The following is a 56,099-nucleotide window of genomic DNA, read 5'->3' as shown; positions in this document are numbered from 1 at the left end:
CCGGGCCTGTCGGTCCGCCGCGCCGAGACCACGGTCGAACTGCCGTCGGGCGGTTCGTTCATGATCGCCGGCCTGCTTCAGCAGACCACCAAGCAGACGATCGACTCGCTGCCGGGCATGACCAGCCTGCCGATCCTGGGCACGCTGTTCCGCTCGCGCGACTTCCAGAACGGCCAGACCGAGCTGGTGATCATCGTCACCCCGTACATCGTGGACCCCACCCGTCCGCAGAATCTGCAGACCCCGGCCGACGGCCTGGATTTCGCCAACGACATGAGCACGGTCCTGCTGGGCCGGCTCAACAAGGTGGTCAAGGCGCCGTCTGGCGCCAATTCCGGGCGCGCCTATCAGGGCCCGGTCGGCTACGTGATCGAGTAGGACGCGCCATGACGCACAAGCCCATCGTCCAGACCGTCCTGAAGACCGGCCTCGGAACCGGCCTGCTGATCGCCGCCCTCGCCGGGCTGGCCGGCTGCGCCTCGGCGCCGTCCGACCAGGGGCCATCCAAGACCGCGGCCACCGAAACCCAGCAGTGGGTGGACAAGATCAAGGTCAGCTCCGCTCCGGACGAGATCGTACTGGCGCCGCACGCCACCGGCCTGTCGGCCAACCAGTCGGCCGCCCTGGAAGACCTGCACCGCCGCTGGCTCGAGGCCGAGGGCCGCGAGCTGCTGGTCACCGCGCCGAATGCGTCGGGCCTCATGGCCACGCAGATCCGCGACCGCCTGGTCAGCCTCGGCGCGCGGGTGCGGATTGTCGGCTTCAATCCGACGGGGCCCGAGGACGACGTCATCCGCGTCGGTTTCCTTCGCTACGAGGCCGAACCGCTGAAGTGCGGCCAGCGCTGGGAGAACCTGACGGCGACCCGCAACAACACCGCCTACGACAACTTCGGCTGCGCCATGGCCGCGAACATGGCCGCCCAGGTCGCCAACCCCGAGGACCTGATCCGGCCGCGCGACACGGATCCGGCCGATCCGGGCCGGCGCGACGTGATCCTGGGCAAGTACCGCAAGGGCGAGGTCACCAGTTCCGCGAAGGAAGACTCGTCCAGCGGCACGATCTCGAAGGCGATCCCGTAATGCGCCCGACAGACAACGATCCTTTCGACCTGGGCTTCGACGCCGCCGACGAGTTCACGACCGGCGCGTCCGATCCCTGGCGCTCGGCCGCGCCCTCGCTGACCCCGGCGGGCGGTTTCGACGATCCGTTCGCCGACTTTCCGCCGGCCCGTCCGCGCGACGACGCTCCGCCCCCCCGCGCCCCGCAAAGGCACGGGCAGACGGCGCCGCCGCCGGTCACGCGTCCGCAACAACAGCAGCGTCCGGCGCAACAACAGCCGCAGCGCGCGCCGCCACCGGCCGCCGCCAGCTATGAAGACCGCGACCTGGCCATCGCGCCCAAGGTCCCGCCGGCCGCCGCCGAGCCGGTCTATCACGAGCCGATCGCCGACAGCGGCCTGGGCGAGGCGGTGATCCCGCGCATCACCCTGCACGCCTTCTGCGCCCGTCCCGAGACGATGGCGCTGATCGAGCACGCCGCCGCCGATCGTCGCATGGCTCGCGCCTCGACCATCGTCCGCGACGGCGGCCTGGAAGCGGCCGTCGAGTACTACCAGAACCAGCCGACGCCCTCGCTGGTCATGGTCGAGACCACCGACACCGCCCAGCGTCTGCTGCACCTGCTCGACAGCCTGGCCCAGGTCTGCGACCCGGGCACCAAGGTGGTCGTGGTCGGCCAGACCAACGACATCGCCCTGTACCGGGAGCTGATCCGCCGCGGGGTCAGCGAATACCTGACCCAGCCGCTGTCGCCCCTTCAGGTGATCCGCGCGGTCGGCGCGCTGTATGCCGACCCGGCCGCGCCGTTCATCGGCCGCCAGATCGCCTTCGTCGGCGCCAAGGGCGGGGTGGGGGCCTCGACCCTGGCGCACAACTTCGCCTGGTCGATGGCCGAGAAGATGCAGACGGCCACCGTGCTGGCCGACCTGGATCTGGCCTTCGGCACCGCCGGCCTCGACTTCAACCAGGATCCCTTGCAGGGCATGCTGGACGCGCTGAGCCAGCCCGACCGCCTGGACCCGGTGCTGATGGACCGCATGATGGTCCGCTGCGGCGATCGCCTCTCGCTGTTCGCCGCTCCGGCCTCGCTGGACGATGACTACGAGATCAACGCCGACGCCTATGAGGAAGTGACCCAGAAGATCCGCGGCGCCGCGCCCTTCGTGGTGCTGGACATCCCGCACGTCTGGGGCGCCTGGACCCGCCGCGTGCTGGTCGGCTCGGACGAGCTGGTCGTGGTGGCCACGCCGGATCTGGCCAGCTTGCGCAACGCCAAGAACATCATCGACCTGGTCAAGGGCTCGCGGCCCAACGACGTGCCGCCACGCCTCGTCTTGAACCAGGTCGGCGTGCCCGGCCGTCCCGAAATCCCCGTCAAGGACTTCGGCGAGGCCCTGGGCGTCCAGCCTTCGCTGGTGTTGCCGTTCGATCCCAAGCCCTATGGCCTGGCGGCCAACAACGGCCAGATGCTGGCCGAGGTGGCGCCCAAGTCGAAGGCGGCCGAGGGTCTGGAGCACCTGGCTCGTCTGATCAGCCGGCGCGAGCCTCCGGCGCCCCAGAAGACATCCATGCTCTCGGGCCTGTTCAAGAAGAAGTAGATGTTCGGCAAGCGCGATCAGTCAGCCCCCGCCGACCAGAAGGCGCCGCCCCCCGCTCCGGCGGGCGGCGCGCCTATCGCCACGCGCCCGCAACGGGTCGAGCCGGCCCCCGCCGAACCGAAAGCGCCTGCTCCCAAGGTCAACAGTCCTTCAAAAGGGGGCCCAGCGCCCAAGGCGACGGCGGGCCTGGACCAACTGCGCGCCGCCCAAGGCGTCGCCGCCGCCCAGACGACCAATATCGTCCGCGAGCAGAGCGACTACTATCACGCCACCAAGACCACGATCTTCAACGCCCTGCTGAACACCATCGACCTGAGCCAGCTGGCCCAGCTCGACATCAAGGCGGCGGCGGAAGAGATCCGCGACATCGTCGCCGAACTGGTGGCGATCAAGAACGTCTCGATGTCGGTGTCCGAGCAGGAGCACCTGGTCCAGGACATCATCAACGACGTCCTCGGCTACGGCCCGCTGGAGCCGCTGCTGGCCCGCGACGACATCGCCGACATCATGGTCAATGGCGCGCACCGGGTGTTCATCGAAGTGGGCGGCAAGGTCCAGCTGACCAATGTCCGCTTCCGCGACAATCTCCAGCTGATGAACATCTGCCAGCGGATCGTCAGCCAGGTCGGCCGCCGCGTCGACGAAAGCTCGCCGATCTGCGACGCTCGCCTGCCGGACGGCAGCCGCGTTAACGTCATCGCGCCCCCCTTGGCTCTGGACGGTCCGACCCTGACCATCCGGAAGTTCAAGAAGGACAAGCTGACGATGAAGAACCTGGTGGAGTACGCCTCCATCAGCCCGGAAGGGGCGCGGGTCCTGGGCGTCATCGGCGCCTGCCGCTGCAACATCGTCATCTCGGGGGGCACCGGTTCGGGCAAGACCACCCTGCTCAACACCATGACCGCCTTCATCGACCCCACCGAGCGGGTCGTGACCTGCGAGGACGCCGCCGAACTGCAGCTGCAGCAGCCGCACGTGGTGCGCCTGGAAACCCGGCCGCCAAACCTGGAAGGCTCCGGCGCGGTCACCATGCGCGATCTGGTCAAGAACTGTCTGCGGATGCGTCCCGAACGCATCATCGTCGGCGAAGTCCGCGGCCCGGAGGCGTTCGACCTCCTGCAGGCCATGAATACTGGCCACGACGGCTCGATGGGCACGCTGCACGCCAACAGCCCGCGAGAAGCCATCAGCCGTATCGAGAGCATGATCACCATGGGCGGCTACGGCCTGCCCTCGAAGACCATCAAGGAGATGATCGTCGGCTCGGTCGACGTCATCGTCCAAGCGGCGCGCTTGCGCGATGGTAGCCGCCGCATCACCCACATCACCGAGGTGGTCGGCCTGGAAGGCGACGTGATCGTCACCCAGGACCTCTTCGTCTACGAGATCACCGGCGAGGACGCCGACGGCAAGGTCGTGGGCAAGCACCGCTCGACCGGCATCGCCCGCCCGCGCTTCTGGGATCGCGCCCGCTATTACGGCCTGGAGCGCGAGCTGGCCGAAGCCCTCGACGCGGCGGAGTAGGCGGTCATGCTGTTCATCCTGGCCGGGATCCTGGGCTTCATCACCATCGCGGGCCTCGGCTTCGCCTTCGCCGGCGGCGACAGCGGCTCGGCCAAGGCGGCCAAGCGCGCCCAGCTCATCGCCCACGGCGGCGAGCGCCAGGCCAGCGTCCGCGCCAAGGCCGCGGCCAACACGCCCGACGCTCGTCGCCAGGCCATCCTCAAGTCCCTGAAGGACCAGGAGCGCAAGCAGAAGAAGGCGTCGCTGAGCATCGGCGCGCGCATGCAGGCCGCGGGCCTGGGCCAGAACGTCCGCATGTTCTGGATCATCAGCGGCGTGCTGGGCGTGTTCGTGGCCCTGATCATCCTGCTGCTGGGCCAGCTGCCCCTGGTCGCCCTGGGCGCGGGCTTCGCCGCCGGCGCGGGCCTGCCGCGCTGGGTGCTGGGTTTCCTGGCCACCAGCCGCACCAAGAAGTTCACCGAGGCCTTCGCCGACGCCGTCGACATCATCGTGCGCGGCATCAAGTCGGGCCTGCCGGTCCACGACTGCCTGAAGATCATCGGCAAGGAATGCCCCGAGCCCCTGGCCGGCGAGTTCCGCACCCTGACCGAGAACGTGGCCATGGGCGTGCCGATGGATGCGGCCCTGGAGAAGATGTACGAGCGCATGCCGACCAACGAGCTGCGCTTCTTCTCGATCGTGCTGGCCATCCAGCAGAAGACCGGCGGCAACCTGGCCGAAGCCTTGGGCAATCTTTCCACGGTGCTGCGCGCGCGCAAGCTGATGAAGGAGAAGATCAAGGCGCTCTCCGCCGAAGCGGTCGCCTCGGCCTTCATCATCGGTTGCATGCCGCCGGGCGTGGTCACCCTGATCACCGTGACGTCGCCGTCCTACATGAAGCCGATGTTCACCGATCCGCGCGGCCACCTCATGCTGCTGGCCGGCGCCACCCTGATGACCATGGGCATCTTCGTGATGCGCAAGATGATCAACTTCAAATTCTAGGGGAGGGCCGCGTGAACATCGTCGACACCCTGACCGACCCGTCGAACCTGCTGACGGCGTTCATCGCCCTGGTGGTGTTCGCCACGATCATCACCCTGGCCGCGCCGGCGATGCGCGACAACAACCTGGAAGGCCGCCTGAAGTCGGTGGCCAACCGCCGCGAGGAACTGCGCCGCAAGTCGCGCCAGAACATCGCCGCGCGCACCGGTCCGGGCAGCGGCACGCTGCGCCACACCGACGAAGGCCTCTACAAGAATGTCGTCGAGCGCCTGCAGCTGTCGCGGCTGCTGGAGGATCCCAAGGTCGTCGACAAGCTGGCCCAGGCCGGCTTTCGCGGGCCGCGCCCCGTGTCGACCTTCTACTTCTTCCGCTTCATCATGCCGTTCGCCTGCGCGGCCGTGGCGGCGTTCTATCTGTACGTCATCAACGGCTTTGGCCTGCTGCCCATCCAGAAGGTCTGCTTCTGCGTGGGCTTCCTGGCGCTCGGCTACTACGCGCCGAACGTCTACATCAGCAACATCGCCCAGAAGCGCCGTGAGTCGATCGTCGCCGCCTTCCCGGACGCGCTGGACCTGCTGCTGATCTGCGTGGAAAGCGGCATGTCGATCGAGGCGGCCATCCAGAAGGTCGGCTCGGAAGTCGGCGCCTCGTCGATGGAGCTGGCCGAGGAGCTGTCCCTGCTGACCGCCGAGCTGTCCTACCTGCCCGACCGCCGCCTGGCCTACGAGAACCTGGCGCGCCGGACCAACCATCCCGGCATCAAGTCGGTGGCCACCGCCATGATCCAGGCCGAACGCTACGGCACGCCCCTGGGCACCGCCCTGCGCGTGATGGCCAAGGAAAACCGCGAACTGCGCCTCTCGGCCGCCGAAAAGAAAGCCGCCGCCCTGCCGGCTCAGCTGACCGTGCCGATGATCATGTTCTTCCTGCCGGTGCTGTTCCTGATGATCCTCGGGCCCGCGATCATGAGCATCATGGACGTCTTCGGGAAGAAGTAGGCGCCACACCGACTGGCGTATGGTTTGCGAGTCCTTAACCGGAACGTTTCGGTTTGGGACAGTGCAATGGATTACGGCTTCGGGAAGGGTCCTCCAGTTCGCGTGTTCGCGAAGGAGGAAGAGGGTGGCGCGGCCATGGAGATGGCGCTGCTTTTGGGACTGGCGGCGTTCTTCGCGTTCACGATGAAACACCTGCTGGCCGAGCCCCTCATGGGCACGTTCAGCAAAGCCGCCCAGGTGATGAGCCAGGCGCTGGCGGGGTAGGCGGCTTAGCGCCCTACTGCCCGCCGCCGGCCTTCATGGCGTCCCACGATCTGTTCGCGCCGGCCTGCCCAATCGCGGCGCGGAGGTAGGCCAGGTTGTTGGCGACCTGTTCGGGGGGGAGGTCGGCGCGGGCCAGTTTTTCGGCTTCGGCCAAACGACCTTGAAGACCAACCACCAAGGCGAGGTTCTGGCGCACCTGGATGGTGGCCGTCGGCAGGGCGGCGGCGCGGCGCAGCTGGATCTCCGCATTCGCCAGATCGCCCTTGGCGGCCAGGTGCATGGCGTAGTTGGCCAGCGGCGTGGCCTCGTTGGGGGCCAGCGCCAGGGCTTGGCGGTGGGCGGCCTCGGACTCGTCGTCGCGCTGGGCCTGTTCATAGGCCACGCCCAGCAGGGTCCGCGGGCGCCAGTCCTTGGGGTTCTGGGCGGCGGCCTTGCGGGCCGGGTCGATAGCGTAGAAGCCCTGGCCGCGCGCGATGTGGGCGCGGGCCAGCTCCAGCAGCAGCCCGTTGTCGTTGGGGTTGGAGACCAGGGCCTTGGTCGCGACCTCGGCGGCGTCGTCGTTGCGGCCCAGGCCGCGCAGGGCTTGGGCCAGACCCGCGCCGGCCTCGGCGTCGGCCGGATCGATCTCGAACTCAGAACCCCAGAAGGCCGCGCGGGCCAGCGGGTCCAGGCGACGCGCCTCGGCGCGCTGCTGGGCCGAGGCCTTTTGGATCGCCGGCGTGGACGGAGCGGCGGCTTGCGGCGCGGGCTTGGACGCGTCCGCCGCGAAGGCGGGCGAGCTCAACAGCAGGGCTGCCGGGACGAGAACGGTTGCGACGAGCGCGCGCTTGCGACACATGAAAGACATGTCTCCAGAGAGTGCGCCCATTGTCCGGGCGCGCCCTCAAGGAATCGTTAAGCATAATTTTAAAGGGTTCCGCCGATGACCGACGCGACGCATCCGATCTTGGCGCAGGCCGACGGTCAGGCGATCCCGGTCCACCCGTTGGCCGAGGTCGAGGTCGAGGCTTTCCTGGCGCAAAAGCGCGCCGCGGTAAGGACTTACGCCGCCGCCAACACGTTCACGGGCAAGGCCGGCCAGGTGCTGGCGGTTCCCGGCGCCAGCGGCGCGATCGAGCGGGTGCTGTTCGGGTTGGGATCAAATCGAGGTGGGGGCCGCGTTGATCTGTCGCTGTTTCGCACCCTCGCGGGCAAGCTGCCGGCTGGCCAATACGCCCTGACCAGGATCCCCCGGGGCGTCGATCCCGGCGAGGCGGCGCTGGCCTTCGCCCTGGGGACCTATCGTTTCGACCGCTACAAGAAGAAGGGCGAGCCGATCGCCCGTCTGGTGGCCCCCAAGGGTGTCGACGCGGCTGTCGTGACCGCCTTCGCCCACGCCTGCGCCCTGTGCCGCGACATGGTCAACACCCCGGCCAACGACATGGGACCGCTGCAGATCGAGACCATCGCCGGCGAGATCGCCGAGAAGTACGGCGCGACCCTGTCGGTGGTGCGTGGCGATGATCTGCTGCGCGAGAACTATCCCGCCGTGCACGCCGTGGGCCGCGCCGCCGTCGCGGTGCGCGCGCCCCGGATGATCGAGGTGACCTGGGGGGATGCGGCCCACCCGGTGCTGGCCCTCGTGGGGAAGGGCGTTGTCTTCGACACCGGCGGCCTGGACATCAAGCCCTCGGCCGGCATGCGGCTGATGAAGAAGGACATGGGCGGCGCCGCTCACGCCCTGGCGCTCGGCCGGATGATCATGGAGGCCAGGCTGCCGGTGCGGCTGGTCATCCTGACCCCGGTGGTCGAGAACGCCATCGCCGGCGACGCCATGCGGCCGGGCGACGTGCTCCAGACCCGCGTCGGCCTGACCGTGGAAGTGGGCAACACCGACGCCGAGGGCCGCCTGATCCTGGCCGACGCCCTGACCCGCGCCGCGGAGTTGAAGCCCGCCCTGACCCTGGATTTCGCCACCCTGACCGGCGCGGCGCGCATGGCCCTGGGGCCGTTCGTGGTCCCGTTCTGGACACCCGACGACAAGCTGGCCGGCCAGATCGAGGCGGCCTCGAAGACCGTCTCCGACGCCCTGTGGCGCATGCCGCTGACCGACGCCTATCGCGAGGCCCTGGACAGCGACATCGCCGACCTCAAGAACGATCCCGACGGCTGGGCGCAGGCCGGCGCCACCACGGCGGCCTTGTTCCTGCGGCGCTTCGCCCCAAATGGAGAAGACACCGGCCCCTGGGCCCACTTCGACGTCTTCGCCTGGAACCCCAAGGGACGCCCCGGATTCCCGGTAGGGGCGGAGGTCCAGGCCATCCGCGCCGCGTTCGCCATGATCAAGAGCCGCTTCGCATGACCCCCGAAGGTTTTTTTGGAGACAGTCGAGTGACGCTGGCCCGCCCGGACCTCGCCGACCAGCGCCTGGAAGGCCTGGCCCCGGCCGAGCGTTATGCGGAGAGCCGGGTCATGGTCTGCGCGGTCCCGGCCACGGCGATTCGGGCCAGCGCCTCGCCCGACGCCGAGCAGTGGGACCAGCTTTTATTCGGCGAGGTCTTCCGGGTGCTGGAGGAAAAGGACGGCTTCGCCTGGGGTCAGGCCCCGCGCGACGGTTATGTCGGCTATGTCGCGGCGTCGGCCCTGATCGAGCAGGCCCATCCGCCGACCCACGCGGTCAGCGCCATCCGCACCTACGCCTTCAGCAAGCCCGACATCAAGTCGCGGCCCGAGGGGCTCTATAGCCTCAACAGTCTTGTGACGATCGAGGCCCGCGAAGGCCGCTTCGCCAAGGGGGCCGGCACGGGCTGGTTCGTCGAGGCGCACCTGACCGCCATCGGCCGGGGCGAGCGCGACTACGTCGCCATCGCGGAGCGTTTCCTGGGCGCGCCCTACCAGTGGGGCGGCCGCGAGAGCCTGGGCGTGGACTGCTCGGGCCTGGTCCAACAGGCTCTTTACGCCTGCGCCCGCGCCTGCCCAAGGGACACCGACATGCAGCGCGGCTTCTTCCCGGAGGTGGCCGAGGCCGACCGCGAGCGCGGCGATCTGGTGTTCTGGAAGGGCCACGTCGCCATCCTGCTGGACCGCGACACCATCCTCCACGCCAACGCCCACCACATGGCCACGGCGGTGGAGCCGTTGGGCGAGGCGGTGGCCCGGATCGAGGCTACGCTGACGGGCGGGGTGCTAGGATATCGCAGACCCTCGTCATTGGGATAAATAGAAAAAGGGCCGCGAAGGAAACTTCGCGGCCCTTTCAGATTCGGTGATCAGCCTAAAGGGTGATCAGACCTTTGGCGGCGCCGTATTGCCACCGGCTTGCGGGGCGGCCGGAGCGGCGGCCGCGCCAGCGGCCGGAGCGGTCGTGCCGCCCGGAGCGCCAGGCGCGGCGGCGTCGGCGGCCGGAGCGCCTTCAGCGGCCGGAGCGGCGGCGGCGGCGGCCGGACGCGGCGGCGGCACCGGCAGCTTGCTGCCCAGGCTGTGCAGGTAGGCGATCATCGCGATGCGGTCTTCCGGCTTCTTCAGACCCACGAAGGTCATGTTGGTGCCGGGAACGTCCTTACCGGGCGCCTTCAGGAAGGTGTACAGGGCGTCGTAGTCCCAGATCGGGGTCTTGCCCGAGAAGTCCTTCATCGCGCCCGAATAGTTGAAGCCCGGGTGACCGGCCGGCTTGCGGCCCACCACGTCCCACAGGCCAGGGCCCGTGGCGTTGGCGTTCGAGGCGTCCAGCTTGTGGCAAGCGGCGCACTTGGCCGCGACGGCCTCGCCAGCGGCGACATTGGCCGGGGTCAGCACGGCGGCCCAGTCGGGCGGGGTGTCGACGGCCGCGGCGCCACCGGCGGATTCTTCCTGGACCGCGATCTCGTAGCCGGCCTTCTCGACTTCATGCTTCTTGAAGACGATGTCGGACGCTTCGCGCAGACCGAAGATAACCAGGCCGGTCAGCAGCACGCCGCCAGCGATCTTGTTGAACGTCAGGTCGCTCATTTCAGCCTTGTCAGCCTCTTGTCCACCCGTCGAAAGGCGGGTCTGAAACCCGCGTACCGGAAGCCCCCCAAATGAGTCCCCAGTACGCGTCATGTTGCGCTCGCGTCTCTTACACGCTACCGCCCCTCGCGCAACCGGTTGGCAAAGATTTGAGGCCACGAACCGCCATGAACCCGATCGTCCTGATCCCCGCGCGGATGGCGGCCACGCGTCTGCCGAACAAGCCGCTGGCCGACATTGGCGGGATTCCGATGATTGTCCGGGTTCTGCGCCAGGCCCTGGCGGCCAATATCGGCCCGGTGGCCGTGGCGGCCGGCGATGCGGAGATCGTCGAGGCGGTGCGGGCGGCCGGCGGGACGGCGGTGCTGACCGATCCGGACCTGCCCTCGGGCTCGGACCGGATCCTGGCGGCCCTGGCGCGGCTGGATCCCCAGTTCGAGCACGACGTGATCATCAACCTGCAAGGCGACATGCCGTTCGTCGATCCGGCCGTGCTGAGCGACTGCGCCCGAATCCTGGAAGAGTTCAGCGACGCCGACATCGCCACCGTGGTGGCGCCCGAGGCCTCGCCCGCCGACCGGTCCAACCCCGACGTGGTCAAGGCCGTGCTGGCGATGGAGGACGACGGGACAAGCGGCCGCGCGCTCTATTTCACCCGCTCGACCCTCTATGGCGACGCGCCGGTGTGGCGTCACATCGGCATCTACGGCTATCGCCGCGAGGCGCTGGAGGCGTTCAACGCCGCCTCGCCCTCGCCCCTGGAAAAGCGCGAGAAGCTGGAGCAGCTGCGCGCCATGGAGCAGGGCATGATCATCCGCGCCGCCGTGGCCACCGAGGCCCCGATCTCCGTCGACAATCCGTCCGACCTCGAAGCAGCCCGTCGGCAGGCTGGGAAACAAGCATGAGCATCCTCAAGAAGATCGCCTTCCAGGGCGAGCCCGGCGCCAACAGCCACGAGGCGTGCCGGACGTATTTCCCGGACTTTGAGGCCTATCCCTGCAAGACCTTCGAGGAGGCCTTCGAGGCGATCAAGACCGGCGCCGCGCAGCTGGGCATGATCCCGATCGAGAACTCGATCGCCGGCCGCGTCGCCGACGTGCACCACCTGCTGCCGGCTTCGGGCCTGAAGATCATCGGCGAGCGTTTCAAGCCGATCCGCTTCCAGCTGATGGCCAACAAGGGCGTCAAGCTGGAGGACGTGAAGGTGGTCAGCTCGATGCCGATCGCGCTGAGCCAGTGCCGCAATAGCCTCAAGCGTCTAGGCGTCGAGACCGAGGCGGCCGGCGACACCGCCGGCGCGGCCAAGGCCCTGGCCCTGAAGCCCAACCCGCGCCACGCCGCCGTCGCCCCGGCCCTGGCGGCCGAGATCTACGGCCTGGAGATCCTGGCCCGCGACATCGAGGACGAGCGCCATAACACCACGCGCTTCCTGGTGATGACGGCCGACAAGACCCCGCCGGCCCCGGACTTCACCCACCGCTGCGTGACCAGCTTCGTGTTCCGTGTCCGCAACCTGCCGGCCGCGCTCTACAAGGCGCTGGGCGGTTTCGCGACCAACGGCGTCAACATGACCAAGCTGGAAAGCTACATGGAAGGCGGGGCCTTCACGGCGACCTTCTTCTACGCCGAGGTCGACGGCCGGCCGGAGGATCGCTCGCTGGCCCTGGCGCTGGACGAGCTGAAGTTCTTCTCCGAGCGTTTCGAGATCCTGGGCGTTTACCCGGCCGACCCGTTCCGAGACCGGGGAAATTGATCCTCCCCGAACGTCACCCTTTGCGATAACGACGTTCTCTGGTTAGCCTGGGCCTCAACGACAAGGGGAGGTTCATATGCAGACGTCGATGATCGCGCCGGTGATGGTGCTCGTGGGCTGGTCGCTGCTGATCTGGCTGTGGATGTACGTCCAGCGGATCCCGGCCATGCAGAAGGCCGGCATCAAGCCGCAGGACGCACGGTTTCCAGGGTCGCTGGACAAGCTGCCCGACGGGGCGCGGCAGGCGGCCGACAACTACAACCATCTGATGGAGCAGCCGACCATCTTCTACGCGGCGGCGTTGGCCATCCAGGTCGCGGGGCACGCAGACGGCATGGCCGTCCACTTCGCCTGGGTCTATGTGGTCACGCGAGTGCTGCACAGCCTGGTGCAGGTCAGCGTGAACCTGGTGGCGGTGCGGTTCCTGCTGTTCGTGATTTCCACGGGCGTGCTGGCGGCGATGGTGGTGCGCGAGTTGCCGCGGATTTTCTAGAGCCTGGAACACCCCACTCTCTTGGAGCGAGGGAGCTCGCTTTGCCGCTAGCTGGCGTCGAGCCCGATGTCCAGGACCGGCGCCGAGTGCGTCAGCGCGCCCACGCTAATGACGTCCACGCCCGTCTCGGCGATTGCCTGCACGGTGGTGAGGTTCACCCCGCCCGAGGCCTCCAGCACCGCCCGGCCCTTGGCCAGGCTGACGGCGGTCTTCAGGTCGTCGAGGCTGAAATTGTCCAGCATCACCACGTCGGGGCCGTGCTTCAGCGCTTCTTCCAGCTGGTCCAGGCCGTCGACCTCGACCTCGACCTTGACCAGGTGGCCGGCATAGGCCCGCGCCCGGCGGACGGCTTCGCCGACGCCGCCGCAGGCGACGACGTGGTTGTCCTTGATCAGGATGGCGTCATCCAGGCCAAAGCGGTGGTTGACCCCGCCGCCGCAGCGGACGGCGTATTTCTCCAGCGCCCGTAGGCCGGGGGTCGTCTTGCGGGTGTCGACGATGGTCGCGCCCGTGCCCTCGACCAGGCGGACGTAAGCGCGGGTCAGGGTGGCGACGCCCGAGAGGCGGCCCAGCAGGTTCAGGCCGGTGCGCTCGGCGATCAGCACGGCGCGGGCATTGCCTTCGGCGCGGGCCAGCACCGTGCCGGGCAGCACGTCCGAGCCGTCCGGCGTCACCATTTCGAAGCTGGCGGTCGGGTCCAGGGCGGCCAGGGACAGGCGCGCGCAGGAAAGGCCGGAAACCCTCCCATCCTGCCGACTGGCCCAGACCACCGACAGGCGCGCGTCCGGATCGATGCAGGCCTCGCCGGTGATGTCGCCGGCGCGGCCCAGGTCCTCGGCCAGGGCCAGGTCGACGATCGGGCGGACCAGCAGGTCCGCGAGAGGCGTAATGGTCATTCGGCGGCGTAACGGACGGCGGCGTCCGTGCTCTCCAGGGTGACGAAGGTGCGGGCCGCTTGGGCGGTCGCGGGGAAGTCGCCGCGATAGTGGCCGCCGCGGCTTTCCTGGCGAGCCAGGGCGGCGTCGACGATCAGGCGGGCGGCGACGAGGGGCGGGCAGGGACCGTAGGCCGGCTCCAGGGCGTCGATCTGTTCCAGCAGGCGGGTCAGGCCGGCTTCGTCGCGGATCACGCCGGCGTCGCGGCTCATGGCCTTGCGCAGGATCCGCAGCATGGCGTCCGGCAGGTCGGGCAGGGGCGCCAGGCTGACCGGCTCGCCGCCGTTCGCACCTTCGATCGCCGCCGCATGGCCGGCGCGAGCGCCAAAGACGGCCGCTTCCAGCAGGCTGTTGGAGGCCAGGCGGTTGGCGCCCTGCACCCCGGTCGAGGCGCACTCGCCGGCGGCGTACAGGCCCGCCAGGCTGGCGCGGCCGTCCAGGTCGGTGGCCACCCCGCCCATGTGGTAGTGCACGGCCGGCGTGACCGGGATCATCTCGCGGCGCGGATCGATGCCTGCGCTTTGGCAGGCCTCGAACACGGCCGGGAACTCGTGCGGGAAATGAGCGCCGACCGCCGTCGTCGCGTCCAGGAAAGCGCCTCGGCCCGCGGCGCGCTCGGCGTGGATGGCGCGAGCGACGACGTCACGCGGCGCCAGTTCCTTGGCCGGATGGTAGTCGGCCATGAAGGCGTGGCCATCGGTATTGCGCAGGATCGAGCCTTCGCCGCGTAGGGCCTCGGTGGCCAGCGGGGCGGGATCGCGGCCGATGTCGATGGCCGTGGGGTGGAACTGCACGAACTCCGGATCGGCGATCGTCGCGCCCGCCAGGGCGGCCAGTCCCAGGCCCTCGCCGCGTACTTCGGCCGGGGTGGTGGTAACGGCGTAGAGCCCGCCGACGCCGCCGGTGGCCAGGATCACGCTGGGGCTGCGGATCTCGACGATTTCGCCGGCGATCTGGGCCAGCACCCCGACCACGCGGCCGGTCTCGTCCTGCAGCAGGCGGCGGGCGCGGGCGTTCTCGCGGACCTCGATGGTTGGGGTCGCGCGGACGGCCGCGATCACGGCGGCCATGATCGCCGCGCCGGCTCCGTCGCCGCCGACCCGGGCGACCCGGGCCTTGGCATGGGCGGCTTCCAGGCTGAGCACGAACTCGCCACCGGCTTTCCGGTCGAAGGGCGCGCCCAGGGCGGCGAGATCGCGGACGGCCCGCGGGCCTTCGTGGGTCAGCAGGGCGACGGCGTCCGGATCGCAGAGACCCGCGCCGGCGGCGATGGTGTCGGCGGCGTGCAACTCCGGCGTGTCGTCAGCGGCCAGGGCGGCGGCCATGCCCCCTTGCGCCCAGGCGCTGGAGCAGCCGGTCGCCAGCGGCGTGGGCGACAGGACGAGGGCCTTGCCCGCCGCCAGAGCGGCGGTGAGACCGGCAAGACCCGCGCCGAGAATGACGGGGCCGTCGAAGTTCACGCGATACTGGGTCATCTCACGCTCCACTCCCTTCCCCCTTGATGGGGGGAAGGGCCGGGGATGGGGGTGAACACGGCGGTTCGACCATCCGAGAAAGACGGAGGACGGTGTTGAAGCGGATCGGCCGCGTCACCCCCATCCCCAACCCTTCCCCCCATCAAGGGGGAAGGGGGTTCTTAGATCAGCTCGACATCCACGTGATGCCGGGCCTTCACCAGGTCGTACCGGGCCGGCACGGCCGGCGGCGGCAGGTCGATCATCCGCTGCACGGCCAGGCGGGCGCGGTCGAGGATGTCGGCGTCGACCGTCACCTCGTATTGCTCGTAGACCAGGGCGTCGTGGATGTTCCGGAGCGTAATGCGCTTCATGTGCGGGCACATGTTGCAGGGGCCGATGAACTGGGTCCGCGGGCTTTCGGCCTGGACGTTGCTGGCCATCGAGCACTCGGTGATCAGCACCACCTGGGCCGGCTTCTTGGCGGCCACATAGTCGTTCATCGCGGCGGTCGAGCCGGCGAAGTCGGCGGCCTCGAGGATCTCGGCCGGGCACTCGGGGTGGGCCAGCACTTCCGCGCCCGGCCAGGCCGCGCGCATGTCGGCGATGTCCTGGGCGGTGAAGCGCTTGTGGACTTCGCAATGCCCTGCCCAGGCGATGATCTTGACGTCGGTCTGGCGGGCGACGTTGCGGGCCAGATATTCGTCGGGGATCAGGATGACCTTGTCGGTCCCCCATTCCTTGGCGGCCCACTCGACCACCTGCACGGCGTTGGCGCTGGTGCAGCAGATGTCGGTCTCGGCCTTCACGTCGGCCGTGGTGTTGACGTAGGTGACGACCGGCACGCCCGGATAGCGCTGCTTGATCAGTCGCACGTCGGCGCCGGTGATCGAGGAGGCCAGGCTGCAGCCCGCCTTAAGGTCGGGAATCAGGATCTTCTTCTGAGGCGAGAGGACCTTGCTGGTCTCGGCCATGAAGTGCACGCCGGCCTGGACGATGATCTGGGCGTCGCTCTTGGCCGCCTCCTTGGCCAGGGCCAAGCTGTCGCCCACGAAGTCGCCCACGCCATGGAAGATGTCCGGCGTCATGTAGTTGTGAGCCAGGATGGCGGCGTTCTTCTCGCGCTTGAGGCGGTTGATCTCGGCGATCAGCGGCGCCTGCGTCCGCCACTCCATGGGGGTGACGTGATGCTTGACCTTGTCCCAGATCCCGCTGGTCTCCGCCTCGATCTGGGCGGTGAATTCCCCCTTGAAGGGTTCTCGGGGAGCGGCAAACCCGTCGGCCATCTGATACTCCGTTATGCTCAAAGTGAGCATTTCCAGGGCCTCAAAAAACGCCGGCGCCTCTCGGAGCGTTCCGTTCGGGATCCGGCGTCCAGGTTATGCTGAAAGTGAGCATAACCGTCCCGTCACATATAGCCGCTGCGAAGCGGAATGCAAACCCGGCTTATTCTGAAAGCGGGGCGCCATTTTCTGGGGCGAAGCCCGAAAGGGTCGGTGCAATGGATTTGGCGCGGGGGTGGGTGTCGACACACGTTGCTTGCCAAGAACGACGTTATCTACGTCAGTTCTTATCCTTACATATCGGTAATGTGGAAGAAAGATTCCACCGTTGCGGCTGGTGCGCAGAAAGCTCGGGCCTTGCTCCCTTGATGCGTTATGTACAGTAATTGCTGTACAAGTAGTCGATAACTAATCTCCGTATCGAAATTCGAAAATGACAAGGAGTGTCGCGAACCTAAAGTGGCAATTTTGTCTTCATGTATATTCATATGCAACTACAGAGTATTTGGATTACTTTGTTGTAATGATGTGACTTTAATGAGACAGCGATTTGGCGCGTTATTTCAGAGACGCAATGTTCGTTGACCTAGGATCGTTTCGGCCCGTAGCTCCCCGCCAGCCGAATTCAACGAGGGGTTCGGAACCGCGCATGCCCACCATGCGCGCGCCTAGAGGCTGGGGAGTTTAACTTGAATACGAAGTCCATCCGGGAGCGCCTGCTGGCCTCCTCCATGATCTGCGGCGCCGCCGTGGCCGTGCTCGGCGCGGGCCAGGCCGCCGCCCAAACAGCTCCGGCGCCGGAGCAAACCGAAGTCGAAGAAATCGTCGTCACCGGCTCGCTGTTCCGCCGGACCGACACCGAAACCCCGTCGCCCGTCACCGTGATGACGGCGGAAACCCTGGCGCACGCGGGCATCAGCACCGCCGCCGAAGCTATCCGCACGATCTCGGCCGACGGCGCCGGCTCGATCGGCACCGGCTTCCAGACCGGCTTCTCGGCCGGTGGTTCGGCCGTGTCGCTGCGCGGCCTGGGCGTGTCCTCGACCCTGGTTCTGGTCGACGGCCTTCGCTCGACCAACTTCCCGCTGAACGACGACGGCCACAACGCCTATGTCGACCTGAACTCGATCCCGTTCAGCCTGATCGACCGTATTGAAGTCCTGAAGGACGGCGCTTCGTCGTCGTACGGCGCCGACGCCATCGGCGGCGTTGTGAACCTGAAGCTCAAGAAGCAGTTCAACGGCGTCAAGGGCAGCCTGGAAGGCGGCGAAAGCGACCGCGGCGATGCTTCGCACAAGCGCGCCGACATCACCCTGGGCTTCGGCGACTATGCCGAGCAAGGCTTCAACTTCTACGTCAACGCCGAGTACCAGAAGGACGGTCGGGTCTCGAACCACAGCCGTGGCTTCCCGTACAACACCCAGGACCTGAGCTCGATCGGCGGTCGCGACCTGAACTCGGCCGACGATTCGCTGACCACGGCCACGCCGAACGCCGTCGTGATCCGCATGAGCCAGCGCGACCTGAACGACCCGCTGTCGGGCACCGGTACGCTGTTGGACCCGACCCGGACCTACACCTCGCTGAACTTGAACTGCGCCAACGGCACCTACACGCAGGTCAGCGCCAACGCGAACGGCACCGGCTGTAAGTGGGACCTGGTCGACACCTACCGTCAGATCCAGCCGCTGCAGAAGCGCTACGCCTTCAACGGTCGCCTGAGCTTCCGCCTGAACGAGAACGTCGAGGGCTACGTCACCGGCAGCTATTCGAGCAACTACGTCAGCATCAAGGGCACGCCCAGCGCCGTCCGCGCCACCCAGCCCTACGGCGGCTCGCCGTCGCTGTCGGCCCTGACCGTCGTCCTGCCGGTGTGGGTCTGCCCGACCGGCAACAACTGCGCCGATCCCGCCACCGTCGGTCGCCGCCTGAACCCGAACAACCCGTACGCCGCCGCCTTCGCCGCTGACCCGTCGAACGGCGCCGCGCGTCTGTACTACCTGTTCGGCGACATCCCGGCCGGCAGCGAGCGCGACAACCGCGTCATCCGCGGCACCGCCGGTCTGAAGGGCGATATTGACGGCGACTGGAACTGGGCCGTCGACATCGTCGGCGCGCGCGACAACCTGACGATCGAGCAGCATGGCCTGCTCAACATCGCCGCCGTGCGTAACGCGATCAACACCGGCTCGTACAACTTCGTCGACCCGTCGAAGAACACCGCCGCCGTGCGCGACGCGATCGCGCCGGACGTCCGCACGCCGTCGCACTCGTCGCTGATGTCGATCGACGCCTCGATCACCAAGAAGCTGTGGGCTCTGCCCGGCGGCGACATGATGCTGGCCGTCGGCGCCCAGGCCCGTAAGGAAGTCCTGGAGAACAACAACCAGAACGTCCGCCTCGACACCTACGGCCTGACCACCTCGTCGGCCTTCGGTAAGCACACGGTCAAGGCCGCCTTCTTCGAAGTCGCCGCGCCGGTCCTCGACACCCTCGAACTGAACGTGTCGGGCCGCTACGACGACTACTCGGAAGGCTTCAGCCACTTCTCGCCGAAGTTCGGCGCGAAGTTCACGCCGATCAAGCAACTTGCCTTCCGCGGCACGTTCTCGAAGGGCTTCCGCGCGCCGACCTTCGCCGAAGCCAATCCGCGTTCGCAGTACGCCGGCTTCGTCAGCTTCTCGCCGCCCGCGGGCTTCATCGCGGCCCACGGCGGCAGCACCAACCCCTACGCCCAGACCTACAGCATCGGTCGCGGCTATGCGGGTAACCCCGACCTGAAGCCGGAAAAGTCGCGCAGCTTCACCCTGGGCACGATCTTCGAACCGACCCGCTGGCTGAGCCTGACGGCCGACTACTACAACGTGAAGAAGTCGGACCTGATCATCGCCGGTCCGAAGTCGCAAGACGCCATCGCGGCCTACTTCACCAAGACGAACCAGACCGACGCCTGCGCCGCCGTCGCCGCCGTTGGCGCCGGCTACGCCTGTAACGTCGTCGACGTGATCGACCCGCTGGCGCCCACGGCCCTGCCGCGTCTGCTGATCCTGACCGCGCCCTATGTCAACGCCAACGCGATGACGACGGCGGGCGTGGACGTTTCGGCCACGGTGAAGATGACGCTGACGGACAGCATCCGCTGGACCAGCCGCGCCGAAGTCACCCACGTCCTGAAGTCGGACCTGAAGCTGGATGACGGCACCGTCTGGAAGTACGCCGGGACCCTCGGCCCGTACGACCTGTCGTCGGGCAACGGCACGCCGGACTGGCGCGGTAACTGGCAGAACACCTTCTCGTTCGGCGAGAAGTACACGCTGTCGGCCACCGCCTACTATGTCGGCAAGATCAAGTCGGTCGCTCGCGACCAACGGGCCGACATGACCTGCGCCACGGGCAACCAGTACTTCCCGGGCACCGGCGCGTCGAACATCGATATCGGCAACCGCTTCTGCAACATCAAGCGCTTCATCAACGTGGACGTGAACGGCACCGCCCAGGTGAACGATCAGGTCCAGGTGTACGCCAACGTTGCGAACGTGTTCGACAGCAAGGCTCCGGTCGCTCCGGGCGCCTACTCGTCGGCGCCGAACTTCCTGACGTCCTTCCACTACGCCGGCCTGATCGGTCGTACGTTCAAGGTCGGCGTCCGCTTCGCCTACTAAGACTCTCGAGCCTCACGGCGAGAGGGGAGGGCCGGTTCCGCGAGGAACCGGCCCTTTTCGTTTGGTCTCACCGCTTCGGCGGCTGCAGGAACTCGTGAGCGTGGACCGTCCTGTACGGCAGGTCTTCCAGGAACGGCCCCTGCTTCTCGGCGAAGTAGGACGAGGTCGCGAAGGTCGAATAGCCCAGGGTCGTGACCTCGCCGGCCGTGGACACCGCCAGGCCCGAGACGCGGCCGATCTTGTTCGGGTCGCGGGCGTCCGCCGCCGTCGCCGGGCGCGCGCTCTTGGCCGCGTCGATCAGCAGGTAGGTCGAGACCCCGCCGCCGCCGCTGGCGCGTCCGCCGGCCCAGGCGACCGCCCGCGCCTCGGCCTGGCGGTCGGCGGGGCCCGAGAGCGAGCAGGTGCGACGCTCGCCGCGATCCAGCTTTTGAACGCCCGAGACCAGGGTGTAGCCGTCACGCGACCAGGCCTTGGCGCGGTCGAAGCCCTTCGGCGCCTTGGCCGCGGGCCAGCCCTTGGCGGCGGCGCGGACGACGTCGGGATCGGCGTTGGCATGGACGCACGCCTGCCGGAACTCGGTGAAGAGGTCGGCGGACTGAGCCGAGGCGGCCGGGGCGGCCAGGAGGGCCGTGACGGCGAGGCCAATGGGGGCCAGGCCAATGGGGGCCAGGATCGACCAGGACGAGCGCATGGATAGGCTCCGGCTGAGCTATGACAGCGTCAGCCTAATCCCCAAAAGCGCGCATGCGCAAATCCTTAGGTTGAGCCGCGGCGCCGGGCCAAGAAAAGCCCCGGAGCTCGCGGGCTCCAGGGCTAGGCAGAGCTTGGCCCAGCCCGTGAAGGCTGGACCGGGGAGGAAACGCTTATTTCAGCTTGGCGCTCAGCGAGACGCCGACGATGCGGGGCTCGTTGTAGACGGCGGCCATGTAGTTCTCGATCACGCCCTTGAGGTTCTTCTCATTGGTGATGTTGCGACCGAACAGGGCGATCTCGTAACCCTTGTCCAGGTTCTCGTAGCCCAGCTTCAGGCCGCCCTCGAAGTTGCCCTTCGAGTAGAACTCGCGGGTCTTGTAGAGCACGTAGTTGGTGTAGCCCTGGACGTTCCAGTCGGTCATGGCGAACAGGCGGCCGGCCTCGCCGACCGGCACGTCGTAGCGCGCGGTGAAGTTCAGGTTGTACTTCGGCGCGTTCGGCAGCGGCTGGCCGTCGATCTGGGCGAAGGTGTTGGTCCCCACCTTGATCGTCGGGTTTTCGACCGTGCAGACCACCACGCCATTGAGAGCGCAGACCTGGGCGTAGACGCGCTTGTCCTTGATCTCGCTGTGTAGGTAGCTGGCGCCAGCCGTCAGCAGCAGGTTCTGGACCGGGCGCCATTCCAGGTCGGCCTCGACGCCATAAGCCTTGGCCTTGTCGGCGTTGAACAGCACGCCGTTGCCGTTGCTGTCGTTGCCGTTCAGCTGGATGTCGCTGACTTCATAGGTGAAGGCCGAGGCGTTGAAACGCAGGGTGTTCTCGAGCAGGAAGCTCTTGAAGCCCACTTCGTACGACTGGATCGTTTCCGAATCCGCCGTGGTGAAGTCGGCGTTGAACACCGCCGAGCGGCCCTGGATGGTCGGACCGCGGAAGCCCTTGGCCACGCGGGCGTAGGCGCTGACGTCCGGATTGATCTGGTAGTTGGCCGACAGGTCCCAGCTGACCTGCTCGTCGGCCAGGCGCACGTAACGACGACCGGTGTAGGTCGAGACGTTGGCGGCGGTGTTCGAGGTCTTCTTCAGGACGGTCTTCTTGGCGTCGTAGGTGTCACGCACGCCGGCCGTGATCGTCAGGGCGTCGGTCAGCTGGTAGCTGGCCTGGCCGAACACCGCCCACGAGGTGTTCAGGTTGTGCAGGCGCACCCAGTTGTTGGGGTTGTAGCCGGCGGAGGTCGGCAGCAGGAAGACGCCGCGCTGATAGAAGTCGGTGGTGTCGCGCGAGTCGAAGTACATGCCGCCGACTTGCCATTTCAGCTTGCCGTCGCCGTTGCTGGCCAGGCGGAGTTCCTGGGTCAGCTGGTCCAGGTCGCGGACCTGGCCCATCGACTGGCCAAAGCCGTTCGGCGCGCCGCCGACCGGGAAGTTGGCCGCCGCGCCGCCGTCGGTGTCGCCACGGCTGTAGCCCTCGGTGTGCTCCAGCGCGCTGATCGAGGTCAGGGTCACCGGGCCGAAGTCGTAGTCGACATGGGCCGAGATGCCGTAGGTGTCATAGGCCTGCGGGTTGTTGTCCGCCTCGTCCAGGGCGACCTGGTCGCGCGGAGCATTCGGCGTGTTCGAACCCTTGGTCAGGGCCTGGCGCAGGAACAGCGTCGAGGTGCCTTCGTACGAACGGGCGTGGGCCGAGACCAGGACCGACAGTTTGTCGCTGGGCTTGGCCAGCACCTGCAGGCGGGCGTCCTTCTCGGTGAAGCCGCCCATGGCGTTCTTCCGAGGCGTCTTGGTGCCGTCGGCGCTGACGCCGGCGAAGGTGTTGTCCACATAGTCGTCGCGGTGCTGGTACAGCACCGAGGCGCGGAACATCAGGCCGTCGGCGATCGGGCCGCCCACGCCGCCGTCGAAGGTGGTCGTGCCGTACGTGCCGTACGAGGCCGAGAACCGACCGTTGAAGTCCTTGCTCGGCTTGATGGTGTCGAACTTGACGATGCCGGCGGTGGTGTTGCGGCCAAACAGCGAGCCCTGCGGGCCGCGCAGCACTTCGACCTGGGCGATGTCGAACAGCGGGTTCGACTTCAGGACCACGTGCTCCAGCACGACGTCGTCATGGATGATCGACACGGGCTGCGAGGCGCCCAGGTAGAAGTCGATGTTGCCGAGGCCCCGGATGTAGAAGCGCGGGAAGATCCGGCCGGTGGTGGTTTCGGCGTAGAAGCTGGGGACCTTGCCCGACAGCGCCAGGATGTCGCCGCCATCGGCGGTGATGGCGCGCAGCTGGTCGCCGGCGACGGCGGCCACCGACAGCGGCACCTTCTGCAGGTTCTCCGAGCGGCGCTCGGCGGTGACGACAACCTGGTCGAGAGCCGTCGAGGCTTCGGCGGGAGCTTGTTGCGCGTAGGCGGCGCCGGCGAAGGCCAGGGTCGCGGAAGCCGCGCCCAGCAGCAGCGCGAGCTTGGGGGAAGCCAGCTTGGAGGAGGAGAGACGCATGAGAGAACCTTTCATCGCGGCCGTTGTCGGCCGTCTTCGTGAAGCGCCAGGGACCTAGCGGGTCGAACGCGATGCGTTCCAGCCCGGCCGCGCCCCCTTTCCGAACCTGGAGACGCGCTCGGGGCTATAGGCGGCTTCGATGTCGGTTCAGTGAAGGTTTTACTTACTTAGCTGTGGAGGAACGCCCCGCGGGAACGGGCGATCACGCCCTCCCGCGGGACTCCGTGGCTCCAAGCCGAGAGGAGGCTAGAAGCCGATGCGCACGCCCAGCTTCAAGCCGCCGCCCGAGCGGCCGCCGCCGCTTTCACCGGCGCCTTCCAGGAAAGCCGTCGACCCGCCGACACGGTAGCTGAGACCCACCGTCAGCTGGCCGAAGGTGCGACCGCCATCCTTGGACAGGTGCTCGACCTGGTCGCCGCTGACCAGGTCCAGGCCGTTCCTGACCGTGAAGTCGTGCGCCACGAAGGCCGCGCCGTACGAGGTGAACACCCCGCCCAGCGCCTCGCCCCGCAGCGCGCCGCGCACGCCGGCCTTGGCGACGAAGCCGGTGGCGTTGTCGAAGTCCAGCTTCTGGGCGAAGGCGTCAACGTCGTCCAGGCGGCTGCTGACATAGTTGATGCTCAGCAGCTGCTCGTAGCTCACCCCGTCGTTCTCGGAGCGCGCGCCGGCCTCGATCTGGCCGCCGAACGCCGTGCCGTCGAAATCCAGGTCGATGGCGTCCGGACCGTTCGTGACCTTGATCGACTGGCGGTCGACCTTGGCCAGGGCGTTCAGGAAGTAGCCGCCGCGGGTCAGGCCCAGATAGCCGCCGATATTGGCCACCCGCAGCTTGGCCGTCTGGCCGGCCACGCCGCTGAAGCGCTGGCGCGCGTCGGCATAACCGCCGGTCAGGCCAAGCAGGACACGGCCCTCGTCCATGCCGGCGTTGATCAGATCCACGCCCATCTGGCCGCCATAGGTGGTCTGGCGATAGTCGACCGCGACGGCCTGGCCGCTCGGCCCGATCTGGTCATCGCGATCCATGCGGCCGCCGAAGGCCTGGCCCCAGACGCCCGCGCCGTCGGCGTCATGGCCAGCGTCGCGCAGGTTGGTCACGTGGGCGTTCCAGGCGTCGGCCGATTGTCGCCAGACGTCGCGGGCGCTTTCCGAGACCTTCAGCAGCTCATAGGCCCGCTGGCCGGCCACGCCCTTCAGGCGATAGGTGACGGTCTTGTCGGCCGCGACGTCCTGGACGAGTCCGTAGCGGACGAAGCCGATCTCCGCGTTCTCGACATAGAAGGCGTCCTTGGTCGAGCCGGCCGCGCCCTGGATCAGCACCGGACCCTTGTCGCCCGTGATCGTCGCGGTCTTGGCCGACAAGCCGCCCAGGACAACGGCGGTCTTGCCGTTGGCGATATCGCCGACGACCAGGCGATCGACCGCGCCCGGCTGGACGTCCAGCCCCAGGCGCGCCTGGGCGCCAGAGCCGTTGTAGTCGCCCGACAGGGTCAGGACGTCGCCAGCGTGGCCGTTGCGCAGGTCGATCAGACCCGTGTTCTTCAGGGCTTCGAGCCGCAGCAGCTTGACCTGAACGGGCGCGGTGGCCGTTGCGCCGATCGTGATGACGCTATTGTTGACCAGGCCGTTGGAGCCGCCGCCGAAGTCGACGCTTTCGGTCAGGTCGACGGTCTTGTCGTTGGTGACCAGATCATCGCCGTCCGTCAGGGGCGTGTCGCCGAACGTCTTGATCGGCTCCCTGGGCGTTTCCTGGGCCTGGGCCGCGAGCGGTGTCGCCAGGACCAGGGCGATGGCGGAAAGGGCTGCCGGCGTCACGCGGGGCAGCCAGAAACATCCCGCGGCGGCCATGCCGGCGCGGTGGACTGGACTAAACACTTACAGACTCCGTAAGCGATCGCGCCCCCGCGATGCCCGGGGTCTACTATGGCGAGGCTTGCCGGATCAAGGCGTTGGTGTGGCCGGGGTGTTGCGGGTAATTGGTGATGGAGGCGCGCGCCAATGTCGGCCATGGGGTTACCCACACAGCCGACTTCCCCGGCTTTCGCAGGGGAAGTCGGTTAAGGGAGGCTAGGAGCGGACAAGCCCAGCGTCCGCAATCGATCGCTAAGCCGACCGTCCGCTGCTTCTTATCACCGTCACCGTGGTCAAGGTGCTCGGCAGCCGGCCTAACCCTTCTTCGCCGCCCGCGCGGCCCGCGCGGCCTGGTTCACGGCCACGGCCGCGCGGATCAGGGCCTTGAAGGCGTCCGCGTCGATGGTCTCGTCTTGCCGGAAGTCGATCGCCCGGCGGACATTGCCCTCTAGGCTGGAGTTGAACAGGCCCTTGGGGTCAGCGACCGCCGCGCCCTTGGCGAAGGTGGTCTTGACGTAGGCCTTGTAGGTCTCGCCCGTGCAAATCAGGCCATCGTGAGACCAGACCGGCTTGCCCCACTTCCACTCCTCGATCACGTCGGGATCGGCCTCCAGGATCAGGACGCGGATGCGGGCCAGTTTCTCGCCGCGCCAGTCGCCCAACTCGGCGATGGCGTTGTCGATCAGGTCCGAGACGGGGACGCCTTCCGGCGCGGGCTTCATCTTGCTCATGAGGGTCTCACATGCGCTCGCCGGGCAGGGCGGCGGCCTGGCGGATCCAGTCGGTCAGCTGGGCTTCGTCCAGCACATCGCCCTCGTGGATGTGGAAGTAGCGGACGTCCGGCTGCTTGGACATGACCGGTGGGGCTGGCTGAAGCTGGGCGCCCTTGAAGAAGGCCAGCTTCACGTATTTGGCGAAAACGTGGACGCCCAGGAACCAGTGCTTCTCCTCGACGCCGTAAAGGGGAGAGTTCCACTTCACCGCCTTGCGCACGCCGGGGACGGCCGCCTCGACCAGGGCGTCGATCCGCGCCCCGACCGCGCTCTTCCAGCCCGGCATGGCGGCGATATAGGCCTGGACGGGTTCGTCGCCATGGCCCTTGGCGATCCGCGGATTGCCCCCGGACAGCAGCACGGGTTCGTCGGCCATGGCGCCTACTCTCCTTTGGCCAGCAGGGTGTCGAGCTTGTCGAGGAAGCCCTTCCAGCCGGCGTGGGCGCCGCCGAAGGCCTGCTTCTGGTCGGGACGGAATCCGGCCTGCTCCATGCGCAGGTGCGTGCCGGTGGGCGTGGGCGTGAGGGTGAAGGTCACGACGCTGGTCAGGTCGTAGGCCGGGTCCTCGTGCTTGAAGTTCCAGGTGTAGGACAGGCTCTTGGGCGGCTCGAGGCTGAGCACCTCGCAGTCCAGCACGCCGCCCCATTCGCCGCGCAGATTGAAGCGGTGGCCGACCTGGGGCTGGAAGTCGTTCTTCATCAGCCATTCCTCCATCAGGTGGGGCTGGGTCAGGGCGCGCCACAGCTTCTCGGGCGCGTGGCCGATGTCGCGTTCGACGACGACGGTCTTGGTGTTTTCGCTAAGGGTGGGGGTCATTGGTCCATCCTGTTCAAAAGGTCCTCGAGCGTGTCGAACCGGCCTTCCCAGAAGCCGGCCATCCGGCTCGTCCAGTCGATCAGCGGGGCCAGGGCGTTCAGCTGGGCGCTGCAGTGCGTCTGGCGGCCCTCGTGCCGGTCGGCCACCAGCCCGGCCGCCTTCAGCACGGCGAGGTGCTTGGAGACCGCCGGCTGGCTGACCCCCGCCTGAGCGGTCAGCGCGCCGACCGTCTGCTCGCCGTCGCGGCACAGGCGCTCGAAGAGGGCTCTACGCGTCGGGTCGGCGAGGGTGCGGAAGAGGGCGTCGTGGGGTGTTTCTGTCACTGATACATAACCATTGGGCTATGGGTTTTGTATAACTGTGGGGTTATGGGTTGGTCAAGCGCCTTTCTCCTCCCCCATTGGGGGAGGTGGCCCAGAGGGCCGGAGGGGGCAGCTCGGCATAGGCCGGCGATGCCCCCTCAGTCGCTCCGCGACAGCTCCCCCGGAAGGGGAGCAGATTCCGATTCAGTGCGGCCGCGCCCGCGCCAGGGCCTGGGCCAAGGTCTCCAGCGAGAACGGCTTGCTGATGAACGGCCAGTCCCCCGCCCGCGCGCGGCCCTGGTCGCCGCCGGTGTAACCCGAGCACAGAACCACCGGCAGGCCAGGACGGTCAGCGGCCAGTTGTTCGGCCAGGTCCACCCCGCTCTTGCCGCCCGGCATGATCACGTCACTGAGCACCAGCTGGATGCCTTCGTCCTGGGCCAGGCGGTTCAGGGCCTCGTCGACGCCGCCGGCCCGGACCACGCTGTGCCCCAGGTCATGCAGCATCACCCCGACCAGTTCGGCCACCTGTGGGTCGTCCTCGACCAGCAGCACGCGCGAGGGGACCTGGGCCTGGACATGGTCGACCTTCGGCGCGACCTCGGCGACGACGTCGCTGGTGTCGACCGGCAGCAGCAGCGCCACGGTCGCGCCACGGCCGGGCTTGCTCTCGATGTCGACCGACCCGCCCGACTGCCGCGCGAAGCCGTAGACCTGGGACAGGCCCAGGCCCGTGCCCTCGCCAGGAGCCTTGGTGGTGAAGAAGGGCTCGACCGCGCGGGCGATGGTGGCCGCGTCCATGCCGGTTCCAGTGTCGCTGACGGCGACCCGCAGATACTGGCCCGGCTCAAGCTCGCCCTGCTTGCGGGCGATGGTCACGGGGCGGCTCTCAATGGTCACCTCGCCGCCGGGCGGAGTGGCGTCGCGGGCGTTGACGACCAGGTTCAACAGGGCCGCCTCGAACTGGCCGGCGTCGATCTTGGTCGCCCGCACCCCCGCGCCCAGCCGCAGGTTGAAGGTATAGGCGTCGCCCAGGGCGCGCTTGAGCAGCCCCTCGCACTCGGCGATCAGGCCGTCGACGCGGCAGATCTCAGGCTTCAGCGGCTGGCGGCGGGCGAAGGCCAGCAGGTGCTGGGTCAGCTTCTCGCCGCGCTTGGCCGCCGCCAGGGCGGCTCCGACCATCTTCTCGCGGCGGCGCTCATCATCGGGGTGACGCTCGACCACGTCCAAGGCGCCGATGATCACGGTCAGCAGGTTGTTGAAGTCGTGGGCCACCCCGCCGGTCAGCTGGCCGATGGCTTCCAGTTTCTGGGACTGCAGCAGGGCGGCCTGGGCCGCGTCGCGCTCGGCCACGGCGGCCTCGACCCGTTCTTCCAGGAGTTCGTTGACCCCGGTGAGCTTGGCCTCGGCCCGCTTGGCGTCGGTGGTGTCGAAGGCGATGCCGATGAAGCCGACGAAGGCGCCGTCGGGGCCGAAACGCGGTTGCGAGAACGACTTCAGCCAGCGCCATTCGCCGTCGCTCCGGCGATAGCGGCCCTCCAGGACGAAGGGCTTGCGCGAGGCTTCGCCGGCCACCTGCGCCTTGAGGATGCCCGGCAGGTCCTCTGGGAACAGCCGGGTGCGCCAGTCCATGGTCAGGGCGCCGTCATAGTCGAGGCCCGTGAACTCGACATAGGCGCGGTTGACGAACTCGCGGATGCCGCCGGGCCGCGACACCCACATCAGCGCCGGGGCGCTGTCGGCCAGGTTCCGGAAGCGCGCCTCGCTCTCGCGCACCTGCTCCTCGGAGCGGCGGCGGTTGGTGACGTCGAAGTTCAGGCCGATCATGCGGATCGGCTTGCCGTCCTCGTCGCGGATCACCTCGCCGCGCCCATGCACCCAGCGCTCGCCCTGGCTCAGATCGGCCAGGCGGTACTCGACCTCGTAGTCCTCCAGCCCCTGGATCGCCCGTCGCACCCGGTCGCGGGTCATCTCGCGATCGTCGGGATGGACGTAGGCGGACAGGTCCTCGATCCGCACCCGGCCCTCGTCGGGCGCGCCCATGTTCCGCCGCGCGCCGGGCGACAGGAAGAGGTCGCCGCTGACCATGTCGTAGTCCCAGGGACCCACGCCGGCGGCTGTCTGGGTCACCCGCAGGCGGGCCTCGGCCTCGGCGCGCTCCTCGCGGGCCCGGGCCAGCATGCGCATCGCCACGCGCAGGCCCTCGGCCGCCGCCACGACCATGACGGCGCACAGCAGGAAGATGACCATGGTGGCCAGCTCGTCCTCGGACAGCGACTCGCCGTCGCGTCCGCCCCACAGCCACCAGCCGAATACGGCCCCGGCGCCGAGCGGTATCAAGCCCCACCGCCAGCCGGCATAGAGCGTGACCAGCATGATGGCCGGGAAGAACGGCTGGGTGGCGCCCACGCCGCCGTGCAGGCCCAGGAGGGCGATGCGCATAAGTACCGCCATGGCGACGCCGATCACGGCGGCCACGGCGCATCGCCACGCCGGTGGTGGAACCGGAGGGATAAGCCACGCGCTAACTAGAGCATGGATTCGACGGTGCTCGTCGGAAGCCAAGTTCGGGGCGTCTTCTTTTACCACCTCTGCTCCCCGCAAAGATGTCTTGCCAAGAGCATGGACACGCTTACCTAGAGCACGCAACACGGGAGATCATTGATGGCTGACGCTCTGAACACCGGACTGACCGCCAAGCAGCGGGCCGACATCGCCGCGTCCCTGAACAAGGTCTTGGCCGACAGCTATGCGCTCTATCTGAAGACGCACGGCTATCACTGGAATGTCCGCGGCCCCAACTTCCAGTCCCTGCACGTTCTGCTGGAAGGTCAGTACCAGGAAGAATGGGCCGCGCTGGACGACATCGCCGAACGTATTCGCGCTCTGGGCGAGTTGGCCCCGCAGGGCTACGCCGCCTTCGGCAACCTCTCCAGCATCAAGGACGGCAATCCCGAAAATGAGTGGGAGGCCATGCTGAGCGAGCTGAAGGCCGACAACGAGACGGTTATCCGCACCCTGCGTGACGCCTTCCCGGTCGCCGACGACGCCGGCGACGAAGCCACGGCCGACCTGCTGACCCAGCGGCTCCAGGCGCACGAGAAGCACGCCTGGATGATCCGCTCGACCCTCGGTAGCAAGTAGCCGATCCCGGGGGCAGGGTGGGGACCCTGAACATCGTCGTTTCCTGGAAGACCGCCGCGACCGTCCTGGTCGTCGGCGGTCTTTCCGCGTGCGCCACCACGACCTACTACGTTCCCGCCGGATCGGGGCGCGAGGCCGGCCTGATGCGCGTGACGCGCAGCTTCAGCGAGCGCGCCCTGCGCCACTATGTCGCGGATTTCGATCCCGCCATGCTGGCCCTGGCCAGGCGTCACGACCCGCGTCCGCACAAGGACTACTGGGGCCGCGTCGAGGGCTGGGAGGTGATCAATCTCAAGGACATCCCGCGCCTGGGCGACCGCGCGCCCGATTTCGACGAGGCGCGGATCATCAACGCCCTGCGCCCGACGGTCCCCGACGAGCTGGAGGCGGCCAAGCCGTTCGTGCTGACCGGCTCGGCCGACGCCCGCGCCAAGGCGCTAAACTGCCTGACCCAGGCGGTCTATTACGAGGCCGGCTTCGAGCCTGGCGAGGGCCAGATGGCGGTCGCCCAGACGGTGATCAACCGCATGCGTCATCCGGGCTACCCGAAGTCGATTTGCGGCGTGATCTACGAAGGCGCGGCGCGCACCACGGGCTGCCAGTTCAGCTTCGCCTGCGACGGCTCGCTGGCCCGCGTGCCGCCGCCCGCCCTGTGGGCCAACGCCCAGGCCGTGGCCAAGCGGGCGCTGAGCGGCTTCGTGTTCAAGCCGGTGGGCGTGGCGACCCACTACCACGCCGACTATGTCTCGCCGTACTGGGCCCCGACCCTGGTCAAGCTGAAGCAGTTCGGCCAGCACATCTTCTATCGCTGGACGGGGCCGGCCGGGATGCTGAAGGCCTTCAACGGCCGCTATTCCGGCAACGAGACCGTCAGCGCCGAGATCCTGATGGCCGCCGACCCTCGCACCCTGGAAGCCGCCCCGCCCGAGGTGCTGGCGGCCCAGAACGCCCCGGCGGTCGCCACCAGCGCGGCGGCCCGGATGCTGGGCGTCGACAACCTGGTCCTGCCCGAGGCCAAGCTGGTGGCGGTGCCGGACGCCAACTCGCCGACGGGCGAGCGCTTCACCATGGTGGGCACGGTCGCGGGCCGCCGGATCCCGACCCAGGAAGAGATCGCCCGGATCAACAAGGCGTTGGAAGCGGTCTCGGAACCGCCGCCGCCGGCCGTCGAGGCGCCGCCCGCGCCGCCGCCGCCGCCCCCTCCGCCGCCAAAGCCCAAGCCCCGGCCGCCGAGTTTGTTGAATCCGCTGAACTAGGGCGGCTGAAAAAATCTGCTCCCCGCCGGGGGAGCTGTCGCGGAGCGACTGAGGGAGCATCGCCCGGCCCAGGCCGAGCTGCCCCCTCCGGCCCTCTGGGCCACCTCCCCCGAAGGGGAGGAGAGAGGATCTATCTACCAGACGCCGATCTTGTTCGCTTCCGCGTGGCTGATCGGATGATGCGCCGCCTTGTGATCTTCCTCGGCCAGGAAGCGCACCGCCTCCAGCGCCGCCATGCACCCCATGCCGGCCGCCGTCACCGCCTGGCGATAGACGTCGTCGGTCACGTCGCCCGCCGCGTAGACACCCTCGATCGCGGTCGAGGCCGTGCCCGGCTTGACCTTCAGATAGCCGCCCGGACCGGTTTCCAGCTGGCCCTTGAACAGCTCCGACGACGGCGCGTGGCCGATGGCGATGAACACGCCGTCGGCGGCGAGCTCGGTCGTCTCGCCGGTCTTGACGTTCTTCAGGCGAGCGCCCGTCACGCCCATCGGGTCCGTCTGACCGGTGACCTCGTCGATGACGCTGTCCCAGACCACCTCGATCTTCGGATGGGCCAGCAGGCGTTCCTGCAGGATCTTCTCGGCCCGCAGCTCGTCCTTGCGGTGGACCAGGGTCACCTTGCTGGCGAAGCTGGTCAGGAACAGGGCCTCTTCCACGGCGGTGTTGCCGCCGCCGACCACGATCACGTCCTTGTTGCGATAGAAGAAGCCGTCGCAGGTGGCGCAGGCGCTGACGCCGAAGCCCTGGAACCTGGCTTCGCTGTCCAGGCCAAGCCACTTGGCCTGGGCGCCGGTGGCGATGATGATCGTCTCGGCGATCCAGTCCTGGCCGCTGTCGGTGGTCACCGTGAACGGACGCTTGGACAGGTCGACCGACAGCACGATGTCGTTGACCAGCTCGGTCCCGACATGCTCGGCCTGGGCGCGCATCTGGTCCATCAGCCAGGGACCCTGGATGACGTCGGCGAAGCCGGGATAGTTCTCGACATCGGTCGTGATGGTCAGCTGGCCACCGGGCTGGATGCCGGCGATCAGCACGGGCTTCAGCAGCGCGCGGGCGGCATAGATGGCGGCGGTGTAGCCGGCGGGACCCGAACCAATGATCAGGCAGCGGGTTTGGCGGGGAGCGGTCGTGGACATGGCCGCAGATATAGTGTCGATTCCGCCGCGAGGCGATGGGCTGAAACGCCCGGGGAGCGGGGAGATTTTCTGATGAAGGCCGGACTTCCGATCGGGCTGGGTGTGGGGATCGCCCTGGGCGTGGCCTTCGGGCTGGCGCTGAACAATCTCGCGCTGGGCATTAGCCTGGGCGTCGCTATCGGCGGCGGGCTGGGCGTGGCCTCGATGGGGCTCACCAGCGGCAAGAAGGCCAAGGACGGCGGCGACGGCGGTGTCTCCACCACCGACACCAGCGGTTCGTCGAGCTCGGACTGCGGCTCGGACGGCGGCGGCGGAAGCTGCGGCGGCGGCGATTGACGCCTCGTCCACCTTTTCAGGGTTAAGATGACGGCAACCACGTTTTCGGGTGATCCGTCATGTCCGCCCCATACATCGAAATCGCCGGTCGCAAGATCGGCCCCGAGCACTCGCCCTATGTGATCTGCGAGCTGTCCGGCAATCACAACGGCAGCCTCGAGCGGTGCCTGGCGATGGTCGACGCCGCCGCCGACACCGGCTGCGACGCCATCAAGATCCAGACCTACACCGCCGACACCATCACGCTGGATGTCGACCGACCCGAGTTCAAGATCCACGGCGGCCTGTGGGACGGGCGCACGCTGTATGAGCTCTACGAGGAAGCCCACACCCCGTTCGAGTGGCACGCGGCGATCTTCGAGCGCGCCCGCCAGCGCGGCGTGACCATCTTCTCCAGCCCGTTCGACGAGACCGCCGTCGACCTGCTCGACAGCCTGGGCGCCCCGGCCTTCAAGATCGCCTCGTTCGAGGCCGTGGACCTGCCGCTGATCAAGTACGCCGCGTCCAAGGGCAAGCCGCTGATCATCTCGACCGGCATGGCCAATCTGCAGGAGATGCAGACCGCGCTGGACACCGCGCGCGAGGCCGGCGCGCCGGGCGTGCTGCTGCTGCACTGCGTGTCGAGCTATCCCGCGACCTTCGCCGACGCCAATGTCCGGACGGTGCCGGACATGGCCGCCCGTTTCGGCTGCCCGATCGGCCTGTCGGACCACACGCCGGGCACGGCCGCCTCGGTGGCGGCGGTCTCGCTGGGCGCCTGCTGCGTCGAGAAGCACTTCACCCTGGCCCGCGCCGACGGCGGCCCGGACGCGGCCTTCAGCCTCGAGCCGCTCGAATTCAAAGCCCTGGTCGACGACACCAAGAACGCCTGGGCGTCGCTCGGCGCGGCCCACTACGACGTGCTGGGATCGGAGCAGGGCAGCTTGCTCTTCCGTCGCTCGCTGTACGTCACGTCGGACATCAAGGCTGGCGAGACGCTGTCTCGCGCCAACATCCGCTCGGTCCGCCCCGGCAACGGCCTGCCGCCCGGCGAGCTGGACAACGTGCTGGGCAAGGCTGCCACCCGCGACATCACGCGGGGCGAGCCGCTGGACTGGTCGATGGTGGGATAGTGGGATCCTCCCCCTCTAGAGGGAGGATCCACGCAGCGCCGTCCGTCCCCGGTAGGCCCAGCGCCACAGCCATTCCAGCGGGCCCATCGTGAACCGGGCCATCCACCAGTGGGACCACAGCACTTGGGCGATCCAGGTGGCGATGACGATCGCCGCCAGGGCGGGTCGGTCGAGTTCTCCGTAGAGGGCCGGCCCCCGGCCGCCGTAGAACAGCACCGTCATCACCACCGACTGGACGATGTAGTTGGTGAAGGCCATCTGGCCGGCGGGGGCGAGGGCGGCGGGGATGGCTTTCCAGGTCTTCGACTGGGCGGCCAGGACGAGCAAACCCGCATAGCCCAGGCCGATGACCGGCGCGGTGGCGCGCTGGATCCAGCGCGCCAGGTCGCGCAGGATCTCGGGATGGTCGGGCGCGGCGACGTACAGCGCCCAAGGCAGGGCGCCGATCAGCAGGGCGAACAGGCCCGCGGCGGCCAGGGCGCGGTAGATGGCGTTGCTCAGGCGGCCGCTCAGCACGCCCAGCTTGAAAAGACCCATGCCCATCAGCATCAGCGCCGCCACGGTCAGCGGCCAGTTCGACGGCCACTGCAGCCAGACATGGGTCAGCACCTCGCGATAGTCGGAAAGGTTCTGGATCTGGGACTGGGCGAGCGTGCCGCCATAACGGGCGGCGGCGATGGCTCCAATGGCCTGGGCGGCGCCGAGGTCGGGCGGCGGCGGCGCGGCCTGATGGACGGCGCCGGCCAGCAGCTTGAAGCCGGTGGCCAGCGACATGGAAAGGTCCAGAGCGATCCCCGCCGCCAGCAGCCGCCAGGCCGGCCAGCGCCTCGCCAGGGCCACGACCAGGCCGATCAGCGCGTAGTACGTCAGCACGTCGCCGTTCCACAGCAGCGCTCCGTGCAGGGCTCCGATGATCAGCAGGCTGAGCAGGCGCTTCAGCAGCGGCCCACTCTTGCCTTCGCCGCCGACCAGCAGGATCGAGGCGCCGAACAGCATCGAGAACAGGGTGTAGAACTTCTGCTGAAAGAACACCTGGGTGATCCACCAGACCGCCACCGAGGCCGGGGCCATGCCGTGGGGCCATTCGGTCAGGCTGGTGGCCACGGCGTGCGGCTCGGACGCCAGCGGGATGTTGCACAGCAGGATGCCCAGCACCGCCAGGCCGCGCAGGGCGTCGAGCAGGACGATGCGGTCCCCCTTGCTGGCATACACGTGCGCCATCAGGTCGCCCGTCGCAGCGGGGCGGGGCCGCGATAGGCCAGGCGCCACAGCCATTCCAGCGGCCCCATGGTGAACCGGTCCAGCCACCAGCGCGACCACAGGATCTGGGCGATCCAGATTCCGAGGACGATCCCCGCCAGGGCCGGGCGGTCCAGCTTGCCGTACAGCACCGGACCCCGGCCGCCATAGGACAGCACGGTCATGATCACCGACTGCATCAGATAGTTGGTGAAGGCCATCTGGCCGACCGGGGCCAGCACGGCCGGGATCGCCCGCCAGACCTGGTGGCGCAAGGCGAGCGCCAGCAGCGCCAGGTAGCCGAGGCTGACGGCCGGGGCGGTCAGGCCCTGCAGCCAGCGGGCCAGGACGCCCAGCATCATCGGCTTGGACGGCACGGCCAGATAGAGGCTCAAGGGCGCGGCGACCACGACCATGGCGGTCAGGCCGACGGCGACCAGGGCCTTGTGCGCGGTCGGTGACAGCTGACCCTTCAGCACCCCCAGCTTGAACAGGCCCATGCCCATCAGCATCAGGGCCAGCACGGTCATCGGCCATAGCGGCGGCCACGACCAGGACTGGGTCAGGAAGGTCCAGTAGTCATGGGCGTTCTGGCTGAACGCGCTCGCGAAGTCGCCGGAGAAGCGGGCGGTCTCGGCGGCCGATTCCTTGGCGATGCGGGCGGTCAGGTCCGGCGGGATCGGCTGGTCGAAGCGGGCCGCGCGGCTGAGCATGCGCCATAGCGTCCAGCCATACTCGATAAGGTGCAGCACGACGCCCACGGTCAGCAGCCACCGCGCCGACCAGCCTCGCGCCAGCAGCGCGACCAGACCGACCAGGGCGTAGAACGACAGTACGTCGCCCTGCCAGATGACCAGGCCATGGAACAGGCCGATGACCAGCAGGGCCAGCAGCCGCTTGGCGATCATCACCGTACGGTCTCGATCACCACCTTCACCGCCGATCAGCAGGATCGAAGCCCCGAACAGCATGCCAAACAGCGTGTAGAACTTCTGCTGGAAGAACACCTGGGTGACCCACCAGACCGCCAGGCTGGCCGGGGCCATGCCGTGCGGCCAGAACGGCACGCTCTCGGCCACGCTTTCAGGCTCGAAGGCCAGCGGGATGTTGCAGATCAGAATGCCCAGGATCGCCAGGCCCCGCAGGGAGTCCAGCAGGACGATACGATCTTTCGGCATCTGATTCCCCGTAGGCCCACGCGGCGATGCTGGACGCGCGCAGGTTGAATTACAATCCTAAATCTATGCTTCCGGCAGCAGGCCAAGGCGCTGACCCACGATCCTGTCCAGCGTCCGCTTGGGCAGGATCTCGGTCATCAGCACCTGCATCGGCGAAGGCGAGACGACGTAGCGGACCTTGGGCTTGTTCGCCGTCAGCGCCGTGGCGATGACCTGGCCGATCTTCTCCGGCGGCAGGCCGGCCTGGCCGATCCGCAGCATGTAGGCGCGCATGCGGTCCAGCGCCTTGATGTAGGGGGTGTTGGCGTAGCGGCTGGTGTCGATCTGGTCGGCCTTGTCCCAGATCGGCGTGGCCACCGCGCCTGGAGCGACCACCACCACGTCCACTCCGAACGGCAGGAGCTCGCGGCGCAGGGACTCCGACAGGCCCTCCAACCCGAACTTGGTGGTGCAGTACGGCGCCATGAACGGATTGCCGTTGCGGCCGCCGACTGAAGAGATGTTGACGATCCGGCCGGGGGTGGCGACCGGTGCGCCACCGGCGCCGAGCAGCGGCGCGAAGGCCTGGGTGGCGATGACCACGCCGGTCAGATTGACCTCCAGCTGCTGGCGCCAGTCGTCCAGCGACAGATAGAGCAGCGGCCCGGCCACGGCGATGCCAGCGTTGTTGACGAGGCCCGCTAGAGTCTGGCCGCCCAGCGCCGCCTCGACCTGCCGCGCGCCCGCGCGGACAGCGGCCTCGTCGGTGACGTCGAAGAGCAGCGGCGTGAACGCTTCGCCGAACTCGGCCTTGAGCCGCTCGGCGTCGGCTTGCTTGCGCACGCTGCCGAAGACGTGGAAGCCCTGGCCGACCAGCACCTTGACCGCGCCCCAGCCGATGCCGGTCGACACGCCGGTGACCACCACGGATTTGCTCTGCGCCATGTGTCGCCCTCCCGCTAGACGGGGGAGGATGGGGCAAGTGAACGCTGTTCGCCAGAGGGCGGCGGCGCGTCGAGGGCCTCGCGCAGCGCGGGCTGGCGGGAGCGGCTGACCGGCAGGGGCGGGCCTTCGCGCAGGTGTAGCCGCCAGCGGTCGCCGTCGCGTTCCAGGCGCCGCGCATGGGCCAGGTTGGCGATCACCGAGCGGTGGACGCGCAGGAAGTTCGGCGGCAGCTGGGTCGCCAGCCCATCCAGTCGGGCGGCGTGCAGCAGGCTGCGACCGCCGACCATCCGCAGCTCGGCGTAGTCGTCGGCCCCGACCACGGCCAGGATCTCGGCGATCGGGGCCAGCTCGACCCCGCGCGCCGAGGCCACGGTCAGGCGGTCGGGCAGGCTGGCGGCGCGGGTCAGGGCGGCCTCGCGGCCCCGGTCGTCGCGGGAGAGCCGCACCACCTCGACCATCAGCAGCGGCAGCACCAATCCGGCGGCCAGCAGGAAGTAGGACAGGTCGGCCAGCCATTCGGGAAAACCCAGGGCCAGGGTGAGGAACAGCGCCAGCCAGGCCAGGGTCGGCCGCGCGCCGGGAAGGCGCCGGCGCACGCCGACCGCGGCGGGCGCGGCGGCGATCGCGGCGCCCAGGATCAGCGCCCAGACCGTCTTGATGTCGAAGCCCGGCAGCAGGACCGTGGCCCCGACCAAGCCGAGAGCCAGGCCGATGATCAGACCGCGCGCCTTGGGCAGGAACCGGCTGGCGACATAGGCCGCCAGCAGCACGGCGAAGACGGCCGCCAGTCCCCAGATGGCGCTCATCCGCCAGGCGTGCAGGGGATAAGGATAGGAGAACAGCGCCCGCAGGCTCTCGACGATGGCCTGCAGGGCCGCGACCCCGGCCATGGCGGCCAGGACCAGACTGGACCCGGTGCGGCGCATGGCGTGGATGACGCCGAACCCGAACGCCGCCGCCAGCAGCGCGCCGGCCGCCACGAAGGTCAGGGCCAGCAGCGCGGTGCGTTGCGGATAGGGATGGGGCAGGACGACCATGGCGTTCATCGGGCGGGCGAAGCGCGGGCCGCCATGGAAGGACGACAGGCGCAGCACCAGCGTATTCTCGGCCTTCCGCCAGGCGGTCTCGCGGATCGGATAGGTCGCCAGGTACCGCCCGGGGACCTCCTCCCGCGCCGTCGTTCCGGGGCGGCCGTTGACGCCCAGGCGCTGTCCGTTGAGCCAGGCCTCGGACGAGGCGACGCCGGCCAGATAGAGGGCGCGCGGACCGGTGTCCTTCGGCGCGGCGATCGTGGAACGCAGCCACAGCTCACGCCCCTGGGGATCGATGTCGGCCTCCCGAACCGGATGGCAGTCGCTCAGCACCGGGCCGGCCGGACCGGCCGCGCCATGACAGATCTGCCATGAGGCTTCTTCAGCTCGGGCCAGGGTCGTGAAGCCAGCGAGAAGCAGGCCGAGAAGCAGGGTTCGCCACATGGCGTCACTGTAAGGCGCCGCTCGCCGAGATGCGCCGCCATTCACCGACCAAACGGCGCCATTGGCCGAAGCGGCGTAGCGGACGGCGTCCGGGACGGATCAGCTGGCCGCATGACCCAGACATCGCTCAACCGCCGCGCCCTGCTCGCCGCCGCTGGCCTCGCCCTCCCGACCCTGGCGCTGGCCCAAGCTCTCCCATCGACCCAGGCTGGTCCTTTCCGCTTCAAGGGCTGGCGCGGCCAGGAGGTCGACGCCGAACGCGGCTTCTTCGAGGTCCCGGAGGATCGCCGCATTCCCGGCTCGCGGAAGATCCGGCTGGGCTATGCGCGGTTCGCCTCGACGGCGGCCAAGCCGGGGCCGCCGATCGTCTACCTGGCCGGCGGGCCGGGCGGCGAGGGCACGGGGGCGGCCACCGGGCCGCGCTTCCCGATCTTCATGGCCCTGCGCGCCGTTGCCGATGTCATCGCCTTCGACCAGCGGGGCACGGGCCTGTCGACCAGCATCCCCGAGCGGCCGGCCTCGACGCGTCCGCCGCCGGTGTTCACCGAGGCGGGGCTGACGGCCTATTTCCGGAGCGAGTTCCAGAGCGCCTGGGTCGACTGGACCCGGGCCGGCGTGGCCATGACCGGTTACAACACCGAGCAGAGCGCCGACGACATCGACGACCTGCGCCGTCACCTGGGCGCGGAGACAATCAGCCTGTGGGGCACCAGCTACGGCTCTCACCTGGCGCTGAGCGTGCTCAAGCGGCACGGCGACCGGGTCAGCCGGGTGGCCCTGTCCAGCCTGGAGGGCCAGGACCAGACGGTGAAGCGGCCGGCGCGGGTCGACGAACTGCTGCGCCAGGTCGACGCCCTGCTGGGCGCGGACCCGGCCGCCCGCGCGGCGATCCCGGACCTCTCGGCCCTGATGCGCCGGGTGCATGCGCGGTTGGAGGCCCAACCCGCTCTGACCAAGGTCAAGCTGAATGGCGCGCCGGGCGAAATCCTGATGGGCGGCTTCGGTGTCCAGATGCTGGCGGGCGGGCTGATCGCCAACCCCCACACCCTGGCCATGCTGCCGACCCTGTACCTGGCGCTGGACGCCGGCAATACCGACGTGCTGGCGCCGTTCCTGGGCGATGTCGCCGACCTGCTGAGCTTCCGGGGCATGCCCGAGGCCACGGACCTGGCGTCCGGGATCTCGCCGGCCAAACTGGCCCTGGTGCGGCGCGAGGCCAAGACCGCCGTTGTGGGCTCGGCGCTGAATTTCCCGATGCCGCAGCTGCTCGGCGCGGTCCCCGGAGTCGACCTGGGCGAGACGTTCCGGACGCCGCTGCGCATCGAGCAGCCCGCCTTGCTGGTCGCCGGCTCGCTGGACGGCCGGACGCCGCTGGCCGAGCAGGACGAGGTGGCCGCCCAGTTCCAGCACAAGTCGCGGGTGCTGGTCGAGAACGCCGGCCACAACGTCTTCGAGGCCCATCCCGACGTGCAGGGCATGCTGGTGAAGTTCTTCGCGGGCGAGGCCGTGGCGGATGCGCGGCTGAGCCTGCCGCCGCCGAAGTTCAAGCTGGCTTAAGCACCAGCCCCTTCATCCCATTCCAGCCGATGTTCATCAGCGCGTCGACGAAGCTCATGTACGGGGTGAAGGGGCGTGGCCCTTGCGGGTACTCCTCCAGCCGGAAGGCCTGGAAGCGCGCGGGGAAGCCGGCGTCGGTGAAGACTCCGTCCTCTTCCATGTAGTCGGCCGAACCCATCGGCGAGACATACGCTTCGGCCTCGACGGCGCGGCACAGGTTCAGCAGATGCTCGGACCGCGCGCCGTCGGCGTTCAGGGTCGAGGCGCGGACGAACCGGGTGTGGATGTCCAGCTTCGCGGCCGCCGCCACGGCCGTCCCGCAGGTCAGGTCGGCCAGCTTGCCGTCCCGCTCTCGAGCCAGCTGTTCGGAGACGAAGGCCCAGCCTTCCTCGAAGAACGGTCGCTTGCCATAGGCGTGGCGCATGGCGGCCAGGTGCTTGTCGCGCCAGGGCTGGCTGTCGTCGATCTCGATGGCGTGGATGGGGGTGTCGCGATCGTGCTTCTTGACGGGCACGGTCAGCATCAGCTCGCCCTGGGCGGTCAGGATGCGGTTGCGCGACTGCCAGGAGCGGCGGGCGAACTGCACGTCATCGAGGAAGACGAAGACGTAGCTCGCCGCCATCAATTGGAAATAACCGAGATAGGGCAGGTAGGTCGGCTGCATGATCGCCGCCGCCCGGAGCAGGTGGTGCGCGTTCATACCGCCTGAGCCAAGGCCGGCGCTGTCTCGCGCGCCGTCGCCAGCGCCGCGTTGACCTCGGCCAGCTTGGCGGCCTTGGCGTAGGGTTCCCAGGCGCCGGGGATGAAACGGCCGCCGAAGCGCTCGGTCAGCTTGCCGCGCAGGGCGACCAGGCCCTGGATGGCGTCCAGCGAGTGATAGATCCAGCGCGGCTGGGCGTCGCTGTGGACCAGGGCCCCCAGCTTCAGCGCGCCGAAGCCCGACAGCAGGGTGCGCAGCTCGGTCGGCAGGGTCTTGAGATCGGCCTCGCGGACGCACTCGGCGACCACCAGCTTTTGGCCGTTGCTCTCGTACAGATAGGCCCGGAACACCGCGCCCTGGGCGGTGAAGTTCTGGACGTAGACCGGGCAAGGGCCGTCGAAGTCCTCGACCGCGTAGACGTGGGTGAAGAAGCTCTTCTTCACGAGCGCGGGCGTTGAAAGACCCATCGGCTTGAACAGCGGCGTCGGGTTGGCGGCCCAGACGATGGTCTCGTCGGGATCGTCCTGGCTCATCAGCTGGCGCGGTGGGACCAGGCAGTTCAGCTCGACCTTCACGCCCAGCCTGGTCAGGGCGCCTTGCAGGCCGTCGAACAGCTTGGAGAAGCCGCCGGCCGGCAGGGTCGCGGTGACGTTGGCGGTGCGGCCCGACAGGCCGCGCGGAATGGCGTACAGCTCGTCCGTCCACGGATCGGTCGTCTTGGCGCTGGCCAGGGCGGTCAGGTCGGCGGCGGCCGGGAACACGCGGTTGATAGCCAGTGGAATGGCGGCGTCGCCGTGAACGACGGCCGGATCGGCGTCGAGGTGCCAGCGGACATAGGCTTCCAGCTCGGCGGCGATCTGGGGCGGATAGGCGGCCAAGCGCGCGGCCAGGCTGTTGTCGGCCGGCTTGGCGACCTTGCCCGCGAGGCAGTCGATGGCCGGTCCGCCGAAGTCCCAGGTGAAGACGCGGTGGCCGTCGGCGCCGGTGCTCAACGAGCCAAAGCGGTTGTCGACGGTCTCGAACCGGGCGCCGTGGGCGGTCAGGGTCTCGACGATTGGATCCTGCTCGCCGCCGAAATAGATGCAGCCGTCGCGCATCTCGGCGCCGTGAATGAGCTTGGGCCGGGCGACGCCGCCCAGGGCCTCGAAACGCTCCTGGATGGTGATATCGCGCCAGCCCAGACGATGGGCCTCGAAGGCGGCCAGGATGCCGGTCAGGCCGCCGCCGACGATGCGGATCCTTGAACTCATGCGACCGCTCCCCAGACCACGAGGTCGCTGTTGGGCGCGACTCGGACACCGTCCTGGATGTTGTCGAACGAGACCTTCAGGGCCGTGGGCTCGACAAGGCCCAGTTCCTCGACCAGGCGACCCACCAGGCCGTCCTCGGTGTAGAACAGGTTGAACAGGCCGGCCTCGCCGGTTTCTTGTGTGGCCAGGCGCCAGCCGTTCGGCTCCTCCTCCACGCCCCTGCCGCAACGATAGTCATCGGTCAGGCGGGTGCGGACGAAGACCTCGGCGTTCGGAGCCAGCAGCGCGCGGACGGCGGTCAGCACGGCCTTGGCCTGGGCGTCGTTCAGGTAGCAGAGCAGATTGGGGATCAGCAGCACGTCGATCGGCGTGGTCCCCAAGTCCGGCAAGCCCTTGGAGAGGTCGGCCTCGATCAGGGTGATGTCGTCACCCAGGTTCCAGCGGCAATCGGCCAGGGCGGCGGCCGAGTAGTCGACGTTGGTCAGGTCCCAGCCATAGGTCGCGTAGAGCGACAGATTGTTGCCCGTGCCGCCGCCCAGCTCGACGACCCGGCCGGTCTCGCGGTGCAGGCCGCGCTTGAAGAAATGCCGGACGACGAACTCGTCCGGAAACTTAAGACCGCGGATGTCGGGCAGGGCGCGCATGGTGCCGGTAGAATCCGGCCGAAGCAGCGAATACTTTGTTAACGATGATTATCGATTGGCGGCCAAGTTGTCGCAGGGGGCGCTCAGGCGAGGCTCAGAAACGCTTCCGCCACCCGATCCGCGCCCCTGCCGTCGCACACCCTGGCGCTGGCGGCCGACAGGGCCGCGCGGCGGTCGGCGCCGACCAACAGCCTTTCGACTTCGCGGACGAACGCCATCTCGAAGTCCGCCGAACCGACATCCAGGCAAGGTGTCACGCCGGCTGCTTCCAGCGCGCGAGCGGCCGCGATCTGGTTGTCGGCCAGGATCAGGGTGAGAGCGGGCAAGGCCAGGACGCAGCGCTCCCAGGTCGTCGAGCCGCCGGCCCCGATGGCCAGGTCGGCGTCGAACACCAACTGCGGCATGTGCTTGGTGTCGACGTGCAGCTCCAGGCGCGGATCGTCGGCCGCCAGGGCCCACAGGTCGGGCAGGCTGGGCGCGCCGCCGCCCAGGACGAGGTCCAGTTTCGCTTCGCCCAGGATCGGCTGCAGCAGCCGCGTGACCCGGCCGGTGATTCCACCCACGTCGGTCAGGCCCAGCGAGACCAGGATCCTCTCGACCGGCCCCCGCTCGGCGCGCCGCGCCAGGGCGTCCTCGCGCAGGTCCGCGAAGGCGGGACGAACCGGGGCGTAGCTGGGGCCGAGCAGCAGCTTGGCGTCCGGCGGGACGAGGTCGGCATAGTCCTCGGCCCGCCGCGCCGGGCCGGCGTCCAGCACCAGGTCCGCCGCCAATGATCGGTCGGCCAGGTCGTCGATGACCAGGGTCGAACGGCCCTTGGCGACCGCGCGGTGGTCGTCGGCGGAGAGGGCGTAGCTGTCGAACACCACGGCGTCGAAGCTTTCGTCGGTGTCCGCGCGGGCCATGTCCGGGGCGAAGGCGTCCAGCACGTGGGCCACCTCGGGGCTGATCCGGAACGCGCACGTCGCACCGCGCGCTTCGAGCGCCCGCGCCAGGGTCAGGGAGCGCATCACATGTCCGCCGCCCACGCTGGGCCCGGCCGCGCAGACGAACAGGATTTTCTTCTTTGCTTTAGGGGGGGTCATACCCGCGGATCGCCGCCGTAGTCCGCCAGGTCCGGGCGGCTCTTCACGAAGGCCCGCACGTCGTCCGAGGTGAAGGCGCGGTTCTTTTCGTAGAGGGCGTCATAGACCGCCGCCACGAAGGCGTAGTCGTCGGGCCGGTCGACGGTCCAGCGCACCGCGCCCTGGTCGGGGAAGCACGGCAGCCAGGCGCAGGTCCAGCGGTCGGGGTTGTTCCACAGGTCCCAGGTGACGTGCTCGAAGGCTTCTTTCGTGGTCGCCTCGGCGGCCGCGCGGCGCAGGGCGGCCGCGGTCATCACCTCGACATCGGTGCCCTTGGGGTGGGCGTGGCCCTCGGGAGTGTTGCTGACATAGTCGGCGCCCTTGGACAGGCACAGCGCTATGGTGGCGTCGATCAGGTCGGGATCGGCCAGCGGGCAGTCGGCGGTCAGGCGCACGACGTGGTCGGCCGGATGGGCGTCCAGCGCGCCGATGAACCGCTGCTGGACATTGTCCAGCGAGCCCCGAAACACCGCGACGCCCTCGCGGCGCACGGCGGCCTCGATGGCGTCGTCCTCGGGACGGTCGGAGGTGGCCACGACCAGCTTGTCGATATGGCGCGCGCGGGCCACGCGCTCGATCTGCCGCACGATCATCGGCTGGCGCACGATCGGCATCAGCACCTTGCCCGGCAACCGGGTGGAGCTCATGCGGGCTTGGAGAATGGCGAGGATCAGCGGCGGTCGCTTCGCATCGAGAGCCAGAACACCACGCACGTGGCGGCGGCGAAGGCCAGGCCCATAAGGGCAAACTGAACGAGAGGGTCCATACTAGTCCTCCACTTGCCTCAAAATGTAGTGGAGAAGGGCCCGCAGGGCAACGACCGCGGCTCCCACGGTGACGACAGCGAGCAGGCTGAGGTGGCCGGCCATCAGCGGTTGAAGTCCCGCCGAAATGAATAGAGCCACCAATATCGCGTTGCGGGCGGTCGCGGCCGCCTTGCGCCGCTCATCGCGGGCCGCCTTGCCAATCGGGATAGGCGTTCCGCGCTCAACCATATCGCGAACGTAACGCGAACATTCGCGCGCTCGCAACGAGAAAAATCAGGCTTTCGGCTTGGTCATGCGGGGCTTTCGCGGCTTCGGCGCGGGCGTCTCGGCCGAAGCATCCACGACCGCTTCCACCGTCTTCGCCCGAGGCTTCCGCTTCGGTTTCGGAACCTCTTCGACCGGCGCTTCGACCACCGGCTCGGGGATCTCCACCCCTAGCCGCGCCAGCACTTCGCGCGCCGCGCGGTCGGTCTCGTCGACCGGCGTGTAGGTCCAGCCGTGGAAGGCCCCGCCGTACGGCCGGGCCGCGCCCATGCTCTCCAACTCCTCGTGGAACAGGCGGAACTTCAGGCTGTGGCCGTCCAGCTTGAGCACGAACACCGGCTTGCCGGTCGAGGCCGCCTCGGTGGCCATGTTGGTCGAGTCCTCGGTGACGAGGATGTAGTCGGCCGCGGCCAGGAAGGCGAAATAGGGGTTCGGGCCTTCACCAGACTTAGCCCCATTTGGCCAAACCATGCCCGGCAGGTGGCGCAGCCGCGCGGCCATCAGGGCGCGGGCCGGCTCGGGCGTGCGGCGCGAGAAGGTCATCAGCAAGGACCCGCCGTCCTGCTCCAGCGGAATCTGGATCGCGTGGGCGATCTGGGCCGCCCGCTCGCTGGAGAGGTCGAAGGCCTTGGACTTGCCGCCGACCAGTACCGCCACGCGTGGGCGGGGCAGGGGATCGATGATCTCGGCGAAGGCGGCGTATTCAGCCTCCAGCCGTTTGGGGGTCACCCGATGCGGCGAGCCGGTGATCGGCAGCACGTTGTCGCCGGTCAGCCGATCATGCTTGGGCGGGATGACCAGGTCGAACATGTGGGCCGGCACGCGAGGGTCCTGGATCTGGACCACATAGGTCTTGCCGCCCGACCAGCGCTTGGCGCGGATCGACAGGGGCAGGGTGGCGCGACCAGCGGCGACCCAGACGTCGGGCCACGCGTTCTCGGCGCCCTCCCGGCGGGGATCCTTGCCCGCGGGGATTCCGCTCTCCGGGGTCAGCCAGCGCTTGGGCAGCAGGTTCAGCCACCAGGGCAGGCGGCCGATGCGGCCCTTCCAGCCCACACGCTTGACCGTCACCTCGCAGGGGACCAGGTGGGCGAGCGCCTCCGACAGGCCCACCACCTGGGCCTCGATGCCGGCGCGACCGTCGGAAACGGCCCACACCTTGAGCGGAAGTTTCGGCGCTTCGGCCAAGTCTCGACCCCGCATACGCAAACGAAACAAGGCCGCTCCACGAGCGCGATAGCCGAAAGTGGCGGCCGGTTTCGGCGGCCATCGCGCTCTCGCCTAATAGCACTCGGGCCTGCCATACGGCAGGCCCGTGGGGGCGGCCCTGTTCCATTGAACTCGTAATATGGCGCAGCTGCGGCGGCGGACCGCCTACAGCCACTCCACCTTGGTGATCTCGTAGGCCTTGGTGCCGCCGGGGGTGTTGACCTCGACGACCTCGCCGACTTCCTTGCCGATCATCGCGCGCGACAATGGCGAGGAGACGGAGATGCGGCCCGACTTCACGTCGGCCTCATGCTCGCCCACGATCTGGTAGCGGGCCTCGTCCTCGGTGTCCTCGTCGATCACCGACACGGTCGCCCCGAACTTGATCTGCTTGCCCGACAGTTTCGACACGTCGATCACCTGGGCGCGGGCGATCTTGTCCTCGATCTCGGCGATCTGGCCTTCGATCCAGCCCTGACGCTCCTTGGCGGCATGGTACTCGGCGTTCTCCGATAGGTCGCCGTGCGAGCGCGCCTCGGCGATCGCCGCGATCACCGACGGACGCTCGATGGTCTTCAAACGCTTCAGTTCTTCGTCGAGGGTTTGATACCCCACGACGGTCATCGGCACTTTTTCCATTGCGGATTTTAGCTCGGACGCCTTGAGAGGAAAGACTTCGGTCGCGGGCGCTCACAACCGGGGGCTGGGAGGATAGGCGCCCCGTTCTGGATACGCAAGGGGTCGAGCTGGACCTTACGGGATCAGGCCCGGCGACGGACCGGCTGCGCAACCTCGCCGCTCGGCAACTCGAACTGGCCCACCAGGTCGGCCAGCAGGGCGGCGTCGGCGTTCAGGGTCTGGGTGGCGACCGAGGTCTGCTCGACCATGCCGGCGTTCTCCTGCAGCACCTGATCCATCTGGTTGACGGCGCTGTTCACCTGGCTCAGGCCGTGAGCCTGGCTTTGGGCCGAGCTGGCGATCTCGGAGACGAGAGCGTCGATCTCGGCGATCTGGTTGACGATCTTCTCGAGGGCCTCCCCGGTGCGGCCGACCAAGCTGACGCCGGCGTCGACCTGCTGGGTCGAGGCGGTGATCAGGGCCTTGATCTCCTTGGCGGCCTCGGCCGAACGCTGGGCCAGGGCCCGGACTTCCTGGGCGACGACCGCGAAGCCCTTGCCGCTGTCGCCGGCGCGGGCGGCTTCCACGCCAGCGTTCAGGGCCAGGAGGTTGGTCTGGAAGGCGATCTCGTCGATGACCGAGATGATGTTGGTGATCTCCTGCGAGGAGCCCTCGATGGCGGTCATGGCGGCGACCGCCTGCTGCACCACCTCGCCCGAGCGGCGGACATCGTCGCGGGTGCGGGCCACCACGTCGGCGGCCCTCTTGGCGCCGGAGGCCGTCTGACCGACCGTGGCGGTGATCTCGTCCATGGCCGCGGCGGTCTCTTCCAGGTTGGCGGCCTGGCGTTCGGTGCGGCGCGCCAGGTTGACCGAGGCGTCGGCGATCTGGTCGGAGCCGGCGCGGACGCCGTCGACGCGGCCCTCGATCACGGCCAGGGCGTCGGCGAGTTTCGTGGCGGCGGTGTTGTAGTCGGCGCGCAGGGCCTCGTAGGCTTCGGCGAAGCGCTGGTCCAGGCGCGTGGTCAGGTCGCCGCGCGCCATGTGCGACAGGGCCTGGCCGATCGCGGCCATCGCGGCGTCGCGCTGGGCCTCGGCGCGCTCGCGGGCGGCGGTGTTGACGGCGCGGCTCTGCTCCTCGGAACGGCGGGCCTCCTCGGCCGCGTCATTGGCGGCGCGGGCCTCGCCGACGGCGTCCTCGGCCTTGGCGCGGGCCCTGGAAGCCACCGCGAACATCGAGTTGACGCTGGCGGTGACGGCGATCAGGGCGCCAGCCTCGACGATCAGGATAACGGCGTGAATGATGACGCGACCCAGGCTCGCCGAGCCTGGGAAAACGGCGCTGGGCAGCAGATAGGACAGGCCCAGGTGGTGCACGGCGACCGTCGCGGCGGCGGCGGCGATGACCACCCAGTCGCAATAGACGACCAGCAGCGCCAGGGCGGCGAAATAGGCCATGTGCATGTCGGCCTGCCATTCGTGGCCGCCGAGGGCGGCGACCAGCAGCGAGACCTGCGCCATCAAGGCTACGCCGACCAGCGAGCGGCCGCCCGTGGTCTCGCCCCCGAAGCGCCAGGCCAGGGTCGCGCCCGCCGCCGTCAGCGCCGAAGCGACAGCCAGGCCCACGACCGGTTCGTGCACCGCCAGGCGCGCGGCCAGCACCACCGGGATCATCGCCCAGGCCAGGACGACGATCAGTTTGCCGCCGAGCGCGCGTTGGGCGTCGAGGTTCGAGAATGAGAGCTTCATGGACGGGCGGGCTCCAGGTTCGGACGCGCGCAGGCGCCGGCGAGGGCGGGATCGAGCAGCATCAGCGCGCCGGCGTCGCGGGCGCGTCGCGAAAGGTCGGCCGGATCGCCACGCAGGATCACGATGAACGATGCGCCGCCGGCCCCGGCGATGTCGCCGGCCGATCCGGCCGCGCCGATGACCTGGGCGGAGCTCCACCACGGCGGAAACACCGCCGCGACCCGTCCCGGCGACCGGGGCTGGGCGTCGACGGCCACGGCCGCGAACAGGCTGAGGAAGACGCTCAGGATCGCAAGGGCGACCGGACCCGCGACGGCGGCGAAACGGCGCGACGCTGGGGGCGGGGTCGTCAAGGCGGCGGTCTCCTGCGCGCCCTCGGGACAAGGTTTGAGCGCACGCCATCCATGCCGGGACGTGGTTTGCGAAGCCTTAACTTCGCCTTTCGGCGACACTTGGCCGCAGCGCTGGCTAGGGCGCGATGGAGTCGTACACCACGACCTTGGCCCACAGATGCCCGCAGTCCTTCACGAACTTCAGATGCTGGGGGTGGTCCTGGTACAGCTTCTGGTCCGCCACGCTGTTGAAGACCATCAGCTCCGAGACGTCATAGCTGTTGTCCACGACCTCGCGCTTCTCGGTCGAGGCCGGGACCCCGATGTGCAGCTGCTGGACGACCTCGATGGCCTTGAGGGTTCGCAGGCCGGCGATCAGCTTGTCGCGATCGGCCTTGGCGCCCGGGGTCTTCAGCCAGAAGAAGACGTGATGAATCAACGGGGCGCTCGGGGTTTGCGCGGCCACCGCGGGAGACGCGATCGCCACCAGACCGGCGGACATCAGGACGCGGCGATCGAGCATGAGAAGGATCCCTGGCAAAGCGCCGACGGCGCCCGTCCAGGGCTACCGTCGGCGCGTCGCGATCACAACCGTCGGAGGGTCGTAGATCAGTCTTGCTTGGGCACGGTGTTGATCATCCACGGGATGCCGAACTTGTCGGTCAGGCTGCCGTATCCGGGCGACCAGAAGGTCGCGGCGAAGTCCATGCCGACCTTGCCGCCTTCCTTGAGGGCGTCGAACACCCGCTTGGCCTCGGTCGGGTCGTCGGTGTGGTAGGTGACGTCGAAGCCGTTCTTGGGCTTGTCGATGTTGGGAGCGAACTCGGCCGGCATGTCGGCGCCCATGATCGACTGGTCGCCGACGTCCAGCCAGGCGTGCATCAGCCAGTCCTTGTACTGAGGGTCGACCGGCATGTCGGCCGGGCCCTCGCCGTACGGAAAGGCGGCGGTGACCTTGCCGCCCAGCACCTCGGCGTAGAAGTCGAACGCTTGGCGGCACTCGCCCTTGAAGCTCAGGCTGGTGACGATCTTCATGCGGTGTTCCTCCTGTTGGGTTTCCGCGACGTTAGCGCGGGCGCGTGACGGTTTCTGGCAGCAGCGACGGGCCCCTTTAGGCGTAGTCGTAAGGCCCGCCGCGCTCGAGCGCGCGCTGGTAGGCGGGACGGCCGTGAATCTTGTCCAGGAAGGCCTTCACGTGCGGCCGCGATCCCGCCCCGGCCCGCGCGGCGCCGGCTTCCAGGGGGAAGCTCATCATGATGTCGGCGCCGGTCAGCTCGCCGCCGGCGAACCAGGGCGACTTGGAAAGCTCGGCCTCCCAGTAGTCGATGTGCGACTTCAGCTGTGGGTCGACAAAGCTGGTCTGGGCCTTGCCGGCGATGGCCTTGACCAGACCTTTCAACAGGCCCGGCGCGCGGGCCGGCAGGGCGGTGAAGACCAGCTTCAGGAGCAGCGGCGTCATGGCCGAGCCCTCGGCGTAGTGCAGCCAGTAGGCATGGCGCAGGCGCTCTGGCGTGCCGGGCGCGGGGATCAGCCGGCCCTGGCCGTAGGTCTCCAGGATGTACTCCACGATCGCGCCGGTCTCGGCGATGACCTTGTCGCCGTCGGTGATGACCGGCGACTTGCCCAGGGGATGGATGGCCTTCAGCTCGGACGGCGCCAGCATGGTGGCGCCGTCGCGCTGGTAGCGCTTGATCTCGTAGGGCAGGCCCAACTCCTCCAGCAGCCAGAGTACGCGCTGGCTGCGCGAATTGTTGAGGTGATGGACCACGATCATTCGGCGTTCTCCCGATACGGATGCCTTGCCCCGCGAACGATGGTCGCCCAGCCGGCGTTCGGCAAGGTTTTACCCGCCGGGAAGGGCGTTACGCCCTCACCGCCGCCTCCACGATGTGCGCGCGATACAGCACCGCGATCAGGTCTGTCTGGGTGATCACCCCGATCAGCCGCCGCTCGCCATCCACCACCATCGCTTCGTGCGTATGGCCGCTGGACAGGATCGGCAGCAGGGCCGCGATCGGCGTGCTCTCCATCACCTTGTGCACGAAGGGATCCAGCGCCGCTTCGACCTCGCGGCGGCGACCGGCCTGCAATTCGGCGCGGCGGGCCAGGCCGATGACGCGGCCCTCGGCGTCGACCACCGGGGCCGCGCGCAGCTCGTGCTCGACCAGATAGGCCAGCGCGCTTTCCGCCGACTGGTCGTGATGCAGGCTGATCACCTCCCGGGACATCACGTCGCCACAGCGGATCTGGTTGTGCAGGCGCTGGGCGGCCGACAGCTCGACCTCGCGGAACAGGGCGTCCAGATCGTCGCGGCTGACGTCCAGCAGCTCGCCGTAGCGGGCCAGGGCGACGTCCAGGTCGACGGCGCTGTAGCCGATGCGCTGGGCCGGGGCGGCTGGCGCGCGGTGCGGATAGGAGTGGCCGGTGATCCGCCCCCAGATCATCCCCGCGCCGGTCAGCAGCAACGAGTCCACCGCCACCGGATTGAGCGCGAACAGATAGCCGGCCTCCGCCACCTTGGGTCCGCCGATCACGCAGATCAGCGCCACCGCGCCGCCCGGCGGGTGCAGGCAGCCCAGCAGCATCATGGCCCCGATCGCCAGGCCGACCGCCAGGGGCGCGGCGACCAGCGGCTGGGGAAACAACATGGCCACGGTGATCCCGACCAAGGCCGAGACGATGTTGCCGCCCAAGACCGAGCGCGGCTGGGCCAGCGGACTGGCCGGCACGGCGAACACCAGCACCGCCGAAGCCCCGATCGGCGCCACCAGCAGCGGATGCAGCCAGTCCCCGCCATCCCCAGAGAAGGAAGCGACCGCGAAGCGTCCTAGGAGCCCCGCGAACAGCAGGCCCAGCAGCGCTCCGGCGCCACCGCGCAAGGCGTCGATCGGACGAATGGGCGTCTTGCCGCGAACCAGGGCGTGAAGCGTGCGCATGGCCGCGCTCTTAGACTGGAGGCGCGCCGAGGTCTTTTCGATTTTTGTACAGTCGGTTCAAGAAATCGCCTTGAGGACGGGCGGATGATCCAGCGCCTTCAGGTCCGGCTCGACCCAGCCGAGCCGCGCCGCTGGCGTGAACAGGCTTTCCCGCGACCAGTGGGTCAGCGGCCAGTCCTTGTCGCCCAGGGGCGTGACCAGCAGGCGGGCGGCGGCTCGCGCGTCGTCCAGGCCGGGCGGCAGGGACGCTTCGAAGGCGCGGATGGCGGCGAGATAGGCCTGGGTGATGGTCTCGTGATAGCCGCTCTTGTCGTCGTTCACCCCGCCGACCGCGACGTTGTAGGTCCGGATGATGGTCGGCAGGTCGCGCTCCAGGCCGGCGTCGCGCGTGCGGACCAGGCGCAAGGTGGCCGTCAGGTGCGCGGCGTGGGTCCACTGGTCCTTGGGCAGGGTTAGATCCAGCAGGCGTTCGGCCAGGGCGGCGATGTCGGTGTTGGTGTAGACGGTCATCTCCGCCATCTAGGAAACATCGTTCGGCAAAGCTAGGCCGTCAGAACGTATTGCTCCACCTCACCTGCTCGGGCAGCGGGAAACTGGCCTCGAACACCAGGCCATCCGAGCGGAAGTCGAACCGGGCCTGGCCTTTCTGTTCACGCCGGATCGAGCTCTCGATCAGGCGCGTGCCGAAGCCGGGGTGTTCGGGCGGCGAAACCGGCGGGCCGCCGATGTCGCGCCAGGTGAAGGCCAGGGTGTCGGTCACCGGATCCAGCCGCCAGCTGATTTCCACCCGGCCCTCGGGCGCGGAGAGAGCGCCGTACTTGACGCTGTTGGTGGCCAGTTCATGGAACACCATCGACAGGCCCACCGCCGTGTGCGGGGCCAGGGCGACCTCGGGGCCAGCGCGGTCGATGCGATCGACATGGGCCCCGACGCTGGCGGCCACCAGCGCGCCCATGTCGGCCTCGCGCCAGCCGGTGCGGGTGAGCAGATCGTGGGCGCCGGACAGAGCGATCAGCCGGTCGGTAAAGACCTCCAGCGGCGCGCCCTTCACTTTGGCGAAGCTCTGGCGGGCCAGGGCCTGGACCGTGGCCAGGGTGTTCTTCACCCGGTGGTTCAGCTCGTTGATCATCACCCCCTGGCGTTCCTCGCGGGCCCTCAGCTCGCGGGAGGCCTCGCGCAGGGCGGCGTGGACGGCGGCGATCTCTTCCAGGCTGTCGGGATTGGCCGGTGGCAGGGTTTCGGCGCGACCGATGGCGTCGGCGTCGCGCACCAGCTGGCGCATCTCGTCATTGATCCGGCGCGAATAGACCAGGGACAGGGCGATCCCCAGGATCAGCAGCGCCAGGAACACCCCGGCCCCCAGTCCCACCGAGCGATTGACCGTGGTGGTCAGGTCCTCGCGCGGGATGGCCACCACCAGGGTCCAGCCGGTCTGGGGCGAGCGGGTGTAGGCGACCATGGTCGGCACGCCTTCCAGGGACAGGCTCTTGTTCACCCCCTCGGTCGAGTGGCGGAGGTTTTCCTCCATGTCCTTGGACGCCAGGCGGCCGGTGAACTTCTCGTTCAGTCGCGAACGGGCGATGACCCGGCGGCGGTTGTCCAGCAGTGTGGCGACCCAGCGGTCTGGCACCCGCTGTTGGCGGAACACCGAGGTGAACGAGGCCGAGTCCACGACGTAGGACAGGACGTAGAACTTGCCCTTCACCGTGATCGGCGTGCCCACGGTGATCACCGGCTTGCCGGCCGCCGGCCCCTCCAGCAGGTCGGACACCTTGCTGCGGCCGGCCGAATAGGCGCTGGTCTCCTCGGGCGTGCGCTCGATGCGGGGCAGGGAATCGCCCCAAGGCTTGAGCGTATTGACCACCTGCTGGCCGTCGGCGTCGGCCACGACGATCCAGCCGGTTCGGCGCTCCATGGCGCGGCGCGCGCGGGCGTGGAAGGCGGCCCAGTCGCCGTTGATCAGGGCCTGGTCGGTGGCGAGGGTCTCGGCCACCGAGATGCCGACGGCGGCCTGGCGGTCGACGGCGCCGTTCAGGGCGCGGGCGGTGGTGACCAGCTGCTGGTAGAGCCGCCCGCGCGACTCGCGGTCGGCGCCCGACAGCAGGAAACCCATCGACAGCAGGGCCGGAACCAGCAGGCTGATGGTCAGCAGGACGAGGCGGTTGCGCACCGAGCCGATGCGACGGCGCCCGCGAAAGCCTCCCCAGTTCAGCCGTTCCATGCGGTGGCGCCCGCTGCGACAAGAGCGCCGTGTCGCTCTCTCGGCTTGTATAGCGAAGCGAGTCGCGCCCGGCGTCCTAAAAAACCCGCCGCTCTGACGCGCTTCGAATTTTAGACGCTGGAGCCTTTCAAGGAAGGCCCGAGGGAGCGAGGCCGTAGCCCTGTCGCCGTTTTGTGCGTTATGAGGCGATCATGAAGAACCTGCCCAACATCCTGACCGGCTCGCGCCTCGCGATGGCGCTGTTCATGTTCGTCGCCCTGGCGGCCGCGGCGGGCGCCGTGCCGTGGGTCAGCGACCAACTGACGGCGGAGAGCCAACTGCGGCTGGAACGGTGGGCGTTCTACGCCTTCGTCGTCGCCTCGGTGACCGACTTCTTCGACGGCTGGCTGGCGCGCAAGCTGGACGCGGTCAGCGTCTGGGGCGCGATCCTGGACCCGATCGGCGACAAGATCCTGGTCTGCGGCGCGCTGCTGGGCCTGATGGCCCTGGGTCCCAATGCGATGGTCGTGCTGCCGGCGGGCCTGATCCTGTTCCGCGAGTTCGCCGTCAGCGCCTTGCGCGAGGTCGGGGCCGGCAAAGGGATCAAGCTGCCGGTGACCCTGCTGGCCAAGTGGAAGACCACCCTGCAACTGGTCGCCATCGGGGCGGAACTGATCCTGGCGAGCTGGGGCGCGTTCAACCTGCCGCCGGAGCCGTCGTTGATGGGCGGCTTCACGATCGTCGCCCACGGCCTGCTGTGGATCGCGACCCTGGTGACCCTGATCACCGGCGCTCAGTACTGGGAAGCGGCGCGCAAGGCGCTGACCTAAGGTTAGATCCTCCCCGCTGGGGGAGGATTTCGATCCGGCGCTGAACCAGAAGCCCCTCCGCCCCGTTCCCCAGGCGCAGCTTCGGGGGATCCCTACACGTGACACTTCATCAAGGCCTCGCCTTCGGCCTGATCGCGGCCACCATCGCCGCCTTCGTCTGGGGCCGGTGGCGCTACGACCTGATCGCGCTGGGCGCGCTGGCGGCCGGCATGGCCATGGGGTTGATCCCGGTGAAGGAGGCTTTCAACGGCTTCGCCAACGACATCGTCATCATCATCGCCAGCGCCCTGGTGCTGAGCGCCGCCGTGGCGCGCTCGGGGATCGTCGACATGCTCATGGCCCCGCTGCTGCCCAGGCTGAAGGACGAGCGGACCCAGGTCCCGGTGCTGGCCGGGACGACGGCCGTGCTGTCGATGGCCACCAAGAACGTCGGGGCCCTGGCCTTGATGATGCCCAGCGCCTTGCAGATCGCCAAACGCACCGGCGTGCCGCCCGGGCGGCTGCTGATGCCAATGGCGTTCGGCTCGCTGGTCGGCGGCCTGGCGGTGCTGGTCGGCACCTCGCCCAACATCATCGTCTCGGAGGTGCGCCAGGACGCCCTGGGCGAGCCGTTCCGGATGTTCGACTTCTTCCCGGTCGGCGGCGTCCTCACGGTGATCGCCGTGATCTACCTGACCTTCGCCTATCGCCTGCTGCCCAAGTCGCGCCAGGCCGCGATCGACGTCGACGCCGCCCTGGCCGCCAACGCCTATGTCACCGAGGTCGAGGTTCCCGAGGGCTGGAGTTTCGATCATGACCGGGTGGCGGCCCTGAAGAAGGCCGGAAACAATGCGGTCTCGGTGGTGGCCATCCTGCGCGCGCGCCGACGGATCCAGGCTCCGCACGCCAACCTCAAGATCCAGCCGGGGGACGTGCTGTTGCTCGAGGGCGAGCAGGAGGAGCTGAACCAACTGATCGTCACCGCCAAGCTGAAGCTGCGCGACGCTCATCGTCCCCTGGTCATGAACGAGCCGACCGAGGAGGTCCGCGTGGTCGAGGCGGTGATCCGGGCCGAATCCGACCTGATCGGCAAGTCGGCGCGGAGCGTGACCCTCAGCGACACCCACGGGGTCAACCTACTGGGCGTGTCTCGCAGCGGCCATCGTATGGCCGGGCGCCTGGCGACCATCCGCCTGAAGGCGGGCGACATCATCGTGCTGCAGGGGGCCGAGCAGTCGCTGCCCGGCGCCT

53 protein-coding genes (2 of these 53 cut by a window edge) are annotated in these 56,099 nt (G+C 68.6%); 20 read left to right on the top strand and 33 right to left on the bottom strand.

Annotated features, from left to right (window positions below; translation table 11 throughout):
* From ACW173_RS01990 to ACW173_RS01960, 7 genes are all read left to right on the top strand, one after another.
* Positions 1-378 carry the end of a type II and III secretion system protein family protein gene (locus ACW173_RS01990; RefSeq protein WP_492083215.1) on the top strand. 1,278 nt of this gene lie to the left of the window's left edge, so only the last 378 of its 1,656 coding nucleotides appear in the window; its start codon lies beyond the left edge, outside the window; it ends in the stop codon at positions 376-378.
* Positions 379-386: 8 nt separating this feature from the next.
* Complete coding sequence (locus ACW173_RS01985; protein ID WP_492083214.1) at positions 387-1,082, top strand: CpaD family pilus assembly lipoprotein; 696 nt, start codon at positions 387-389, stop codon at positions 1,080-1,082.
* Positions 1,082-2,659 (top strand): AAA family ATPase, encoded by a 1,578-nt coding sequence (locus ACW173_RS01980; protein ID WP_492083213.1) that lies wholly within the window; start codon positions 1,082-1,084, stop codon positions 2,657-2,659. Before ACW173_RS01985 ends, ACW173_RS01980 begins: the two co-directional genes overlap by 1 nt.
* On the top strand, positions 2,660-4,183 hold the full coding sequence (locus ACW173_RS01975) for a TadA family conjugal transfer-associated ATPase (protein ID WP_492083212.1): 1,524 nt from the start codon (positions 2,660-2,662) through the stop codon (positions 4,181-4,183).
* Between the two features lie 6 nt (positions 4,184-4,189).
* Entirely contained in the window at positions 4,190-5,167 is a 978-nt protein-coding gene (locus tag ACW173_RS01970) for a type II secretion system F family protein (RefSeq protein ID WP_492083211.1), read from the top strand.
* Positions 5,161-6,165 carry a type II secretion system F family protein gene (locus ACW173_RS01965; protein WP_492085866.1) on the top strand — a complete coding sequence of 335 codons (1,005 nt, stop codon included), beginning with the start codon at positions 5,161-5,163 and terminating at the stop codon, positions 6,163-6,165. Before ACW173_RS01970 ends, ACW173_RS01965 begins: the two co-directional genes overlap by 7 nt.
* A gap of 66 nt (positions 6,166-6,231) precedes the next feature.
* Positions 6,232-6,429, top strand: coding sequence for a hypothetical protein (locus ACW173_RS01960; RefSeq protein ID WP_492083210.1), 198 nt, complete (start codon positions 6,232-6,234; stop codon positions 6,427-6,429).
* 13 nt (positions 6,430-6,442) lie between these two features.
* Here ACW173_RS01960 and ACW173_RS01955 read toward each other — a convergent pair whose 3' ends face one another.
* Complete coding sequence (locus ACW173_RS01955) at positions 6,443-7,267, bottom strand: tetratricopeptide repeat protein (RefSeq protein WP_492083209.1); 825 nt, start codon at positions 7,265-7,267, stop codon at positions 6,443-6,445.
* A gap of 84 nt (positions 7,268-7,351) precedes the next feature.
* Here ACW173_RS01955 and ACW173_RS01950 point away from each other — a divergent pair, with 84 nt between their 5' ends.
* Positions 7,352-8,770 carry a leucyl aminopeptidase family protein gene (locus ACW173_RS01950; RefSeq protein WP_492083208.1) on the top strand — a complete coding sequence of 473 codons (1,419 nt, stop codon included), beginning with the start codon at positions 7,352-7,354 and terminating at the stop codon, positions 8,768-8,770.
* Entirely contained in the window at positions 8,767-9,627 is an 861-nt protein-coding gene (locus tag ACW173_RS01945; RefSeq protein ID WP_492083207.1) for a C40 family peptidase, read from the top strand. The genes ACW173_RS01950 and ACW173_RS01945 overlap by 4 nt, the downstream gene beginning before the upstream one ends.
* A gap of 66 nt (positions 9,628-9,693) precedes the next feature.
* Here ACW173_RS01945 and ACW173_RS01940 read toward each other — a convergent pair whose 3' ends face one another.
* Complete coding sequence (locus ACW173_RS01940) at positions 9,694-10,395, bottom strand: c-type cytochrome (RefSeq protein ID WP_492083206.1); 702 nt, start codon at positions 10,393-10,395, stop codon at positions 9,694-9,696.
* Positions 10,396-10,562: 167 nt separating this feature from the next.
* Here ACW173_RS01940 and ACW173_RS01935 point away from each other — a divergent pair, with 167 nt between their 5' ends.
* The 3 genes from ACW173_RS01935 to ACW173_RS01925 all read left to right on the top strand — a co-directional run bounded on the left by ACW173_RS01935 (position 10,563) and on the right by ACW173_RS01925 (position 12,641).
* The gene (locus ACW173_RS01935) at positions 10,563-11,300 is read left to right on the top strand and encodes a 3-deoxy-manno-octulosonate cytidylyltransferase (protein WP_492083205.1); all 738 of its coding nucleotides are present in this window, start codon (positions 10,563-10,565) and stop codon (positions 11,298-11,300) included.
* Positions 11,297-12,148, top strand: coding sequence for a prephenate dehydratase (locus ACW173_RS01930; protein WP_492083204.1), 852 nt, complete (start codon positions 11,297-11,299; stop codon positions 12,146-12,148). Before ACW173_RS01935 ends, ACW173_RS01930 begins: the two co-directional genes overlap by 4 nt.
* A 76-nt stretch (positions 12,149-12,224) precedes the next feature.
* Positions 12,225-12,641 (top strand): MAPEG family protein, encoded by a 417-nt coding sequence (locus tag ACW173_RS01925; RefSeq protein ID WP_492083203.1) that lies wholly within the window; start codon positions 12,225-12,227, stop codon positions 12,639-12,641.
* 47 nt (positions 12,642-12,688) lie between these two features.
* Here ACW173_RS01925 and nadC read toward each other — a convergent pair whose 3' ends face one another.
* From nadC to nadA, 3 genes are all read right to left on the bottom strand, one after another.
* Positions 12,689-13,537, bottom strand: a complete 849-nt coding sequence (gene nadC, locus ACW173_RS01920) for a carboxylating nicotinate-nucleotide diphosphorylase (protein WP_492083202.1) — start codon at positions 13,535-13,537, stop codon at positions 12,689-12,691.
* Positions 13,534-15,051, bottom strand: coding sequence for an L-aspartate oxidase (locus ACW173_RS01915; RefSeq protein WP_492083201.1), 1,518 nt, complete (start codon positions 15,049-15,051; stop codon positions 13,534-13,536). The genes nadC and ACW173_RS01915 overlap by 4 nt, the downstream gene beginning before the upstream one ends.
* A 161-nt stretch (positions 15,052-15,212) precedes the next feature.
* Positions 15,213-16,316, bottom strand: coding sequence for a quinolinate synthase NadA (gene nadA / locus ACW173_RS01910; protein WP_492083199.1), 1,104 nt, complete (start codon positions 16,314-16,316; stop codon positions 15,213-15,215).
* A 728-nt stretch (positions 16,317-17,044) separates the two neighbouring features.
* Here nadA and ACW173_RS01905 point away from each other — a divergent pair.
* Positions 17,045-19,975, top strand: coding sequence for a TonB-dependent receptor plug domain-containing protein (locus tag ACW173_RS01905; RefSeq protein WP_492085864.1), 2,931 nt, complete (start codon positions 17,045-17,047; stop codon positions 19,973-19,975).
* A gap of 67 nt (positions 19,976-20,042) precedes the next feature.
* Here the strand turns inward: ACW173_RS01905 and ACW173_RS01900 are convergent, their stop codons facing one another.
* The 8 genes from ACW173_RS01900 to ACW173_RS01865 form a co-directional block, all read right to left on the bottom strand.
* The gene (locus tag ACW173_RS01900; protein ID WP_492083198.1) at positions 20,043-20,666 is read right to left on the bottom strand and encodes a hypothetical protein; all 624 of its coding nucleotides are present in this window, start codon (positions 20,664-20,666) and stop codon (positions 20,043-20,045) included.
* A 172-nt stretch (positions 20,667-20,838) separates the two neighbouring features.
* Positions 20,839-23,148: a TonB-dependent receptor gene (locus ACW173_RS01895; RefSeq protein ID WP_492083197.1), complete on the bottom strand. Its 2,310-nt coding sequence runs from the start codon at positions 23,146-23,148 to the stop codon at positions 20,839-20,841.
* 246 nt (positions 23,149-23,394) lie between these two features.
* Positions 23,395-25,020 (bottom strand): autotransporter outer membrane beta-barrel domain-containing protein, encoded by a 1,626-nt coding sequence (locus tag ACW173_RS01890; protein WP_492083196.1) that lies wholly within the window; start codon positions 25,018-25,020, stop codon positions 23,395-23,397.
* Positions 25,021-25,310: 290 nt separating this feature from the next.
* On the bottom strand, positions 25,311-25,727 hold the full coding sequence (locus ACW173_RS01885) for a DUF1801 domain-containing protein (RefSeq protein WP_492083195.1): 417 nt from the start codon (positions 25,725-25,727) through the stop codon (positions 25,311-25,313).
* Positions 25,728-25,734: 7 nt separating this feature from the next.
* Entirely contained in the window at positions 25,735-26,145 is a 411-nt protein-coding gene (locus tag ACW173_RS01880; RefSeq protein WP_492083194.1) for a DUF1801 domain-containing protein, read from the bottom strand.
* Positions 26,146-26,150: 5 nt separating this feature from the next.
* Complete coding sequence (locus ACW173_RS01875) at positions 26,151-26,585, bottom strand: SRPBCC family protein (RefSeq protein WP_492083193.1); 435 nt, start codon at positions 26,583-26,585, stop codon at positions 26,151-26,153.
* Complete coding sequence (locus ACW173_RS01870; RefSeq protein WP_492083192.1) at positions 26,582-26,908, bottom strand: ArsR/SmtB family transcription factor; 327 nt, start codon at positions 26,906-26,908, stop codon at positions 26,582-26,584. Before ACW173_RS01870 ends, ACW173_RS01875 begins: the two co-directional genes overlap by 4 nt.
* Before the next feature lie 183 nt (positions 26,909-27,091).
* Positions 27,092-29,491 carry a hybrid sensor histidine kinase/response regulator gene (locus tag ACW173_RS01865; RefSeq protein WP_492083191.1) on the bottom strand — a complete coding sequence of 800 codons (2,400 nt, stop codon included), beginning with the start codon at positions 29,489-29,491 and terminating at the stop codon, positions 27,092-27,094.
* Positions 29,492-29,551: 60 nt separating this feature from the next.
* Between ACW173_RS01865 and ACW173_RS01860 the strand changes: the two genes are divergently transcribed.
* On the top strand, positions 29,552-30,031 hold the full coding sequence (locus tag ACW173_RS01860) for a Dps family protein (RefSeq protein WP_354070010.1): 480 nt from the start codon (positions 29,552-29,554) through the stop codon (positions 30,029-30,031).
* A 17-nt stretch (positions 30,032-30,048) separates the two neighbouring features.
* A complete protein-coding gene (locus ACW173_RS01855) occupies positions 30,049-31,287 on the top strand; it encodes a cell wall hydrolase (protein ID WP_492083190.1) in 1,239 nt (412 codons plus the stop codon).
* 134 nt (positions 31,288-31,421) lie between these two features.
* Here the strand turns inward: ACW173_RS01855 and trxB are convergent, their stop codons facing one another.
* Positions 31,422-32,429, bottom strand: a complete 1,008-nt coding sequence (gene trxB, locus ACW173_RS01850) for a thioredoxin-disulfide reductase (protein ID WP_492083189.1) — start codon at positions 32,427-32,429, stop codon at positions 31,422-31,424.
* A gap of 72 nt (positions 32,430-32,501) precedes the next feature.
* Between trxB and ACW173_RS01845 the strand changes: the two genes are divergently transcribed.
* Together ACW173_RS01845 and pseI are read left to right on the top strand one after the other, a co-directional pair.
* The gene (locus ACW173_RS01845; protein WP_492083188.1) at positions 32,502-32,765 is read left to right on the top strand and encodes a hypothetical protein; all 264 of its coding nucleotides are present in this window, start codon (positions 32,502-32,504) and stop codon (positions 32,763-32,765) included.
* A 59-nt stretch (positions 32,766-32,824) separates the two neighbouring features.
* Positions 32,825-33,877, top strand: a complete 1,053-nt coding sequence (gene pseI, locus ACW173_RS01840; RefSeq protein ID WP_492083187.1) for a pseudaminic acid synthase — start codon at positions 32,825-32,827, stop codon at positions 33,875-33,877.
* Between the two features lie 15 nt (positions 33,878-33,892).
* Here the strand turns inward: pseI and ACW173_RS01835 are convergent, their stop codons facing one another.
* From ACW173_RS01835 to ACW173_RS01820, 4 genes are all read right to left on the bottom strand, one after another.
* Complete coding sequence (locus ACW173_RS01835; RefSeq protein WP_492083186.1) at positions 33,893-35,098, bottom strand: DUF418 domain-containing protein; 1,206 nt, start codon at positions 35,096-35,098, stop codon at positions 33,893-33,895.
* Complete coding sequence (locus ACW173_RS01830) at positions 35,098-36,294, bottom strand: DUF418 domain-containing protein (protein ID WP_492083185.1); 1,197 nt, start codon at positions 36,292-36,294, stop codon at positions 35,098-35,100. Before ACW173_RS01830 ends, ACW173_RS01835 begins: the two co-directional genes overlap by 1 nt.
* 63 nt (positions 36,295-36,357) lie before the next feature.
* Entirely contained in the window at positions 36,358-37,218 is an 861-nt protein-coding gene (locus ACW173_RS01825) for an SDR family NAD(P)-dependent oxidoreductase (RefSeq protein ID WP_492083184.1), read from the bottom strand.
* 14 nt (positions 37,219-37,232) lie between these two features.
* On the bottom strand, positions 37,233-38,693 hold the full coding sequence (locus ACW173_RS01820) for a LytTR family DNA-binding domain-containing protein (protein ID WP_492083183.1): 1,461 nt from the start codon (positions 38,691-38,693) through the stop codon (positions 37,233-37,235).
* 111 nt (positions 38,694-38,804) lie between these two features.
* On the opposite strand from ACW173_RS01820, the gene ACW173_RS01815 reads away from it, so the two are divergent.
* Positions 38,805-40,250, top strand: a complete 1,446-nt coding sequence (locus tag ACW173_RS01815) for an alpha/beta fold hydrolase (RefSeq protein ID WP_492083182.1) — start codon at positions 38,805-38,807, stop codon at positions 40,248-40,250.
* Here the strand turns inward: ACW173_RS01815 and ACW173_RS01810 are convergent.
* The 15 genes from ACW173_RS01810 to ACW173_RS01740 form a co-directional block, all read right to left on the bottom strand.
* On the bottom strand, positions 40,237-40,950 hold the full coding sequence (locus tag ACW173_RS01810; protein WP_492083181.1) for a WbqC family protein: 714 nt from the start codon (positions 40,948-40,950) through the stop codon (positions 40,237-40,239). The two genes, ACW173_RS01815 and ACW173_RS01810, sit on opposite strands and share 14 nt — an antisense overlap.
* A complete protein-coding gene (locus ACW173_RS01805; RefSeq protein WP_492083180.1) occupies positions 40,947-42,200 on the bottom strand; it encodes a flagellin modification protein FlmF in 1,254 nt (417 codons plus the stop codon). The genes ACW173_RS01810 and ACW173_RS01805 overlap by 4 nt, the downstream gene beginning before the upstream one ends.
* On the bottom strand, positions 42,197-42,844 hold the full coding sequence (locus tag ACW173_RS01800) for a class I SAM-dependent methyltransferase (RefSeq protein WP_492083179.1): 648 nt from the start codon (positions 42,842-42,844) through the stop codon (positions 42,197-42,199). The genes ACW173_RS01805 and ACW173_RS01800 overlap by 4 nt, the downstream gene beginning before the upstream one ends.
* 83 nt (positions 42,845-42,927) lie before the next feature.
* A complete protein-coding gene (gene pseG, locus ACW173_RS01795) occupies positions 42,928-43,926 on the bottom strand; it encodes a UDP-2,4-diacetamido-2,4,6-trideoxy-beta-L-altropyranose hydrolase (RefSeq protein ID WP_492083178.1) in 999 nt (332 codons plus the stop codon).
* Entirely contained in the window at positions 43,923-44,639 is a 717-nt protein-coding gene (locus tag ACW173_RS01790) for a cytidylyltransferase domain-containing protein (protein WP_492085862.1), read from the bottom strand. Before ACW173_RS01790 ends, pseG begins: the two co-directional genes overlap by 4 nt.
* A 366-nt stretch (positions 44,640-45,005) precedes the next feature.
* On the bottom strand, positions 45,006-46,184 hold the full coding sequence (locus ACW173_RS01785; RefSeq protein ID WP_492083177.1) for a mitochondrial fission ELM1 family protein: 1,179 nt from the start codon (positions 46,182-46,184) through the stop codon (positions 45,006-45,008).
* 186 nt (positions 46,185-46,370) lie between these two features.
* Positions 46,371-46,844 (bottom strand): transcription elongation factor GreA, encoded by a 474-nt coding sequence (gene greA / locus ACW173_RS01780; RefSeq protein ID WP_492083176.1) that lies wholly within the window; start codon positions 46,842-46,844, stop codon positions 46,371-46,373.
* Between the two features lie 122 nt (positions 46,845-46,966).
* Positions 46,967-48,571: a methyl-accepting chemotaxis protein gene (locus ACW173_RS01775; RefSeq protein ID WP_492083175.1), complete on the bottom strand. Its 1,605-nt coding sequence runs from the start codon at positions 48,569-48,571 to the stop codon at positions 46,967-46,969.
* Complete coding sequence (locus ACW173_RS01770) at positions 48,568-48,924, bottom strand: hypothetical protein (protein WP_492083174.1); 357 nt, start codon at positions 48,922-48,924, stop codon at positions 48,568-48,570. The genes ACW173_RS01775 and ACW173_RS01770 overlap by 4 nt, the downstream gene beginning before the upstream one ends.
* Before the next feature lie 115 nt (positions 48,925-49,039).
* The gene (locus ACW173_RS01765) at positions 49,040-49,426 is read right to left on the bottom strand and encodes a Dabb family protein (protein WP_492083173.1); all 387 of its coding nucleotides are present in this window, start codon (positions 49,424-49,426) and stop codon (positions 49,040-49,042) included.
* A gap of 86 nt (positions 49,427-49,512) precedes the next feature.
* Positions 49,513-49,938 (bottom strand): VOC family protein, encoded by a 426-nt coding sequence (locus tag ACW173_RS01760; RefSeq protein WP_492083172.1) that lies wholly within the window; start codon positions 49,936-49,938, stop codon positions 49,513-49,515.
* A 76-nt stretch (positions 49,939-50,014) separates the two neighbouring features.
* Positions 50,015-50,677, bottom strand: coding sequence for a glutathione S-transferase family protein (locus ACW173_RS01755; protein WP_492083171.1), 663 nt, complete (start codon positions 50,675-50,677; stop codon positions 50,015-50,017).
* Between the two features lie 88 nt (positions 50,678-50,765).
* Positions 50,766-51,839: an HPP family protein gene (locus ACW173_RS01750; RefSeq protein ID WP_492083170.1), complete on the bottom strand. Its 1,074-nt coding sequence runs from the start codon at positions 51,837-51,839 to the stop codon at positions 50,766-50,768.
* 57 nt (positions 51,840-51,896) lie between these two features.
* The gene (locus ACW173_RS01745; protein ID WP_492083169.1) at positions 51,897-52,349 is read right to left on the bottom strand and encodes a hypothetical protein; all 453 of its coding nucleotides are present in this window, start codon (positions 52,347-52,349) and stop codon (positions 51,897-51,899) included.
* Positions 52,350-52,389: 40 nt separating this feature from the next.
* Positions 52,390-54,060 carry a sensor histidine kinase gene (locus ACW173_RS01740; protein ID WP_492083168.1) on the bottom strand — a complete coding sequence of 557 codons (1,671 nt, stop codon included), beginning with the start codon at positions 54,058-54,060 and terminating at the stop codon, positions 52,390-52,392.
* Between the two features lie 191 nt (positions 54,061-54,251).
* Between ACW173_RS01740 and pgsA the strand changes: the two genes are divergently transcribed.
* On the top strand, positions 54,252-54,869 hold the full coding sequence (pgsA, locus tag ACW173_RS01735; protein WP_492083167.1) for a CDP-diacylglycerol--glycerol-3-phosphate 3-phosphatidyltransferase: 618 nt from the start codon (positions 54,252-54,254) through the stop codon (positions 54,867-54,869).
* A 98-nt stretch (positions 54,870-54,967) separates the two neighbouring features.
* On the top strand, positions 54,968-56,099 hold the 5' portion of the coding sequence (locus tag ACW173_RS01730) for an SLC13 family permease (RefSeq protein ID WP_492083166.1). Its footprint extends 650 nt past the window's final position; 1,132 of the gene's 1,782 nt are visible here — the first part of the coding sequence; the start codon lies at positions 54,968-54,970; the stop codon falls past the right edge of the window.

The sequence above is a fragment of the Caulobacter sp. ALps2 genome, from assembly GCF_058681635.1.
This window is presented reverse-complemented; position numbering and strand designations above follow the sequence as displayed.

What these genes read in the sequence shown, in the direction of transcription:
- ACW173_RS01985 (WP_492083214.1), top strand. Translation starts at nt 387, where the DNA reads ATGACGCACAAGCCCATCGTCCAGACCGTCCTGAAGACCGGCCTCGGA.
- ACW173_RS01980 (WP_492083213.1), top strand. Translation starts at nt 1,082, where the DNA reads ATGCGCCCGACAGACAACGATCCTTTCGACCTGGGCTTCGACGCCGCC.
- ACW173_RS01975 (WP_492083212.1), top strand. Translation starts at nt 2,660, where the DNA reads ATGTTCGGCAAGCGCGATCAGTCAGCCCCCGCCGACCAGAAGGCGCCG.
- ACW173_RS01970 (WP_492083211.1), top strand. Translation starts at nt 4,190, where the DNA reads ATGCTGTTCATCCTGGCCGGGATCCTGGGCTTCATCACCATCGCGGGC.
- ACW173_RS01960 (WP_492083210.1), top strand. Translation starts at nt 6,232, where the DNA reads ATGGATTACGGCTTCGGGAAGGGTCCTCCAGTTCGCGTGTTCGCGAAG.
- ACW173_RS01955 (WP_492083209.1), bottom strand. Translation starts at nt 7,267, where the DNA reads ATGTGTCGCAAGCGCGCGCTCGTCGCAACCGTTCTCGTCCCGGCAGCC.
- ACW173_RS01950 (WP_492083208.1), top strand. Translation starts at nt 7,352, where the DNA reads ATGACCGACGCGACGCATCCGATCTTGGCGCAGGCCGACGGTCAGGCG.
- ACW173_RS01945 (WP_492083207.1), top strand. Translation starts at nt 8,767, where the DNA reads ATGACCCCCGAAGGTTTTTTTGGAGACAGTCGAGTGACGCTGGCCCGC.
- ACW173_RS01940 (WP_492083206.1), bottom strand. Translation starts at nt 10,395, where the DNA reads ATGAGCGACCTGACGTTCAACAAGATCGCTGGCGGCGTGCTGCTGACC.
- ACW173_RS01935 (WP_492083205.1), top strand. Translation starts at nt 10,563, where the DNA reads ATGAACCCGATCGTCCTGATCCCCGCGCGGATGGCGGCCACGCGTCTG.
- ACW173_RS01930 (WP_492083204.1), top strand. Translation starts at nt 11,297, where the DNA reads ATGAGCATCCTCAAGAAGATCGCCTTCCAGGGCGAGCCCGGCGCCAAC.
- ACW173_RS01925 (WP_492083203.1), top strand. Translation starts at nt 12,225, where the DNA reads ATGCAGACGTCGATGATCGCGCCGGTGATGGTGCTCGTGGGCTGGTCG.
- nadC (WP_492083202.1), bottom strand. Translation starts at nt 13,537, where the DNA reads ATGACCATTACGCCTCTCGCGGACCTGCTGGTCCGCCCGATCGTCGAC.
- ACW173_RS01915 (WP_492083201.1), bottom strand. Translation starts at nt 15,051, where the DNA reads ATGACCCAGTATCGCGTGAACTTCGACGGCCCCGTCATTCTCGGCGCG.
- nadA (WP_492083199.1), bottom strand. Translation starts at nt 16,316, where the DNA reads ATGGCCGACGGGTTTGCCGCTCCCCGAGAACCCTTCAAGGGGGAATTC.
- ACW173_RS01905 (WP_492085864.1), top strand. Translation starts at nt 17,045, where the DNA reads ATGATCTGCGGCGCCGCCGTGGCCGTGCTCGGCGCGGGCCAGGCCGCC.
- ACW173_RS01900 (WP_492083198.1), bottom strand. Translation starts at nt 20,666, where the DNA reads ATGCGCTCGTCCTGGTCGATCCTGGCCCCCATTGGCCTGGCCCCCATT.
- ACW173_RS01895 (WP_492083197.1), bottom strand. Translation starts at nt 23,148, where the DNA reads ATGCGTCTCTCCTCCTCCAAGCTGGCTTCCCCCAAGCTCGCGCTGCTG.
- ACW173_RS01885 (WP_492083195.1), bottom strand. Translation starts at nt 25,727, where the DNA reads ATGAGCAAGATGAAGCCCGCGCCGGAAGGCGTCCCCGTCTCGGACCTG.
- ACW173_RS01880 (WP_492083194.1), bottom strand. Translation starts at nt 26,145, where the DNA reads ATGGCCGACGAACCCGTGCTGCTGTCCGGGGGCAATCCGCGGATCGCC.
- ACW173_RS01875 (WP_492083193.1), bottom strand. Translation starts at nt 26,585, where the DNA reads ATGACCCCCACCCTTAGCGAAAACACCAAGACCGTCGTCGTCGAACGC.
- ACW173_RS01860 (WP_354070010.1), top strand. Translation starts at nt 29,552, where the DNA reads ATGGCTGACGCTCTGAACACCGGACTGACCGCCAAGCAGCGGGCCGAC.
- trxB (WP_492083189.1), bottom strand. Translation starts at nt 32,429, where the DNA reads ATGTCCACGACCGCTCCCCGCCAAACCCGCTGCCTGATCATTGGTTCG.
- ACW173_RS01845 (WP_492083188.1), top strand. Translation starts at nt 32,502, where the DNA reads ATGAAGGCCGGACTTCCGATCGGGCTGGGTGTGGGGATCGCCCTGGGC.
- pseI (WP_492083187.1), top strand. Translation starts at nt 32,825, where the DNA reads ATGTCCGCCCCATACATCGAAATCGCCGGTCGCAAGATCGGCCCCGAG.
- ACW173_RS01835 (WP_492083186.1), bottom strand. Translation starts at nt 35,098, where the DNA reads ATGGCGCACGTGTATGCCAGCAAGGGGGACCGCATCGTCCTGCTCGAC.
- ACW173_RS01830 (WP_492083185.1), bottom strand. Translation starts at nt 36,294, where the DNA reads ATGCCGAAAGATCGTATCGTCCTGCTGGACTCCCTGCGGGGCCTGGCG.
- ACW173_RS01825 (WP_492083184.1), bottom strand. Translation starts at nt 37,218, where the DNA reads ATGGCGCAGAGCAAATCCGTGGTGGTCACCGGCGTGTCGACCGGCATC.
- ACW173_RS01820 (WP_492083183.1), bottom strand. Translation starts at nt 38,693, where the DNA reads ATGTGGCGAACCCTGCTTCTCGGCCTGCTTCTCGCTGGCTTCACGACC.
- ACW173_RS01815 (WP_492083182.1), top strand. Translation starts at nt 38,805, where the DNA reads ATGACCCAGACATCGCTCAACCGCCGCGCCCTGCTCGCCGCCGCTGGC.
- ACW173_RS01810 (WP_492083181.1), bottom strand. Translation starts at nt 40,950, where the DNA reads ATGAACGCGCACCACCTGCTCCGGGCGGCGGCGATCATGCAGCCGACC.
- ACW173_RS01805 (WP_492083180.1), bottom strand. Translation starts at nt 42,200, where the DNA reads ATGAGTTCAAGGATCCGCATCGTCGGCGGCGGCCTGACCGGCATCCTG.
- ACW173_RS01800 (WP_492083179.1), bottom strand. Translation starts at nt 42,844, where the DNA reads ATGCGCGCCCTGCCCGACATCCGCGGTCTTAAGTTTCCGGACGAGTTC.
- pseG (WP_492083178.1), bottom strand. Translation starts at nt 43,926, where the DNA reads ATGACCCCCCCTAAAGCAAAGAAGAAAATCCTGTTCGTCTGCGCGGCC.
- greA (WP_492083176.1), bottom strand. Translation starts at nt 46,844, where the DNA reads ATGGAAAAAGTGCCGATGACCGTCGTGGGGTATCAAACCCTCGACGAA.
- ACW173_RS01775 (WP_492083175.1), bottom strand. Translation starts at nt 48,571, where the DNA reads ATGAAGCTCTCATTCTCGAACCTCGACGCCCAACGCGCGCTCGGCGGC.
- ACW173_RS01765 (WP_492083173.1), bottom strand. Translation starts at nt 49,426, where the DNA reads ATGCTCGATCGCCGCGTCCTGATGTCCGCCGGTCTGGTGGCGATCGCG.
- ACW173_RS01760 (WP_492083172.1), bottom strand. Translation starts at nt 49,938, where the DNA reads ATGAAGATCGTCACCAGCCTGAGCTTCAAGGGCGAGTGCCGCCAAGCG.
- ACW173_RS01755 (WP_492083171.1), bottom strand. Translation starts at nt 50,677, where the DNA reads ATGATCGTGGTCCATCACCTCAACAATTCGCGCAGCCAGCGCGTACTC.
- ACW173_RS01750 (WP_492083170.1), bottom strand. Translation starts at nt 51,839, where the DNA reads ATGCGCACGCTTCACGCCCTGGTTCGCGGCAAGACGCCCATTCGTCCG.
- ACW173_RS01745 (WP_492083169.1), bottom strand. Translation starts at nt 52,349, where the DNA reads ATGACCGTCTACACCAACACCGACATCGCCGCCCTGGCCGAACGCCTG.
- ACW173_RS01740 (WP_492083168.1), bottom strand. Translation starts at nt 54,060, where the DNA reads ATGGAACGGCTGAACTGGGGAGGCTTTCGCGGGCGCCGTCGCATCGGC.
- pgsA (WP_492083167.1), top strand. Translation starts at nt 54,252, where the DNA reads ATGAAGAACCTGCCCAACATCCTGACCGGCTCGCGCCTCGCGATGGCG.